This is a genomic window from Chitinophaga sp. RAB17 (genome assembly GCF_052114225.1).
GTDB lineage: Bacteria > Bacteroidota > Bacteroidia > Chitinophagales > Chitinophagaceae > Chitinophaga.
In genome coordinates, this window is record NZ_JBFREI010000006.1 from 230,687 (window position 1) to 288,357 (window position 57,671).

General features: G+C 42.3%; 45 protein-coding genes and 1 tRNA gene (2 of these 46 running past the window's edge). 28 read left to right on the top strand and 18 right to left on the bottom strand.

Features of this window, described 5'->3' with window-relative positions; genetic code table 11:
- From AB4Z08_RS20665 to AB4Z08_RS20690, 6 genes are all read left to right on the top strand, one after another.
- On the top strand, window positions 1–377 hold the 3' portion of the coding sequence (locus AB4Z08_RS20665; protein ID WP_441575679.1) for a VOC family protein. It extends 46 nt beyond the left edge of the window; 377 of the gene's 423 nt are visible here — the last part of the coding sequence; its start codon lies off the left edge, out of view; its stop codon occupies window positions 375–377.
- A gap of 344 nt (window positions 378–721) precedes the next feature.
- Window positions 722–3,913, top strand: coding sequence for a reprolysin-like metallopeptidase (locus tag AB4Z08_RS20670; RefSeq protein ID WP_441575680.1), 3,192 nt, complete (start codon window positions 722–724; stop codon window positions 3,911–3,913).
- A gap of 684 nt (window positions 3,914–4,597) precedes the next feature.
- Window positions 4,598–5,938 (top strand): hypothetical protein, encoded by a 1,341-nt coding sequence (locus tag AB4Z08_RS20675; protein ID WP_441575681.1) that lies wholly within the window; start codon window positions 4,598–4,600, stop codon window positions 5,936–5,938.
- A 160-nt stretch (window positions 5,939–6,098) separates the two neighbouring features.
- On the top strand, window positions 6,099–6,470 hold the full coding sequence (locus AB4Z08_RS20680) for a hypothetical protein (protein WP_441575682.1): 372 nt from the start codon (window positions 6,099–6,101) through the stop codon (window positions 6,468–6,470).
- Window positions 6,471–6,548: 78 nt separating this feature from the next.
- Entirely contained in the window at window positions 6,549–7,688 is a 1,140-nt protein-coding gene (locus tag AB4Z08_RS20685) for a 6-bladed beta-propeller (RefSeq protein ID WP_441575683.1), read from the top strand.
- 110 nt (window positions 7,689–7,798) lie between these two features.
- A complete protein-coding gene (locus tag AB4Z08_RS20690) occupies window positions 7,799–8,731 on the top strand; it encodes a terpene synthase family protein (RefSeq protein WP_441575684.1) in 933 nt (310 codons plus the stop codon).
- Between the two features lie 138 nt (window positions 8,732–8,869).
- Here the strand turns inward: AB4Z08_RS20690 and AB4Z08_RS20695 are convergent, their stop codons facing one another.
- From AB4Z08_RS20695 to AB4Z08_RS20710, 4 genes are all read right to left on the bottom strand, one after another.
- Window positions 8,870–9,874: a M57 family metalloprotease gene (locus tag AB4Z08_RS20695; protein ID WP_441575685.1), complete on the bottom strand. Its 1,005-nt coding sequence runs from the start codon at window positions 9,872–9,874 to the stop codon at window positions 8,870–8,872.
- Window positions 9,875–10,240: 366 nt separating this feature from the next.
- Window positions 10,241–17,989 (bottom strand): amino acid adenylation domain-containing protein, encoded by a 7,749-nt coding sequence (locus AB4Z08_RS20700; protein ID WP_441575686.1) that lies wholly within the window; start codon window positions 17,987–17,989, stop codon window positions 10,241–10,243.
- Window positions 17,990–18,462: 473 nt separating this feature from the next.
- The gene (locus AB4Z08_RS20705) at window positions 18,463–19,203 is read right to left on the bottom strand and encodes an alpha/beta fold hydrolase (RefSeq protein ID WP_441575687.1); all 741 of its coding nucleotides are present in this window, start codon (window positions 19,201–19,203) and stop codon (window positions 18,463–18,465) included.
- Between the two features lie 192 nt (window positions 19,204–19,395).
- Window positions 19,396–19,656, bottom strand: coding sequence for a carbohydrate-binding domain-containing protein (locus AB4Z08_RS20710; protein ID WP_441575987.1), 261 nt, complete (start codon window positions 19,654–19,656; stop codon window positions 19,396–19,398).
- Window positions 19,657–19,754: 98 nt separating this feature from the next.
- Between AB4Z08_RS20710 and AB4Z08_RS20715 the strand changes: the two genes are divergently transcribed.
- From AB4Z08_RS20715 to AB4Z08_RS20730, 4 genes are all read left to right on the top strand, one after another.
- Window positions 19,755–20,651, top strand: coding sequence for a helix-turn-helix domain-containing protein (locus AB4Z08_RS20715; protein WP_441575688.1), 897 nt, complete (start codon window positions 19,755–19,757; stop codon window positions 20,649–20,651).
- Between the two features lie 103 nt (window positions 20,652–20,754).
- A complete protein-coding gene (locus AB4Z08_RS20720) occupies window positions 20,755–21,159 on the top strand; it encodes a VOC family protein (protein ID WP_331957746.1) in 405 nt (134 codons plus the stop codon).
- A 24-nt stretch (window positions 21,160–21,183) separates the two neighbouring features.
- Window positions 21,184–21,798 carry a YdeI/OmpD-associated family protein gene (locus AB4Z08_RS20725; protein ID WP_441575689.1) on the top strand — a complete coding sequence of 205 codons (615 nt, stop codon included), beginning with the start codon at window positions 21,184–21,186 and terminating at the stop codon, window positions 21,796–21,798.
- Window positions 21,799–21,990: 192 nt separating this feature from the next.
- Window positions 21,991–22,569, top strand: coding sequence for a dihydrofolate reductase family protein (locus tag AB4Z08_RS20730; protein WP_441575690.1), 579 nt, complete (start codon window positions 21,991–21,993; stop codon window positions 22,567–22,569).
- Here AB4Z08_RS20730 and AB4Z08_RS20735 read toward each other — a convergent pair.
- A complete protein-coding gene (locus AB4Z08_RS20735) occupies window positions 22,557–22,688 on the bottom strand; it encodes a hypothetical protein (RefSeq protein ID WP_441575691.1) in 132 nt (43 codons plus the stop codon). The two genes, AB4Z08_RS20730 and AB4Z08_RS20735, sit on opposite strands and share 13 nt — an antisense overlap.
- A 337-nt stretch (window positions 22,689–23,025) precedes the next feature.
- On the opposite strand from AB4Z08_RS20735, the gene AB4Z08_RS20740 reads away from it, so the two are divergent.
- Complete coding sequence (locus AB4Z08_RS20740) at window positions 23,026–23,724, top strand: hypothetical protein (protein WP_441575692.1); 699 nt, start codon at window positions 23,026–23,028, stop codon at window positions 23,722–23,724.
- 207 nt (window positions 23,725–23,931) lie between these two features.
- Here AB4Z08_RS20740 and AB4Z08_RS20745 read toward each other — a convergent pair whose 3' ends face one another.
- Window positions 23,932–24,924 carry a terpene synthase family protein gene (locus tag AB4Z08_RS20745; protein WP_441575693.1) on the bottom strand — a complete coding sequence of 331 codons (993 nt, stop codon included), beginning with the start codon at window positions 24,922–24,924 and terminating at the stop codon, window positions 23,932–23,934.
- Between the two features lie 617 nt (window positions 24,925–25,541).
- Between AB4Z08_RS20745 and AB4Z08_RS20750 the strand changes: the two genes are divergently transcribed.
- The gene (locus AB4Z08_RS20750) at window positions 25,542–25,892 is read left to right on the top strand and encodes a hypothetical protein (RefSeq protein WP_441575694.1); all 351 of its coding nucleotides are present in this window, start codon (window positions 25,542–25,544) and stop codon (window positions 25,890–25,892) included.
- 277 nt (window positions 25,893–26,169) lie between these two features.
- Here the strand turns inward: AB4Z08_RS20750 and AB4Z08_RS20755 are convergent, their stop codons facing one another.
- From AB4Z08_RS20755 to AB4Z08_RS20765, 3 genes are all read right to left on the bottom strand, one after another.
- The gene (locus AB4Z08_RS20755) at window positions 26,170–27,123 is read right to left on the bottom strand and encodes a lipase family protein (RefSeq protein WP_441575695.1); all 954 of its coding nucleotides are present in this window, start codon (window positions 27,121–27,123) and stop codon (window positions 26,170–26,172) included.
- A gap of 748 nt (window positions 27,124–27,871) precedes the next feature.
- On the bottom strand, window positions 27,872–28,945 hold the full coding sequence (locus AB4Z08_RS20760; protein ID WP_441575988.1) for a M57 family metalloprotease: 1,074 nt from the start codon (window positions 28,943–28,945) through the stop codon (window positions 27,872–27,874).
- Between the two features lie 271 nt (window positions 28,946–29,216).
- The gene (locus AB4Z08_RS20765; RefSeq protein ID WP_441575696.1) at window positions 29,217–30,314 is read right to left on the bottom strand and encodes a ligand-binding sensor domain-containing protein; all 1,098 of its coding nucleotides are present in this window, start codon (window positions 30,312–30,314) and stop codon (window positions 29,217–29,219) included.
- Window positions 30,315–30,742: 428 nt separating this feature from the next.
- On the opposite strand from AB4Z08_RS20765, the gene AB4Z08_RS20770 reads away from it, so the two are divergent.
- Together AB4Z08_RS20770 and AB4Z08_RS20775 are read left to right on the top strand one after the other, a co-directional pair.
- Window positions 30,743–31,672: a winged helix-turn-helix domain-containing protein gene (locus tag AB4Z08_RS20770; protein ID WP_441575697.1), complete on the top strand. Its 930-nt coding sequence runs from the start codon at window positions 30,743–30,745 to the stop codon at window positions 31,670–31,672.
- 320 nt (window positions 31,673–31,992) lie between these two features.
- Entirely contained in the window at window positions 31,993–32,418 is a 426-nt protein-coding gene (locus tag AB4Z08_RS20775; protein ID WP_441575698.1) for a hypothetical protein, read from the top strand.
- 182 nt (window positions 32,419–32,600) lie between these two features.
- On the opposite strand, the gene AB4Z08_RS20780 is transcribed toward AB4Z08_RS20775, so the two are convergent.
- Window positions 32,601–33,662, bottom strand: coding sequence for a hypothetical protein (locus tag AB4Z08_RS20780; protein ID WP_441575699.1), 1,062 nt, complete (start codon window positions 33,660–33,662; stop codon window positions 32,601–32,603).
- A 335-nt stretch (window positions 33,663–33,997) separates the two neighbouring features.
- On the opposite strand from AB4Z08_RS20780, the gene AB4Z08_RS20785 reads away from it, so the two are divergent.
- The 8 genes from AB4Z08_RS20785 to AB4Z08_RS20820 all read left to right on the top strand — a co-directional run bounded on the left by AB4Z08_RS20785 (window position 33,998) and on the right by AB4Z08_RS20820 (window position 45,018).
- Window positions 33,998–34,552 (top strand): TetR/AcrR family transcriptional regulator, encoded by a 555-nt coding sequence (locus tag AB4Z08_RS20785; protein ID WP_441575700.1) that lies wholly within the window; start codon window positions 33,998–34,000, stop codon window positions 34,550–34,552.
- Window positions 34,553–34,646: 94 nt separating this feature from the next.
- Window positions 34,647–35,495 carry a sialate O-acetylesterase gene (locus tag AB4Z08_RS20790; RefSeq protein ID WP_441575701.1) on the top strand — a complete coding sequence of 283 codons (849 nt, stop codon included), beginning with the start codon at window positions 34,647–34,649 and terminating at the stop codon, window positions 35,493–35,495.
- Between the two features lie 698 nt (window positions 35,496–36,193).
- Window positions 36,194–36,814: a hypothetical protein gene (locus AB4Z08_RS20795; protein WP_441575702.1), complete on the top strand. Its 621-nt coding sequence runs from the start codon at window positions 36,194–36,196 to the stop codon at window positions 36,812–36,814.
- A gap of 156 nt (window positions 36,815–36,970) precedes the next feature.
- The gene (locus AB4Z08_RS20800; protein ID WP_441575703.1) at window positions 36,971–37,489 is read left to right on the top strand and encodes a hypothetical protein; all 519 of its coding nucleotides are present in this window, start codon (window positions 36,971–36,973) and stop codon (window positions 37,487–37,489) included.
- 506 nt (window positions 37,490–37,995) lie between these two features.
- The gene (locus AB4Z08_RS20805; protein WP_441575704.1) at window positions 37,996–38,094 is read left to right on the top strand and encodes a hypothetical protein; all 99 of its coding nucleotides are present in this window, start codon (window positions 37,996–37,998) and stop codon (window positions 38,092–38,094) included.
- A 441-nt stretch (window positions 38,095–38,535) separates the two neighbouring features.
- Window positions 38,536–41,373 carry a T9SS type A sorting domain-containing protein gene (locus AB4Z08_RS20810; protein ID WP_441575705.1) on the top strand — a complete coding sequence of 946 codons (2,838 nt, stop codon included), beginning with the start codon at window positions 38,536–38,538 and terminating at the stop codon, window positions 41,371–41,373.
- Between the two features lie 207 nt (window positions 41,374–41,580).
- The gene (locus AB4Z08_RS20815) at window positions 41,581–43,476 is read left to right on the top strand and encodes a glycoside hydrolase family 97 catalytic domain-containing protein (RefSeq protein ID WP_441575706.1); all 1,896 of its coding nucleotides are present in this window, start codon (window positions 41,581–41,583) and stop codon (window positions 43,474–43,476) included.
- Window positions 43,477–43,623: 147 nt separating this feature from the next.
- Window positions 43,624–45,018, top strand: coding sequence for a sialate O-acetylesterase (locus tag AB4Z08_RS20820; protein ID WP_441575707.1), 1,395 nt, complete (start codon window positions 43,624–43,626; stop codon window positions 45,016–45,018).
- A 349-nt stretch (window positions 45,019–45,367) separates the two neighbouring features.
- Here AB4Z08_RS20820 and AB4Z08_RS20825 read toward each other — a convergent pair whose 3' ends face one another.
- The 3 genes from AB4Z08_RS20825 to AB4Z08_RS20835 all read right to left on the bottom strand — a co-directional run bounded on the left by AB4Z08_RS20825 (window position 45,368) and on the right by AB4Z08_RS20835 (window position 48,664).
- Window positions 45,368–46,057, bottom strand: coding sequence for a zinc-binding dehydrogenase (locus AB4Z08_RS20825; protein ID WP_441575708.1), 690 nt, complete (start codon window positions 46,055–46,057; stop codon window positions 45,368–45,370).
- Complete coding sequence (locus AB4Z08_RS20830; RefSeq protein ID WP_441575709.1) at window positions 46,020–47,069, bottom strand: outer membrane protein assembly factor BamB family protein; 1,050 nt, start codon at window positions 47,067–47,069, stop codon at window positions 46,020–46,022. The genes AB4Z08_RS20825 and AB4Z08_RS20830 overlap by 38 nt, the downstream gene beginning before the upstream one ends.
- A gap of 449 nt (window positions 47,070–47,518) precedes the next feature.
- The gene (locus AB4Z08_RS20835) at window positions 47,519–48,664 is read right to left on the bottom strand and encodes a serine hydrolase domain-containing protein (RefSeq protein WP_441575710.1); all 1,146 of its coding nucleotides are present in this window, start codon (window positions 48,662–48,664) and stop codon (window positions 47,519–47,521) included.
- A 135-nt stretch (window positions 48,665–48,799) separates the two neighbouring features.
- Here AB4Z08_RS20835 and AB4Z08_RS20840 point away from each other — a divergent pair, with 135 nt between their 5' ends.
- The gene (locus tag AB4Z08_RS20840; protein WP_441575711.1) at window positions 48,800–49,123 is read left to right on the top strand and encodes a hypothetical protein; all 324 of its coding nucleotides are present in this window, start codon (window positions 48,800–48,802) and stop codon (window positions 49,121–49,123) included.
- A 482-nt stretch (window positions 49,124–49,605) separates the two neighbouring features.
- Here AB4Z08_RS20840 and AB4Z08_RS20845 read toward each other — a convergent pair whose 3' ends face one another.
- Window positions 49,606–49,863, bottom strand: coding sequence for an ester cyclase (locus AB4Z08_RS20845; protein ID WP_441575712.1), 258 nt, complete (start codon window positions 49,861–49,863; stop codon window positions 49,606–49,608).
- A gap of 291 nt (window positions 49,864–50,154) precedes the next feature.
- Between AB4Z08_RS20845 and AB4Z08_RS20850 the strand changes: the two genes are divergently transcribed.
- From AB4Z08_RS20850 to AB4Z08_RS20860, 3 genes are all read left to right on the top strand, one after another.
- Window positions 50,155–51,096 carry a GxxExxY protein gene (locus AB4Z08_RS20850; protein ID WP_441575713.1) on the top strand — a complete coding sequence of 314 codons (942 nt, stop codon included), beginning with the start codon at window positions 50,155–50,157 and terminating at the stop codon, window positions 51,094–51,096.
- 444 nt (window positions 51,097–51,540) lie between these two features.
- Window positions 51,541–52,227 (top strand): DUF2441 domain-containing protein, encoded by a 687-nt coding sequence (locus AB4Z08_RS20855; RefSeq protein ID WP_441575714.1) that lies wholly within the window; start codon window positions 51,541–51,543, stop codon window positions 52,225–52,227.
- Between the two features lie 104 nt (window positions 52,228–52,331).
- Window positions 52,332–53,510, top strand: coding sequence for a DUF3800 domain-containing protein (locus tag AB4Z08_RS20860; RefSeq protein WP_441575715.1), 1,179 nt, complete (start codon window positions 52,332–52,334; stop codon window positions 53,508–53,510).
- 438 nt (window positions 53,511–53,948) lie between these two features.
- Here AB4Z08_RS20860 and AB4Z08_RS20865 read toward each other — a convergent pair.
- A tRNA-Pro gene (locus AB4Z08_RS20865) sits at window positions 53,949–54,022 on the bottom strand.
- 298 nt (window positions 54,023–54,320) lie between these two features.
- Here AB4Z08_RS20865 and AB4Z08_RS20870 point away from each other — a divergent pair.
- Window positions 54,321–54,593, top strand: coding sequence for a DUF4242 domain-containing protein (locus AB4Z08_RS20870; protein ID WP_441575716.1), 273 nt, complete (start codon window positions 54,321–54,323; stop codon window positions 54,591–54,593).
- Window positions 54,594–54,644: 51 nt separating this feature from the next.
- Here AB4Z08_RS20870 and AB4Z08_RS20875 read toward each other — a convergent pair whose 3' ends face one another.
- Both AB4Z08_RS20875 and AB4Z08_RS20880 read right to left on the bottom strand, forming a co-directional pair.
- Entirely contained in the window at window positions 54,645–55,388 is a 744-nt protein-coding gene (locus tag AB4Z08_RS20875) for an isocitrate lyase/PEP mutase family protein (RefSeq protein WP_441575717.1), read from the bottom strand.
- A 23-nt stretch (window positions 55,389–55,411) separates the two neighbouring features.
- A complete protein-coding gene (locus AB4Z08_RS20880) occupies window positions 55,412–55,852 on the bottom strand; it encodes an SRPBCC family protein (protein WP_441575718.1) in 441 nt (146 codons plus the stop codon).
- Between the two features lie 316 nt (window positions 55,853–56,168).
- On the opposite strand from AB4Z08_RS20880, the gene AB4Z08_RS20885 reads away from it, so the two are divergent.
- Window positions 56,169–57,143, top strand: a complete 975-nt coding sequence (locus AB4Z08_RS20885) for a GlxA family transcriptional regulator (RefSeq protein WP_441575719.1) — start codon at window positions 56,169–56,171, stop codon at window positions 57,141–57,143.
- A gap of 40 nt (window positions 57,144–57,183) precedes the next feature.
- On the opposite strand, the gene AB4Z08_RS20890 is transcribed toward AB4Z08_RS20885, so the two are convergent.
- Window positions 57,184–57,671, bottom strand: partial view of a serine hydrolase domain-containing protein gene (locus AB4Z08_RS20890; RefSeq protein ID WP_441575720.1) — the end only. It continues 517 nt past the right edge of the window; only the last 488 of its 1,005 coding nucleotides appear in the window; the start codon falls outside the window, past its right edge — the gene reads right to left on this strand; it ends in the stop codon at window positions 57,184–57,186.

The window sequence follows — 57,671 nt, forward strand, 5'->3', positions numbered from 1 at the left end:
ATATTAAACGCCTCGTTCAGTTTTATGAGAACGTCACTGGAATGCCGTTTACCTGGTATACAGATGATTTTGCCGAAGTGCGTACTCCTCTTGGGGCTCTGGCTATTGGAAGTACACGTACCCTGGCACTTTTTGGAGGAGACGCTGTAGCCAGTCCCGCCAGCAACAGGTCCGTAATCATTGAATTCCAGGTGGAGGACGTGGATAAAAAATACCAGCAGTTGGCCGGCATACTGGGTGAGGAGGTGGTGCAACAACCAACGACTATGCCATGGGGTAATCGTTCGCTGTTATTCAGGGATACGGATGGCAACCTGGTTAATTTCTTTACTCCGCTGACGCAGGAAGCCAAGCAGAGAGCTGAAACAAAAATGTAGAGAAAGCCTTACAGAGGCCCCGAATCACCCTTATGGATGAAAAACGGGATATAAATCTCGTTGGATGTTCTTAGCGTATGAAGGCCGCCGTTATGGCGGCTTTTATACGTTAAGGTATGCTGCCCGGATGATCTGGAGGGTTGGTTAACCGTTTTTCTTTTGCTTCTTAGTATATATCATCTAAAGTTTTAAGAGGATATTTCGGTTCATGCGAACCCCGTTGGCGTTAAATATTTTATGGCCCATAACATATAGTACCTCATATCAATAGAATTGCGATCGCAGGGAGTCAAACTACATTTATAACGTTAACCGTTTCTTGAGCATTAAAATCTAAACTATCCATGAGAAAAGTTCTACTCTTCGCAGCAGCGTTGCTGTGCAGTACCGTAGCGTTTGCACAGGACTACTGGAGGGCACATACAGATGCCGCCAGCATTACTAAAGACAAAGCCGTAGCCCGGCTTGCATTTCCGACGACTTTTAAATTGTTTGATCTGAATTTCGCTCCTTTGCGGAATGAGGTCTTCAAAGCTGTCGGTAATAGGTCAATACATGCAACAATCATCTCTCTGCCTAATGCAGACGGGCAGGTTGAGCAGTTCGAAATTATTGAAGCTTCCAATTTCGAACCGGCATTGCAGGCTAAATTCCCGGAAATAAGGGCATTTTCCGGAAAAGGTATTACTGATCAGTATGCCACATTAAAGTTGAGTATTTCTCCGCAGGGGATACAGGCAATGATCTTCCGTACGGGAAAGGAAAATGAATTTATTGAACCTTATTCTGCAGACCATACTGTTTACACAGTATTCAAAAAACAGCCGAAGACTTTACCCTGGAAGTGCTCTACCCCGGAGCAAAAAATGGCCACTAATATAGGTAACCGCTTACCTGATGTTACGGCAAGAAACACCGGTGATATGAAAACAATGCGGCTGGCTCAATCAGTTACTGCTGAATACTCCAATTATTTTGGCGCTACCAGCGCTTCACAGGTTTCATTGGTACTGGCGGCTGTCAATGCTACACTTACCCGTTGCAACGGTGTTTATGAAAAGGACCTGGCTATCCATCTTAACCTGATCGCGGCAGCTACCAATGTGTTTTATTATAATCCTTCAACAGATCCGTATTCTGACGCCAGCTCTGGTGCCGGCGGCGCGTGGAATGGTGAGTTACAAAGCACCCTGACTTCTGTGATTGGTGCTGCGAATTATGATATCGGTCACCTGTTCGGTGCATCCGGTGGTGGCGGTAATGCCGGTTGTATCGGCTGTATTTGTGTCGACAATTCAAAAGGAAGTGGCTTTACTTCGCCCGCTGATGCTATTCCACAGGGAGATAATTTTGATATCGATTATGTAGTACATGAAGTAGGACACCAGTTGGGTGCTAACCATACTTTTTCCATGAGCAATGAAGGTACAGGCGTTAATGTGGAACCTGGCTCAGGTATTACTATTATGGGATATGCCGGTATTACCAGCCAGGACATAGCTCCACATTCTATTGATATTTATCATGCTGCTTCCATTGCACAGATCCAGTCTAATCTTTCCAGCAAGACTTGTCCCATCACTACCAGTATAGCAGGCAATAACGCAACACCCGTTGCCAATGCCGGTGGTAATTTTACTATTCCTATCAGCACCCCGTTTGTGCTTACCGGTTCAGCTACTGATGCCAATGCCGGTGATGTGCTGACATATTGCTGGGAGCAAAATGATAATGCTTCATCCTCACAAACAGGATCTAGTAGTGTGGCCAGTCCTACCAAAGCATCCGGTCCCAACTGGATATCATTTGCGCCTGGTACTTCCCCAATAAGATATTTCCCCAAAATGGCCACCATTCTTGCCGGCGGTTTAGTGTCCGGTCCTTTGCCTGGTGGTGATGCGGGAGCTAATACGGAAGCATTGAGTTCCGTTTCCAGAACTTTGAAGTTCCGGCTAACGGTAAGAGATAATGCTCCTTATAGCTCTACTGCTCCGGTAACTATCGGGCAGACCAATTTTGCGGATATGACCGTAACCGTCAGCAATTCATCCGGGCCTTTTGCCGTGACTGTCCCTAATACGAATGTATCATGGGCAGGCAATTCATCACAAACTATCACATGGAGCGTAGCGAATACCACGGCGTCGCCTGTTAGTTGCGCCAACGTAAAAATATCCATCTCTACAGACGGAGGCACTACATTCAGCACATTGGTGGCAAGTACTCCCAATGACGGCAGTGAGGTGGTAACTATTCCTAATACCCCCACTACCACCGCAAGAATAAAAGTAGAAGCGGTAGGAAATATTTTCTTTGATATTTCCAATACCAACTTCACTATTACATCCGGTTCATCCTGTGCTTCTCCGGCAGGGTTAAATGCTTCTGCTATTACCACTACATCGGCTACAATAGGATGGACAGCGGTAAGCGGCGCAGTATCCTATGACGTGGATTATAAGGCCACCTCATCTGGTACATGGATCAATGCAGCAACAGGAACAACAGCTGTTTCTTTGGGCTTAACAGGTCTTATTACAGGAACTACCTATGATTACAGGGTAAGAACCAATTGCAGCAGCGGTAGCAGTTCTTATTCCGCTGCACAGTTTACGACCACATCAACAGGCACCTGCAGCGCGCCTGCTGGCTTAACCAGTTCCGCTGTAACAGCTACCGGAGCTACTGTTAGCTGGACTGCTGTAAGCGGCGCCCTGAGTTATGATGTAGATTATAAAATTAATTCATCCGGTACATGGACCAATGCTGTAACCGGAACCACTTCTACTTCTGTTAACTTAAGCGGATTAACGTCAGCCACATTATACGACTGGAGAGTAAGAACAAATTGTTCAAGTGGCAGCAGTACCTACACTGCCGCACAGTTTACTACCTTAACAACAGGAGGTTGTTCCAATGTATTGGATAATTCAACCAATGGCACCATTGCCGGCGCAGCCACCATTCCATTTAATACGGATGTTACTGGTCTCATCAGCCCGAGTGGTGATATTGATAATTATAAGTTTGTCATCACTACCGGCGGTACTATTACGATTACATTGCGCACATTGCCTGGCGATTACGACCTGAAACTGCTGAACAGCGCAGGTACACAGATTGCTATTTCACAGGCAGGTGGTACCAGCAATGAAACCATCAGCAGAACCGTTACTGCGGGTACCTATTATGCACAGGTGTACGGTTATAGTGGGGCCAACAGTAGTACCACTTGTTATACATTACGGGTACAATTAGGTACTGCCAGCCGCGCAGCTGATCTTATTACCACCGATGTGAAAAAAGTGATTGTATACCCGAACCCTGCCAATAATATAGTGAACATTAAGCTTCCGGATTTCAAAGGAAAATCAGATGTGAGTATATTGGATGCGAATGGAAATGTGGTATTGCATCGTATAGTGAGTACAGCCAGCACGCAGCTTGATATTTCCGGATTGCCTGCAGGTATTTATATGATCAGGATTACGGATGGCATAAAAGAAGTGAGTACAACGAAGATTATTAAACAATAAAGACAAATACGGATTCCGATAGAGAAAAGCCAGTGCCTGAAAAGGTACTGGCTTTTTTAAAATAAATTAATAAGCTGGTTTGTAAAACTGAAAATAAACGATGGTATCATATATTGATCTTATTTCCGGTTATTTGGGCAAAACTAATTTTTTGAATATTGTATTATGGAATAAATTATCCTATATTTAAGTGCTATATTTAGATGAATCTTATCCGGATTGAAAACGTTGGTAAAGAAATAAAATATTTTAAACCCCCGGCTTGTCAGCTATGGACTTGCCTGGAATGATTCCACGAACATTAGTTCCAGCTTGTATTTGAAGAAATTAAGATTGTAAAATGATGTAGAGATGCGATTGTGCTGTTATGTAGTGCCAATTTTTTTATTTGCAGCATAAGTGGCAGGTCTCTATCAAGGTTTCAAAACATCTTTATCTATTGGTATTTTATTATTTAGCCCAATAATATAGTACCAGATAATAATCCATTTCTGATAATAAGTTTATCCAATGATGCCTGAGTACTATTCTGACAGCGTAGCTATTTTAAATGAACGTCACCTGAGTAAAACGGAGGGAGTGCATGATTTCCGGTTTGAACAGGGAAATTGTGTTCATTCATCGGCATAGGACTATAGCGATACTCACCATCTTCAGATTTTCTTTTTTGACAACTTTCGCTCTATGAATCACAACGTTAGTGCTGTTTCCACGCAGCGTAGATTTCCACGGCTAAAAGAATTCGTTGTTGTTAATAATATAGTGGCATCTGTGTCCGCATTAGTGTTTTTAACACTGCTGGTATACTCCCCCGTATTTACTCATCAATTTCAAACGCATTGGGATGATCAATGGGTAGTGATTAATCCGTATACGGAAAATGGATTGAATGTACAGAACCTATGGGCCATCCTGACCGAATTTTACAAAGGACAATATGCCCCTCTTAATCAATTGTCGTATACAATATTATATTCCGCCTTTGGTTATAACCCATTTTGGTTTCATTTGGCAGGTGTTATGTTGCATCTGTGTAACGTGTTGCTCACCTATTTCCTCATCCGCAGCATTTTAATTCAATCAGGGAGTTTTAAACAGATTTCCATCACAAGGATTTCATTTTTCACCGCAGCTATCATGGCCCTTCATCCGCTGCTGGTGGAATCGGTGGCATGGATATCGGCGTCAAAAATTCTTGTTTATAGTTTCTTTTACCTGATTGGACTCCTTTTTTATCTAAAGTATGTGTCGTCAAATAAAGTGATGTATTACTTACTTACCCTACTTTTTTTTATTTTTTCCTTTGGAGGAAAAGAACAGGCGCTAACATTTCCGGTATGCCTGCTGTTGGTGGATTACGCCGTAAACAGGAACCTGAAAAATAAATGGGTATGGATGGAGAAAGTACCACTGTTTATGCTGGCATTCGCAATGGGTTATGTTACTTTACTTTCACAAAGCGCAGATAAGGTGGGATTGCTTTCCAATGCGCGCCATTATCCATTTTACCAGAACATTATATTTGCAAGCTATTCGACTACTGAATACCTGGTAAAATGCCTGATCCCCGTTAAACTAAGCTATCTATATGTTTTTCCCAATGCTATAGGGGAGGAGGTACCTAAAAGATTTTGGATATATCCTCTGCTGTTGCTGATCATATTGTTTTCGTTCTGGGATTTCTGGAAAAAGCGATGGGTGTTTTTTGGTATCGCATTTTTCATGATTCACATAGGGATGGTGCTTCATATCATTCCCATGTCCAGATTTGCCATTGTAGCAGACAGGTATGCCTATATCGCATCCATTGGAATATTTTTTTTAGTAGCATTTTTTGCAGACAAGGCACTTGATCACACAAAGTATAGTAATCTGACACTCACCCTGGCTTTTTTCTATATGCTCTCTATTGGCATTTACGCACACCAGCGTAGTAAAGTCTGGCGAAACAGCGATACGCTGAAACAGGAGTTAAAAGAGTTGCTTGAGAAAGAAGATATTTCACCAGCTAATTCCCCAAAATGACATACTCCATGAATAATAAAAGTGAGCACGGATCAGACCTGCCAGACATAACAGTGGAATTATTTTTACTGCAGTGCTGGTGACCCCAAGGGGGTCTATTTATACTTTACACACAAACAGCAAGCATTCATCAAGGATATTTTAATTTAAAATTATAACCATGAAAAAAATACTTAAAATCGCTGGCGGCATTGCCGTAGTAATAATATTGGTTTTCAACCTGCAGTATGCGCTTATTAGCTTTGATATTACAAATTCTTCCAACAAAGCATCTGCAGCATGGGTGGATACAAATGGTAATGGCAACAGGTATTGTGGATCTACCGGTGACAGAACCTTCCGGACCGGATCCTGGGTTTGGGTAGATGACAATTACTATGCGGTAGTTGAACACTGGATTGGTTACGACACCGGTTATTATGTATTTTATCCTAATAACTCGGGAAATCAGTGTGGCGCCGAATCCAACCCATTCCGGCCGCATAATAATTACCACGATGTAACTAATATTCCACCTACGCAGGTACCTTAATGATTTTCATTTTAAATCTGCCACCCGATCCGGGTGGCAGATTTGCCAGTATTCCTGAGCTGACTCAATCATCTATCAATGAAGCAACACTTACTGATCCTTTTGATACTGCTATTAGCCTCCTGCACTCAAAAAGGGAGCAAAGGCAGGTACGACCTACCCACTACAAAAATTAAAATAACTCCCCTGGATAGCCAGGCTGTGTTTATAGAAGATATCGCTGACAGTGTGTATTATGTTCGTTTGAAAACTACCAAAGACTTTTTCATTAATTATATGTCCAAATTTTTTGTGACCGACAGTCTGATCATTATCGCTGATGGTTCGCAAAGTGCTGTCATGATATTTGATCAACAGGGTGTTCCCAAAACAAAAATTTACCAGTCGGCAAATAAACCAGATCAATATGGAAGCATGACAGATGTTGTTTATGATGAACGTCAACACCAGGTTGAAATATTAGATTTGAGTGTGAATAAAATATTCAGGTATGACATCAGTGGAAAACTAAATGATGTACTTGAAATTATAGGTTCCAGGTACTTTGGGCTGACCTTTGCAAAAGGAAAGGAAATGTATGTAAGCGAGATTGTCAATAACAACAAAGAGATGACAAGGCTCCGAATCTACAGGGAGAAAGGCGAAATGGTTACCTATCATTCTCAGGAGCTCTCCTTTTTTCCACTCATCCGGGAGCTTGATATAGCGTTTCCTCATCAGTTTGAGAACTACAGGGATTCGGTTTTCTATTTCCCGCTGTTAGATGATAAAATTTACAGCATAGCGCTGAATGCGGCAACACCTATATACCAGATTGATGCGCCAAAAGAAAATATGATAACGGACGAAATGAAAGCCATCAAAACTATCCGGGATCATTTTGCTTATTGGAAAAAAATGGAAGCTTCTGATATTATTTATGATAATAACTCCTTGTTTATTACAGACGAGTGGGTGTCGTTCAGGTATAGTTTCCAGTCAAGAATCAGTCCCAGAAATGTATTCTTTTCAAGGAAAACAGGGAAGGTACTTCAGCTGACAGCGTATAACAGCAGAAAGGATACTACTTTCCATTCACGAAATAGAATAATAGGGAAATGGCGGGACTATTTTGTAATGAAGGTTCCTCCGTTGATGCCGCCAGTACCAGGGAAAGAAAAAAGCGATACGCTACACGAAGATGTTAATTTAATGTTTTTTAAACTAAAAGCTTTTTGAATTGTACAGTAATGCATATATGCTGATAGATTATTCTGAAAAGTTATTATAATAGGAAAAGATATCTTACCGCTGCCCTCAAACGATAGGATCACCAAAATAACTGTTATATGAAACACACCCTCAAACAGCTCCATTACCGGTTTCCTTATTTGCTGAATCCCTATGCCATGGAAATGGAAGAGGAAATTGACCGATGGATCACCAGTTTCAAAAGCCTGGATGAAGTGCATCGCATCAGGATCAGAGAGGCCCGATTCGGTCATGTGACTGCCCGTTTCTTCCCGAATGCAAGTTACCGGCATACGATCGTGCAGGCGCTCCTTATGGTCTGGTACTTTATTATCGATGATACCCAGTTGTACACGCCCGTTAATGAGCTGGAGAAAATACATCAACGCTTTATGGATCTCCTGAATGGGCGCCCTGATCATGCTCCGGAAGATGACCTTTGCAGGATGTTGATGGCGATTAAACGCGTGCTGGTTGAGGACATGTCGCCAGAATGGATGAGTCGTTTTGCGGAAAGTCTCCATGAATACCTGGAGGCGGTAAGGGCGGAGGTTCCCTATAGAACGGAAAAAAGGTTTCCTACTCAGGAAGAATACATGCAGATCAGGGAGTTTTCCGTTGGCATGTGGCCTACGATAGATATGATTGAACTGGTTACGGGACAGGAGTTGCCGGTTGAGCTACTGCAAAACCCACATATACACAGGCTGAGGCAACTGGCTTGCTATTGCGTGATAATGGTGAATGATTTTTTTTCCGCCCATAAAGAGGAAATAGGTGGTGATGTATTCAACCAGGTATTGATCATTCAACACGAAAGAGGCTGCACACTTGATGAGGCCAGGGAGGAATTGCTGAAAATGCATGAGCATTACAAGAACGAATTTCTCTCTTTGCGACTTAACCTCCCTCCATTTGGTGCTTATCAACAACTGGTAATCTCTTATTTACGGGAGTTGGAAGCCCAGGTGATAGGGCACCTCAATTGGTATTTATTTGATACAGAACGATACAAATACAATATCCTATAAAGGTGAAAACCTGAACTGCGCCCGGCAGTGGGCCTGTTGTATATCAAATAAAAACGGCCTGGCACATACGCATGCCAGGCCGTTTGGGTAAAATTAACCTGTCTTTATATGCTCTTTCATAATGAGAGGTGATGGCCGTTATGGCAATACTGCGCAAACGCCATTGAAGTATTCAAAGTAGTTACCACTTACGGAACCATCACTCCATTCGTAATGGTATGTTCTCTTGCAGCGCGGATGTCCGCCAACTGAAGAATTCTGTACATCGGTAATAATTTTTGTTCCGGTCCGGCATATGCCATTAATCAGCTTTTTACCTTCACCAACACAAGGGGGAGGAGCGCCATAAAGGTAATTGATCGCGATGATGTCGTTGGCGTTGAATGGCCGGTCGCCACCGCTGGTACATGCCAGCATCCAGCTGTTGGGGTCTTCTGCTGTGGGTGTTCCTGGAATGTTGATAGCTCCTACGCCGGCATCTCCTTCATTGCCACCCCAGCCGCAGCTGTAAGTACGGTTGAAATAATCAGTATGCCGGAAGCCTATACAATGCCCTATTTCATGGGCAATGATGGTAGTTATATAACCCTGGTCAGGATTGTTGCCAATGCTGTTGGCGTTGAGCAGGATGGGGCTGGGAGGGGTGCCGTTTGCATCAGGGAAACCGGCAGATTGGCCCAGTACATTGGGATCATTGAAAATACCTCCTGCAATATCAATATTACCATTGGCCGCTACACGCTGAAAGGTAAGCCGTAGATTAAGTGCATTGTAACGCGCTATTGCTGCATCGGTAGCAGTGGTATAAGCTGGTGGCAGGTTGGTTACAGAAATGGTAATAACTCTGGGGAGGCCGGTAATCAGGTTAGTAGTTCTGTATTGTTCTGTATTAGCTATATGGAGCTTTTGTAATGTCGCCGCCTGATCAATTTTTTCGGCTGTCAGAAAGATATCGCCTTCAACAATATATCCGTTTTTTGATCTTATTACATGTTGTGTATTAAATCCCTGTGCCTGTAACTTTTTTATTACGTCCGAAGGAATGTCTTCTTTTGCGGTAGATGACTGATCATGTTTGGTACAGGAGAAAAATAAAGTGAGGGCAATCCCGCACATAGCGAGCCCACTGATAAAAGTTTTCATAAATGAAGGTTATTTGAAAGGTGATTGAATTGAGTATAAAGACAGATGGCATTGCGGATAACAAATTAAAAGGGTATACAATGATTTGGTTAACTTCACTTCTCCATGGCACGAAGTGGCATGAATTATAAAACGGGCGATAGGTCACTTCCCTCTAATACAATAGTACAAAAAATAGACTGATATTTTTTCAAATGAAAACGAATCAAAAATATTGAGCTTTGCAGAAGGCTGATAGCCTACATCTATCTGCATGGAACCATTTACAACATTATAGTCTAAATAAAAAAAGGACAAACAAGCATAAATCTCGTTTGTCCTGTCAAGTCAGGATGTACACAATAATTCTGACTGTTGAAACCGGAGTTAATTAATCAAAAGCCCTAAATCGCATATCTTATCATGCGGTGATTGTATGATACGCTGCAGGATCGCTATATATTGTTCGAATAGGTCCAGTATCATCTCCTTTTGAAAGATATCTGTATTATATTCTACTGCAAACCGCAACCCATCGTGACGTTCCCGGGCGGCAATATTCAATTCAAATTGACTGGTTTCATGCCTGATGGGGATCTCCGATGCAGAAAGTCCTTCCAGGTCAAGTTTAGGAACATCGGGCATATTCTGCAGGAGAAATATCGCCTGGAAAAGCGGCATTTTCTCCTGGTCATGAGGATATTGAAAATTGTCCAACATCATTTCCAAAGGTACCTCCTGGTGTTCATATGCCTCCAGGATGACTTTCCGGGCCTGATGAAGAAATTGAATAAAATCCGGATTGTCACGTAAGTCGCTGCGAAGTGGAAGCAGATTATTGGAAAAGAAACCTACAAGTCCTTTCTGTTCCTGTTTCGTCCTGCCAGCCATTGCCGTGGCTATGCAGATGTCATGTCTGCCACTGTAACGGTATATGGCGACCTTAAAAGCTGCGAGCAGCGTCATGAACAGCGTGCAATCTTCCTGTTGTGAAAGCTGCCGGAGTGATTGGACCAGTTCCATATTCAGCTGGAAATAGAGCATGGCGCCTTTGGTAATGGTGGATGACTTACCCCTGTTATCCGATGGAAGCAGCCAGGGTGTATAGCCATGCAGTTTTTCCTTCCAATACAGAAGACCCTTTTCCAGCATGCCTGAAGCGATATACCGATGCTGCCATAATGCATAGTCTGCAAACTGTAGTGAAAGAGGAGGCTGCTGGCTGGAGCTTCCTGCAACAAATGCATTGTACATTTCGATGAATTCCTTCATGATGATTGATAATGACCAGCCGTCCGCTGCAATGTGATGCAGAACGATGACGAGTATGTGCTCCTCCTTATCCAGACGCACCAGGCAAGCTCTCAGCATGTAATGCCTGGAAAGATCAAAAGGGGTATTCACCAGGGACATGATGAGGTCCTGAAGGCATGCCTCAGAAAGATCGGTCATTGAATGATCGAGCTGATGTAATTCCCAGTCGTCTCCGGTAAGGAACCATTGGTATCTGCTGCCTTCTGATTGATCCGTTTGTATGATGGTTCTAAGCGCCTCATGACGCTTGATGATCCCTGCGAAGGCCGCTGCCAATGCATGACTGTTACAATCGCCAGTAAGCTTGTAAACCCGGTTGATGTGATAATGCACCGATCCATATTGGTTGTCGATCTGCCATAATTCTTCCTGGCCAAAGGAAAGGGGGATTGCCGGGACGGCCTGCCGGTCAAATGGCGTAATGTCTTCCATAAAGGAATTTTCGGGGTCCTTTCCGGCAAGGAACAAGGCTAGTTTTTCCAATGTTCTGTGCCTGTACAGATCACCAACCGTCATAGTGATCCCGAATTCTTTTTTAATATGCGCCTTTAACTGCATCAGGAGTAGTGAATGTCCTCCCAATTGGAAGAAATCGTCTTTGCGACCGATAGCCGGCAACTGCAACAGCTGTTGCCATATGGCCTCCAGGGCCTTTTCCCGGCTATTTTGAGGTGCTTCGTATCTACTACCCATTGCCTGTGGGTCCGGGTCAGGCAGCCCCTTCTTGTCGATTTTGCCATTGGTTGTTAAAGGAAAGGAGGTCATCGGATGGATAATGGCCGGGACCATATAGGATGGTAATGATGCGACAAGGTATGCTTGCAGGGCTGTGATCTCATATGCCCCCACCGGTAGTACAACGTAAGCAATTAGTTGCAGGAAATTCCTATCTGTCTGGCGGGCAACCACCACTGCCTGCCTTGCAAAGCCGCTCCTGATGATCATCTCTTCGATCTCTCCCGGCTCAACCCGAAATCCCCTGATCTTCAATTGCTGGTCCGCCCGACTTATGAATTCAATAGTTCCATCGGACAGGTAACGGGCCAGATCGCCGGTTCGGTATATCCTGCCGGTGGTAAGACTGGCTCCATCTACAAAACGCTCTGCGGTAAGATCGGTATGCCGGTAATATCCCCTGGATAATCCATCTCCGCCTACGTACAATTCTCCTGTTACACCCACTGGCATATTTTGCCGGTGAGCGTTCAATATGAAGGCAGATCTGCCTGCGAGCGGGCGCCCGATCGGAATGTTATTATCAGGTACCTGTTTTATGCGATGGGTCAATGAGAATGTAGTATTCTCTGTCGGCCCGTATCCGTTGATGATCTCCAGGTCGGGATAGGCTGAACGCAATTTTTGTATATGCGTCACCGATAGTTTTTCACCGCCAGCTAATACGGTTCGCAGACCGTTGAATATCGTAATGTCGTTTTCGATCAGTTGATTCAGCCAACTGGCTGTGAACCACATAAGGGTGATGCCGTTATTACGGATCGCCAAACGAAGAAGGTCGGTATCCAGGAGATCCTCTTCATGACAAAGTACTAAGCGGCCACCATTCAAAAGCATCCCGAAATATTCAAAAGTAGTGGCGTCAAATGAAGGGGAACCGGTGGCAAGCAACCTATCTGATGGTCCGAGGGAGACAAAATTTCCTTCTTTCGCCAGGCTGATTACCCCGCGTTGTGTGATCATAACGCCTTTGGGTTGTCCGGTCGATCCGGACGTATACATCAGGTAGGCCAGGCTGTCGGGGTCGTTGTCGGTTAGAATTTCCTCTCCAGGTACTGTTTCGGCAAGTTCTTGTATATCGTCTATATTAATGAGCGCTGACGCTGGTAATAACCCCTTCAACAGGGGATGCATAAAGGTGGAGGTGATGATGAATGCAGGTGCCAATTCTTCCAGCATGCGTTCCGTGCGCTGCATGGGGTAGGATGGGTCCAATGGCACGTATGCGCCCCCCGCTTTCAATATGCCCAGGATGGCGATGATTAGTTCGGGTGACCTGTGTATACATACAGGTATCAGCTGCTCCTTGCTGATGCCTTTAATGACAAGCAGTCTGGCCAGCTGGTTGGCCAGTCTGCCCAGTTCTGCGTAGCTTATCTCTACGTTTCCGGCCTGCAACGCGATCGATTCCGGCCGCAGTCTTACCTGTTCTTCAAACAGCATGCTGATCGTTTTATTTGCCGGATAGGGAAGGGGGGCAGACGGTATTATTACCTGGTCCCCGGAGGTCAGGATCATCGATCTGTCAATCTCTTCATGGAAATTATAAATGATTTGGTGCAGCGCCCTTTCGAAATACTGATGGAATGTTTCGATCGTTTTTCCGCTTTTAAATGTCCGGGATTGGGAGAATAGGATAGACAGCGTATTACCGGTGATATTTATCGAACAATCCAGGTAAGTATTGGTGAGCGCAAAATTGCCGTAGGTTATGCTGTTGTCGTCATCTACTGACCCATGGAACAGCCCTTTTTCCAACTGGTCATATACATGGAAATTGATAAAATTAAAAATTATATCAAAGAACGGATTCCCATTGTCGCGGACTTCCTTGTTCACTGCCGCTATCTCAGAAAATGGCAGCCTTTCATAGGTCTTCAGTTCGAGTTGCTTTTGATCTATCTGCCTGATGAATTCTTTCCATCGGGTTCCGGGAGGTGGGACCGGGAACCTGAAAGGGACGGTATTCAAAAAGCAGCCTAATATCCTGTCGCCGTCTTCAACGATGGGCCTGTTGTTGGTTACGAGCCCGATAGTAAGCTCTTCTTCATAAGTGAATACGCTGACGGTATAATATAAGGCTCCGAGGAACAAGCTTTTCAATGGAACGTTCGCCTCCTTTGCCCTTGTTTTTATTGCTTCGAAGATGGCCGGATCGTATTTTCGGATATATCGCTGTACCATCTTTTCTGTTGAAAATATATCAAGCGGCTTATAACCATTCATTTCCTTTTGCCAGAAGGTCCTGGACAAGAGGTTATTGCTTTCGGCGATGCCTTCGATGACATAATCCCTGTAGCTTCCCTGCAAGGCTGGTAATATGACAGGTGCATGTGCATCCCTGAACTGCAGGTAACAATTATTTAGTTCGGTGTTCAAAGCCGACACGCTCCATCCATCCAGGATGGCATGATGGGTCTGCAAAATGAAAACATTGCGCGTTTTGAAAGTGATGACCGCTGCCCGCCAAAGAGGAGCCAGCGTACAATCGAATGGTTTCTCCCTTTCTTTCCGAAGCCAGGAACGGATATGGTCCGGGGCAAATTGATCATCAATATGCTGGTGATCGATCACTTCAATACGGACGGGAACAGACCGGTAGACTATTTGCATGCCCACAGGATTCCAGTCAGGGCGAAAGGCTGTCCGTAGTATACCGTGTTTTTCGGTCACCAGAGACAATGCTTTTTCGAATAATGAGATGTCGGTGTCTTCAGGCAACCAATAAGTGAACTGATCGTGATAGATTGCCTGTTCAGGCTCCCGGGCTGAAATGAAGATCATTCCCTGCTGGACAGCGCTCATTGGAAAAATGTCTTCTACAAGATGGGCATCCTGCAACTGGGCCAGTAATGTTTGTTGCTGACTAGATACAGACTGCATGATCTGCCGGTATGTTTCTTTGTTCTCTGAGGAATGATCCATCTCCCCGATCAGAGACGCAAGGGAGGCAATGGTGGCTCCCCGGTAAATATCTGCGACCTGTATTTCTTTTGCGAATATTTTCCGCATCCGGCTAACGATCCTGATCAAACGGATGGAGTCTCCTCCGAGGTCAAAGAAGTTATCATCTATGCCGGGTTCTTTCACTCCCAGTATCTCTTCCCAGATGGCAGCGATCCGGCTTTGTGTTTCATCAGTCGGCCGTTTTTTTTCAGCATTGACGCGGACCTGCTCCCCCCGGGCAGGTAATGCAGCCCTGTCGATTTTACCATTGGAGGTGAGCGGCATTTTTTCCAATTGGATAATATTTGCAGGGATCATGTATTCCGGAAGCCTGCTGCGCAGGCTCCATAAAATGCTATTACAATCGACGGGTTGAGTGGTCACTACATAGGCGACCAATTGTTGCTCTCCGGCATGGCCCGCCTTGTCGGAGGTGGCCATTACAAATGCCTGTTTCACATGCCCGTTTTGAAGAAGAGCACTTTCTATTTCGCCGAGTTCGATACGATAACCTCTTATTTTTACCTGGTTATCTATCCTGCCCAGATATTCCAATACTCCACCCGGATGCCATCTGGCCAGATCACCGGTCTTATATAACCGGTTGTAGTTTCCTTTACTAAATGGGTTTGGAATGAACCGTTCGGCTGTCAGGTCCTCACGTTTCAAATACCCCCTTGCCAGACCCGCACCGGCAATATACATTTCTCCGGGTACCCCAATTGGCAGCAAGGCATGGTCATTGTCCAGCATAAAGACCGCCAGAGATGGAATCGGACGGCCGATCATGCTTCCCGGACTATCCAGCAGGTCGTCTTTGATCTCCTGGAAGGTAACGTGAACGGTTGTTTCTGTGATACCGTACATGTTGATCAGCCTGCAGGCAGGATACATTTTTTTCCAGGGTCTCAGTAACATTGGATTTAATGCTTCTCCGCCAAAAATGACATATCGCAGGGGAGTGGATGACATTACTGGATTGTCTGTCATATATTCCTGAAGCACGTAAAAAGCCGCGGGTGTCTGGTTCAGGACAGTCACTCCCTCCGCTATCAATAAAGCAGCGAATGCAGGCGTATCCCGGGCCATATGTTTGGGTACAATAACCAGCCTTCCCCCATAGAGCAAGGCGCCGTACATTTCCCATACCGAAAAATCAAAACAATAGGAGTGGAAAAGGGTCCATACATCCCCGGCATGAAAACCATACATGTCCCTGGTCTGATCAAACAGGCTGATCACATTTTTGTGTTCGATGATCACTCCTTTGGGCCTGCCGGTGGAACCAGACGTATAGATGATATAGGCTGCATCGTCTGCTCCGGGTCCATATTGGCCGGAAGTGTTGGTTTGAGTGGCCGGGATGTTGCGACTAATGGGAGGAACCTCCTCATCCAGTATGATGATCTCTCCGCCGAATACCGGGGTAACCAGCGGTAAACATTCCCTGGTGGTAAGGACAAGCGGTGCGGAAGTGTCTTCGATCATAAAGCGGATCCTTTCGGACGGATACGCCGGATCTATTGGCACATACGCTCCTGCCGCCTGCAAAACAGCCAGCAGGGCTATGATCATATCCGGCGATCGTTCCAGACAAACCGGTACCAACATTCCCCTTCCGATCCCGCGGCTTCGCAGATATTCCCCGAGGTGCGCTGATTTTTCCATCAACTCCTTATAGGTCAGATGCGACCCATTGCATGATATGGCTATATTCTCCGGAGTGCTGGCAGCCTGTTGTATAATCCTGCCAATGATCGTTGCCCCGGGGTCATGGGGGATTATGTCTCCTGCAGATCCCAGCAGGGATCTACGTTCCCCGGGGGGCAGGATATCTATGCTGCGCAGCGGGTTGTTCATATTTCCATGGAATTGCCCCAGGATGTACATGATCCTGGCAGGAAAAAGAGCGGCTTCTCCGGGCAGAAAATATGCAGTCCGGTAGATTATGTTCAATTGCAGCGGCTGATGCTTTCCATAATCCTGCCAGTATACGCGCAGTGGTCTTTTTTCATATTCATTCCAACACTGGTGGAACGTGGTACTGATACCTGCTCCAAAATCCAAACCCAGGTCCAGCATCAGGTGATTGACCACGATCTCAAAAAGGCTATCATCGGATGATTTGTCTTTGATCAATGTGCTCAGATCATTCAATGTGACATGCTGATTATTATAATCTTCTTTTTGACTTTTGCTGATATGGTCCAAAAGATCGGTTAAGCGCATATCCGGATCATAACTGCCTATAAACGGAACGATGCCTGAGAACATCCCGACAATGCTGCGTTGTACACCATTTTTACGTCTGTGCCGTACAATGCCCATCAATAATTCAGACTGTCCTGTTGTCCTTGCAAAATAAATGATCAAAGCGGCTACCGTAAGTTTTTGAAGCGTCATGCCAGTGCGCGATGATAAATTGTCCAGTGAACTTCTCTTTGCTTCAGTCAATGCGTAGGAGAACAAACCGCTGGTTTTTCCCGCTGTATCTGCGTTGTTGTATTTAAATGTGAACAGTTTTGCTGGTCGTGTCTTCAGTTTCCTGGTCCAGTATTGTAATTGTCGTTGATATTCATCGCTGCTGTAGAACGGCAGCATATCTGCCGTCTCTATGGCATAAGAAGGATAGGTAGTATCCGGTATTTCACCTGCGATCAGCTGTCTGTATTTTTCAGCAATAGCTTTCAACCAGATCTGGTATCCGCTTCCATCGATCAGAAGGTGGTGGAAACGGAAGTAATACCAATAACTGTCCTCACTGATCCTCATCAGATGGTGCTCGAATAACTTACCCCCTTTTTGCACGCGGAAAGGGATATTGCCTTGCTCCTGTATCCATTGCCGGGCTGACTGCTGTGGATCCTTTTGCTGACGGTAATCCCGGTATTCGAGCATGACTGGATCGGGTTTATCTGCCAGATAACCTACCGGCTGCTGGTCTGCCAGATCGAAACTCATGGCAAAAATGTCGTGCCCTGAATTGACGATGTCCAATGCTTTTTTGAATGTTTTTATGGACAAGGCTCCGTTTAGGATAAGATAGCCTGTAAGGATATAACGAGGGCTGTCGGGATGGATCAATTGGTCCACATAAATATCCTGTTGGGCTGGATGGAGGATGAAACTGTTCTTGGGCATATGAATTGGGTTTTCTACAGAAAAATAAATTTCATGTTGCGGGATAGTCATGGAAATACATATTACAAGGGAGACACATGCCTGTCCTTGCAATATTTAGAAATGGGTCTGCTTCAATGGTTTATGGGAATCGCAAACAGGTTACAGAAATAAATGAAGATGAATTTTCCCGTGATGAATTATTTAGCGATGACATAATAAGGGTTTTAGGTCTAGATTGAATTTGGTGTATAATAATGCTGGCATAATTACAAAGAAGTTACAATTTTTTTTTCCGATACCAATACCTGGTTATAAGGATTTTCCCAGGCAGCGTTGTAAGGATAAACCTGGATATAAAAGAGAGGGAATGGAGAATGATCAAAACGAGCATGAATCTCATTTGTCCTGTCAGGTAGGGTGGGCTGGATTAGAACCAGCAGCTGTTTATTCCTTAACCGGACTGCATAAGATTTGCACCCCGGAAGAACAGATTAATCACGGAAGTAATTCATGATGATTTTACTAATGGTATCCGCTTTATTAAAAACCATGAGATGTCCGCCGCCCTTAATGCGATAATCAGGATGCAGCAATTTGCTGGATATTACCCTGTCGGTAGTCCCATGTATTTGAATAGTTCTCTCCGGTGCTTCTTTATTGTCCCAATAAGCAATTTCTTTCAATGCCCAACGAAAAAAAGAAACATCTGTATTCCTTAACAATTCCGTCAGTGCTTTTTTATCATATGGTGACCGGGCACCAAAGTAACGATAAGTAAGAAAATTAGTGCGCTTTATCAGCGAACGGGGAATGATTCGATATATCCCCATTTTCATGAAAAAAAACTGCACTCTGTTCAATTCACTCTTTGTTCTGACTGAAGAGATCAATACCATTTTTTCTACCCTTATCTGCTTCGATACTTCCACTGCTATTATTCCGCCAAAAGAAAGCCCGATTATATACGGATTTTCAACGGTGATCAGGCTTTTTATCCTGCCTGCATACTGCGTTAATGATTCATTCGGCAATGCAGGGATCCAGGAGATGTAAACTTTATGATAGCCGGGAAGCTTCAGGTTCATAAATATACTTGAATCTGCCCCGAGGCCACTGAAAAGATACACCGTCTTTTGTGCTGTTTTAGCTGTATCTCCCGGCGGGCGGGCGGCCACCAGGAAGCTACTGAACATAAATAATACAGAAAAAATCACTTTCACACTTTGCGCCATAGATTTCCTTATTTACTCGCCTTTTTTAACGTAATAGCTGGCGATATTAACAAAAAAAAGTTAATCGCTAAACCATAGCGTTATTTAACCCGGGTTTCAAGAACCGTGCTAAATGAGGCAGTTTTTTCATTTTTTTCAGGCGTAAAGTAAGAAACCGCCTCCATGAAATTAGGAGGCGGCTTTTTGGGGATACTATAAACTAACCCGGTTATAGAAATTGATACTTAAAGAACCGGAAACTATTTTCAATCGTACAGTATGCAGGCTATTAGCCGGGAAAGCGAGGGAGCCTGCATCTATGAGTGACCAGACCCCGTTGCCTGTAACCGGCATATCGATGACAGGAAGATCTGTTCCGTCTACGCTAAACCGGATGGAAGCAGCCTGGTTGGAAGAATAGCGTACCTGGAATTCAGTTTGTTCCCATAAAAAAAGGCCTGACGTTTGAAAAATTCATCCCTTGCCTGAAATATTGCAGAATATACTTCTTATTTTTATCGCCAGATCATTTTCTGTTAGAAGAGTTGATATGACGGATTTACATAGATTTCATGAAAATAAAAACAACCCTTCCTTATTATACCGAAATAAACGATTTCCTGGCATCTATCCCCTGGCCGGGGCGGACGGACAATCCAGACTTTTATTGTTTGCGTTTAAAAAAGCTTGAAAAGGATGTGCAGGTTTACCGGCCGCCTTTTAAGCGGTCATTCTATTTCTTTGCCTTGCTGTTTAATTCAGGCAGGATACAGGTGAATTATGGGGATCAAACTGTTCAGGACCCTGACTCTTATCTCGTTCTCCATTCACCTAACCTGGTGTATAGCTTTGCGCATAACAACGGGTTGGAAGGGTATATTATCTACTTTAAGCAGGAATGCTTTTCTTTCTTCAAACCAGATTTTCATCAGCAGTTCCCGTTATTTGATCCATTGCATACTAACCTATTTATGTTTGACCATGCCACATTTGAACAATTAGCCCCGCATTTTGAAGCGGTGTTTAGTGCATATGAAGGATCGGCCAAATCACAGCATATGGAAGCAAGGTTAAAACTCTTAGGACTGCTGTATCATTTGGAGGAATTCAGTCTTGAGAGGAAAAAGGAAATCCGCCTGGCTACAACGCAGCAAATACTCCTGCGTAAATTTACACAGTTGATCGACAATCATTATATCGATAAGCGCACGGTGCAGGAGTATGCAGATATGCTTGCTGTTACTGCCAATTACCTTTCACAATCTGTTAAGCAGGTTTCAGGTAAAAATGCACTTACTTTTATTGCCGAACGATTAACGAACGAGGCAAAGTCGCTTATACGATACACTGATTTTGAGATCGCCGAAATCGCCTATCAGCTCAACTTTTCAGATCCGGCCAACTTTGGCAAGTTCTTTAAAAAACAGGCTGGATTGTCGCCTTCTGAGTTCCGAAAACGGCACAAGTGATTAAATAGACCTGTTTATCCAAGTTTTCGACCATCTGTTTTGAGACGTACTGCTTTTCTTTGTTCCATCAAATTAAATGAACCCGGAACGGGAAATCAGGAACATGGCAACAAAAGTATTTATTAATCTTCCTGTAAAAGACCTGAACAGGTCAAAACTCTTTTTTGAGGATATTGGCTTTCACTTTAATCCGCAGTTTACGGATGCAAACGTTACCTGTATGATGATCAGTAACGGTATCTATGTGATGCTGCTTACGGAACCCTACTTTCAAAGTTTTACGGATAAAAAAATAAGCGATGCGCGGAAAGCCACTGAGGTATTGATCACGCTGGACGCGGGCTCAAAAGAAGAGATTTCTACCCTGGTGAACAAGGCGAAGTCGTTGGGCGCAATGGTTTACCGTAAGCCCGTTGATCATGGATGGATGTATCAGCACAGTTTTGCTGATCTGGACGGTCATCAATGGGAGTTTACCTATATAGATGAAACGCAATTACCCTGTTAAACAATCAAACAAATATTTAACATCATGAACCATCATTCAGAGCTAGACGCTTACATCGCCAATGCAGCAGATTTTGCAAAGCCAATCCTGGAGCATTGGCGACAGATCATTCACAAAACCTGTCCGGATGCAACGGAAGCTATTAAATGGAGTTTTCCTCATTTTGAATATAAAGGCGATAACTTATGCGTGTTGGCAGCATATAAGCATCATTGCTCCTTTACATTTTTGAAAGCAGAATTGATGAGTGATAGCCGTCTGAAGGCAAGTAAGGATGTAAAGCCGATCCAGCGGTTTTTAGGAAAGGTGACCAAATTAGCAGACCTGCCGCCCGACAAGGAATTTGTAGCGATGCTAAAGGAGGCCATGCTACTGAATGAGAAGGGCATTAAAATAAAAAGGGAAAAGCCGGAAACAGATAAACCTAAAGTATTTGAAACTCCCGATTATCTGCAGGTTGCATTAGATGCCAATCCCAACGCAAAAGCGGTTTTTGAAAGCAAGTCCAATTCTTTCCGCAAGGAATATATTGTATGGATAACGGATGCAAAGACAGATGAAACGCGGCAAAAAAGAATAAGCGAAGCCATAGAATGGATGGCAGAAGGTAAAGGAAGGTTTTGGAAGCATCAGAAATAAGTACTTGTCGCCTCAGATATATTTATCCACGGTGCTTTGGGCTTTCCACCTCTGAGCCAGAGAGCTTAGGGAATTGGAACTGTTAATGGTTCGCAAATTAGATTAAGACGCAATTGCCCCCTTGAATTGTCGCTTTAGCCCATCATGAGTTCGAAAAGGGCGGGGTACATTTGGGTAACAAAAATTTTAATTATGCGAAAGTTAATGATGAAGATGTCGATAACTGTTGATGGTTTTATAGCCGGTGTTAATGGCGAGATGGATTGGGTATTCAAGACAGGGGATGAAGCATCGAAAACCTGGGCCGTTGAGATATGCCGGACGGCAGGCCTGCATATCATGGGCAGGAAGTCGTTTCAGACGATGGCGCCTTACTGGCCGACTTCGACCGATGTTTTTGCCACGCCGATGAACGAGGTTCCTAAGGCTGTCTTTACCCAAAAAGGATTTGAAGGCCTCGATCGGGGTGCCGCACAGTCGCCCGCCGCAGCGTCCTGGGCTGAGGCGCGGATCTTCGACGGCGATCTTGCCGAAGGAATCAGGAAACTCAAAGCCGAGCCGGGCAACCCGATTTTAGCACATGGCGGCGCGGAATTTATGCGTAGCCTCATCGTAACGGGTCTTATCGATGAATACCACCTGGCTATCCATCCCATCGCATTGGGCTCGGGGTTGCCCATCTTCACCGATCTTGTAAAACCGCTTAACCTGAAGCTGGTGGATGTAAAAGCTTTCCCGGGAGGTGTCATAGGACACACTTACCAGGTATAATAAGTATTACAGGTATTCGAGTTAATACAGGCGGCCAGATGTTGTTCCTCCGAATAAACAGGCGGTACAGCAGGTGTTGCACGCTCCCGGGCCCGCAGCTCTTTTTTCAGATTGTCCATACTTGTTTGATAAGATTCCGCATAGGCCCCGGGCAGCCAGTCAGTTGGATATAATTGAGGTTCGGTAAATTTGTAGTTACTATCAAGTATCTCAACTCGCAAGACGCATTTTAAGGGTGCCTACTTACGTCAATCTAATGAAGAATTTAGAAAATGATAGATGCTGAGGCACGAAAATGGGCCGGCATTCACTCCTGATAATTCCAGATGATCTTATACTTAGTATAATATTTGTTATCATTGGCTATATTTATGACGGGTGCGGGGTACTGCATAATGGGGGCTGACTGGCCACTATTCCTGTATTTCGTTGTCCAATGATTTTATATTAACTATTATGATAGATTTATCTCATGCTGAGAAACAAATTCACTGTGTCACGAATTTTCAAGACTTTGTTTCTACGCCATTTAATGGAGAAATTAATGCGATTTGTTGGACTCGTCAACTAATAGGTGATTTTTCTGAGATTGTTAAAAAGGTAGCGTTAAGCGGAAATATAACGACAATTGAACAAGAGGAACTTCGTGAATTGCAGTTGAGTGAACAAGGACAACTTGCCCGTGAAATTCTTTTAAATGACTTGAAAGTATTGACAGCTCACGGCGCATCGCCAACTCTTAATGTGATCAAATACTATGATCGGGATGATACCTATCCGTTTTTTTCAACCGATGTTTATTCTTTTCATGTAGATCGCTCTCCCGTACCAGTCGATACCTTTTTATGTACCTACTATGGCGAGTCGAGTGAAATATTGCCAAATTCACAAGGCGAAAAGAAGATACTTATTCCGGCAATACGTGATGCACTCAAAAAATTATATCATGGAGCAGATGAAGATTTTGAATCATTCTTAAGTGAACATTTTTTTGATCTACATTATCAGGCTAAACCTGATGCACGTCCAATAAGCTTAGGTCTTGGTAACTTATGGAGGTTGGCGGTTGATCATCCTGAAAGTCAGGTTCTGCCTTGCCTTCACCGCGCACCAAAGGAAAAACCTGGACAGAATAGGTTGTTGATGATCTGTTGAATACAAATCCTTAATAGCCGGACGATAAATCCAAAAATTGTTGACCACCATACTTTGAGATGTAAGCGACGAGCACGACATGATGTAAAACTGCAATACTTCGAATGAAGGAAGCCTTCAAATCCCATGACTTGAAGGCTTTTTGTTTTCATCTGGCTGTACAATTTTCGAACTTTTTCAATGGATATAGCATACAGATAAAACCTATCAATCTTCACGGGTACTGGTTGGTTGGTAAATGTGCTTCGGAAATTCAGAAGGTATATACCGCACGGTGTCACCATTGTACCAATCATCCAATCCTGTTATGCTAAGCGTTAGGTGGTATACATAATTCTTTATGTCTTTCTGGTGAACACCAAAATCCGGTAAATCGGATTGAATGGCATCCATTTCCTCCACATAGGAGTTGTGGATACGCTCCGCTTCCTGTATGGCCTCTTCCAGGGATATTTTATGCTGGTGCTTCAACACAAGGATATGATTGCAAACTTCAAATTTCTCGTCAGCCATCTCCTTCTCCAATGTGTACCAATCGTTTTGGATGGCCATGATCCTGCACAACAATGTTCTCAGACGCATGATAATGGGATGCTCGATGATGTGCTTTGGTACCATATAGTTCATGCCGGCTTCGGTCATATCTCCGTATGGATACATGGCAATGGTGTACTCTCTGAGAAATGACAATCGCAGCAGGCTGGGATAGCGGCTCTCACGGCGATACGGCGCTTCTTCCATAATGCCATAGGTTGTATAGCGATACATGTGTCCGGCCAGGCGCTCGATCCATTCGTAAGGCATATAGGTCAGCCACTCATCCCTGCATTTGGCAATCTGGCGGTATAGACCGGTGTCGGTGGGCTTTGGAGTATCTCCCAATATCACTCCTATTATCCGATCTCTTTCTATGGCGATTTTATCTATAGGCCAGCGTTCATAATAGTCATCATATAGTGTAAGCCATAAGAAAAAACGGGCAATGGGCCTTAGATGATCAATGTTAGTAGTAGTAGGGGACATCCAGGATGCGCCATTGGCCAGGTTATGCGCTTTGATTTTTTCTACAGCCTCCTTCGCCATAAACGTGTAATCTTCATCCAGCCACTGTCGTTCTTCTTCGGTAAAATAGCCGGGATGGGCCGGAGGAATGTGGGCCCAGGGATATTTAAGAGGTGGCATGTTTAATTTTTGCAGCATAGCTTTCTTTTTTAAAATTAGTAAGAGGTTGAGGATTTTATAAGATATTAATCGGGCAATTTGTATTCATGGTTTTTCGATTGAGGGTAAACTAATGTCTGAAGAACGGATAGTCTCTGTCATCGTATGGACGCTATTTCTGTCTTTGATCCTTAGAAAGCAGGAGCATGGCTATGGCTGTGGTATAGATGGTATCTCTCAAAACGCTTACCATAAAAATAATTGGCATCACTGCTATTCTGCAACATGTTGGTTTGAAATTTCTGGTAGTGCTTATGTATTACATGTTGTGAAAACGATAATTTGATTGATAATAGAAAGTGCGTATTGCCCGCTTCGTAATGCCAGGAAGGATAAAAAAACAAGGGGCAATTAGTTTGGGGTATGCTGAAAAATTGAGTTTTGACGGATTTTTGCTTCGAGCTACCCGCATCAATGAAGCCGTAGGCTTACGGTGTTTTTTAGACTAAAACATTCCCTGTTGAAGTACAAATAGGGCAGTGATGTCGAGAATGATACAAATTGGCAATAATATGATACAAATTGATGAATCGATTAAAGGAAGTCTCATTAACTTTTGAAAAGTTTAATCACATTAACCTTCTAAAAATTATCTTATGAAAAAATGGACTTTCCTTTCGGCTGTTGCCATCATTCTTAGCTGCGGTTTTAGCATGAAGGCAACTTCCGCATTCAGACAATCTGGTCCCACAGCGGGTTTGCATGCGCCAGCCTTAGCCTGGAATTTCATCTATGCCTTTGGCAACGGTCCAATACCTGGCTTAAGCTGGTCAGGCAATTATTTGTATATTTCTTCCGGTAGTTATGTGGTATATTCTGCGAACGGATATGGATTCCTCACACCGTCTAACCCGGTTTATTGTAATGCTGCAGATAATGCAAGCACCTATGTACAGGTTTATGTAAACGGCGGCAGCGTTTCGTACTACGATTTCCAGCAACAGTAATTACAAAAAGGACAGCGCTGTGTCTGACGTTTTTTTTATTCCGGTAAATTTATCCCACGGAAGAACATTTTATTCCCCAGGGATATAAGTTATGATGCCGCAAAAAGCGCATTTATAACTACAAAAGTCCACGGAGAAATACATGTTAATCCCTCATCTGAACAGCATTTCCGGAGATGATGAAAACAAACAAGGCTGCATTTATATAAATGCTGCCTTGTTTGTTTAGTCATTTTTTTTATACAATTTTCGAATTTATTTTTAATGGATTTGAGTATCAGGTTTTGGACTGGCAACTACAGAATTCGTCTGTCAGGATATTTGCGTTAGTATTTCCATTGAGTTTCTCAAGTAGATACTGATAAACTGGCAATTGGTGTGCACATCCGGGGCCGCTGACTACATTCTTGTCATTTGTCGAATCAACCATGTAGCCCCTGGCTACCTGGGTATAGATATTTTTTTTGTTATTGTCGAACCACTGTGGAAGGTTGGGTACATTATCCGGCACATTATATACCCGCTGGCTTCTGCCTATATTGCTGTTGAACGTATCGCTAAAGGTTTTATCACCTGTCATTGGCGATGCGTAAGTATAGAGGCTAAGATCGATGTCTTTATACTGGCCAACGGTGACAACGGCGGCAAAATAGGTTGCCAGCGTGGCTCCCAGGCTATGACCTGCAACCACTGTTTGTACATTCTGGGCATCTGGCATAATACTCACCGGATTGGCTGCAACAGTCAGGAGAGGGGTAGATATTTTATTAGGATCGTGGGGCAGTGATGTGACCACGCCTGATTTAAAAAGATTGTAAAAGCCGGATGGAACTTGTGAGTTGTTGTTAAACTCACTAAAGGAAGTTGGAACGATAAATTCGTCTGAGAAGAGTTCTGATAAGGTTTCCGTACCGCGGAAGGTGATCACATAGTCTTTAGTGCTCTTATTCTGCGCTATAAAGCCGTAATAGACCAGGCCGGTATCCTCCATCATCTGTATATTGTACAATAATTGGTATTGTAGCTCAAAGTTCCGATCTACTTGTAACTGGAAGTCCTTAGCTCCTAAGACGGCCCTATACGCCAGTATGGAAGGATTTAGTTGTGCTGCCGTATCAGTTTTCTTTACGGCCACTTTGTAAACAAGGTCTGCCAGGTCTACCATTTTGGCATACTTGACTGCTTCTAATAGCGAAATGGATACAGGTTGAGCCTGAGATTGGGTTTCCATGGAAAAATGGTTTTGAGGGTGAGGATTTAATTGATTATTGAGGTACTAAAATACGTTGTTATTTTAGTATGGAGTCCAAATTAATATATTTTTTCCTTTTTCCAATAAAATAATGTTTCAACCCGGTATCAATATATTCTTCATTTTACAGCTTCCTGAATTTGTAAAACAAAATTTTGATACAGTTTAATTTATGCTCCCGATAGTATTGTGATTACTTCTCGTATACTTCTCCGGTACTTAGGATTCGTCTATCTATTACATTCCCATTATAGTTCTATTACTGTTCCACTACATTGTTACTACTGTTACATTACTCTTTTACTACTCTTTTACTACACTCTTACTACTCTTTCACTGCACTATCACTATGCTTTGAGGTACTTTTTTCCGCATAATCCCGCAAAAAGTAACAAAAGCGGACGTTACATTTTCTCGCATTTTCAGCTATGAATAATTTCGCATTGTACTTCGAAGTGCAGTCTATCTGATCAGATGGAAACGCTTAAAAAGCAGGTTGCTATAAATTGTTTGTTTTTAATCGAAAAAATGATAAGCTATGAGTAAACAAGATCAACTGCTCCAGTTTAACGGAGTATCCTTTTTTTCGTTTTACAAAACGAAAAAGGATACTCCGTTAGAAAAAGAAGTGGTGTATCAGGGGAACGGATCGCCAAAGATCCTGCATTCCAACGTACACGGGAAAATGGCGGCAATAGAGGACCATGGTGTATTGTGGCAAACATTACTAATAATATATATAGCAAGCCACACCCTGGTTGACAAATCCTTTAAAATTAGCACCCATAGCAGTAGTATCGACGGTGTAATAATGCGCGCCCCTTGTCTTGCTAAAATATTCATACAGGGCGCGTGTGCCTGCGGGGCGGATACCGGATGTTGGACTATACACCAGTCCTACCGACTTTTCGTATATATAACCTACCTGCTGCGTTAAATTGCTGGTCGTATAATACCGGTCAATGGTATTCAGTGAACGATAGCAATACAATGGCACAGCGCCCGAAAGTACGCCGGAAACAACATAGCCGGCAGTGCCGTCAAAGCTGACAGTATCTTTTCCGGGGCCATATTCCATAGCGTTAGTGGTATAGTAGTAATATTCCGCGCCGGAAGAAGGTGTAAAGATCCGGTAACGGAAGAACGTGCGCAGGCCCGGTGCAGAAGGATAGGTCTGCCTGAAGGCCACGATATCAAAGAAACTGAACCCATTCCATTCCGGTATAGGTAAACGCAGGGCATTCATCACAGAAGCGGAATCGACGCCGGGTGTTCCGGGGATAACGACCACCCCGCCCGGACCGGAATAGTTAGTATCCCGGAAACCGAAACAATGCCCTAATTCGTGAGCAATGACAAGGGTCTTTTGACGGTCGTTCAGCACAGCTGCCAGGTTGATCCTTATGCTAGGGCCACAGCTGCCGCCTGAGGTGGGAAAGCTGGAAGTAGAGATGGCCTGAGAGCTGGTGTCACTAAAGGAGCTGATCACCAAACGGGCATTTGCAGCAGTGGACACACGCATGATCTTAATCCGGCAACCCGCAGCATTCCAGGCCTGGATCGCCTGGTTAATGGGTGTCTGCCAGGCAGAGGGCAAGGGGCTTACATAAATTGTGATACGGGGCGCTACCGAATCGGCCACGCGAAAGGTACTGACGATTTGTTCTGTATGCACATCCCGGGCCGCTGCCTGCGGCGATGGCGATTGCACTACATCCTTACGGCAGGAGAACAGGAAAAGGCTCAGCAATAAAAAAACATATGCGGATAACCGCAGCGGTTGGATAGAGATGGGTTCCATTGGCTTCAATCATTAAGGGTTTATAAGTTGGGATAACTACCTTAAAGATAGGACAGTATTGGTTGCTATGGATATTCAATTTAGTTATTTTAACGCCTGATCTGTCCCTGCCGGCATACCCCTCGGGATATCAATTTATTACAGCATGAAAAAACTCGTCGCCATTTCCTTTTACTCCCGCTCCTGTTTCTTTTTCCAAATAAATTATTAGCAATGAAATAATAACCTATTACTATTGGATTAAGTAATAGGTTATTATTTAACTATTGTCTTATCTGGTTGTCTGCCGATTTATTTCGGGTGCATTAAAGCTGGTAATGGTATTTCCATCATAACGATACACCCCATCAACAGCACCAAACCAAATATTTCCATCATTAGCTTCTAAAATCCCAAAAAACATTGGTTTATTTGTTATTTCGGTTACCATTGGCTTTTTAGGTAAGGAATTTCCGTCATACCGTGAAAGTGCCCAGGCCTGATTAGATAAGGACTGTCCGTCATACCGGGAAAGTACCGAAGCCAGGCTATTATCCCTTTCTGAACTAGTCCAGATATTACCTTTTTTATCCTCGATTATATAACCAACAAACTTCTGGGTAAAATAGGAAAATGCACTGCCGTCATAGCGCCAAAGACCATCATTACCTCCCAGCCAGATATTGCCTTTTTTATCTTCGATTATAGAACGAACATTCTTAAAAGGTTTGTTCTCATGGGAGAAAACGGTAAATGTTTTTCCATCATACACGAAGGTATTGCCTCTTGTAGCCAACCAAAACTTACCTGTTTTGTCTTCAATAATAGCAGTAACTTCATAAGGAGGTCTATCCGGAAAAGTTTTCCCTGTCCGATCTTCCTTCATCGCATCTCCATTTATGATATAATTCCGAAAAGATTTCCCATCGTAACGGCTTGCTCCTCCAAAAACACCGAACCAGATGTTGCCTTTTTTATCTTCATAAATGCTACCAACATCATTATTAAGAAGTCCATCCCTGGTGGTGAAATTTTGAAAGGAGTTCCCATCATAATGATAAACACCTGAACCAATAGAGCCGAACCACAAGTTGCCTTTGCTATCTTCTAAAACAGAAAAAAAACGGGCCGAACTCACTTTACTGGTCATATTGGTAAAAGATTTTCCATCGTATCGAAAAATACCATCAAATGCAGCCATCCAAATGTTGCCCTTTCTATCTTGTATGATATTTCGGGTGATTCGCTTAGGTCCGGATGAAGTAACGCTGCTTTTAGTTTCGGACCTGGTATTTTCTTTTGGGAGGTCTGTTTTGTTTTGTCCTTTTCCTTTACAGGAAGTGAAAAAAACAGACRTTGAGAACACAGTATATATAAGTAGGTATTTCATGTTTATTTTTATTTATTGTCAAAAATTCTCTATAGCGGAAAGGATGCGGCTATGACTGGGATCTCATTGTTAATTAGGTTGTTTTTCAGGACGGCCACGATGTAGGCTCCGTGTTCCTGGTTGGCCGACCGGCGGTAAAGTTGCCAGGGACACCCGAATTAAGTAGTATAAAATCATTATGCCGTTTTTGGGGTACCTTCCGGAACAGTTTACTCTTTTTAATGTAGGCCTGAACGCCATGTTCCTGCCGGGCATATACAGGAGCGTAAATTAATTCTGACAGCATGATAGTCAGGCAGTTCAAAACGTTTTCTTTGTTTTTCATATCGTATCAAAGTTTGATACGGCGAAATTACTTTGATATCTTTGGGGCTGAGGGGTTTGGATTGTAAATAGAAATGTAACCTTTGTAAATAAATCGCAATATTATGTTTGAAAGCCAAAAACTGCCAGAAGGAAAAGGCAGGTACCTATACGGGATGACACTGCTGCTGCTTATCTCCGTCATTTGCGTGGCTTTCAGCATGGAAGGCAATGACGACTTTGATATTGCCAGGAGGGAAGTTTTGCTCCGCAGGATCGGACATGAATTACTCTTACAGTCCGGCGACAGCACATCAAGGGTACTCCCGGTAAAAAAGATCGCTGAGAATGAATACCAAATCAGGTTTGAGAACGATCTTACTTTTGAACCGGACTCCCTGGTGAATACTACCCGGCGTTTGTTGGCGAAAGATCCGCTGGCAAATGATTATGTTGTTAATGTTCTGAACTGTAGCAACTCCAGTGTAGCCTATGGATACGCTATATCCAAAAATACAAAAGATGATATTGTAGCATGCCAGGGAAGAAACCAACCCAGGGCATGTTACATGATCAACATTAAATTCAAACCAACAGGTATAAATACAGCAAAGAATGGATATCTCCTGGGTAGCCTGTCATTTTTAGCTTTTGTTGGTTTCATTTTTTTGAGATCTGCTAAGCCACGGAGAACGTTACCTAAAGGTGAGGATACCAATACGCCGCCGAAAGCCTTACCTGATAATCAGGGTACCAGGATATTCACTTTTGGCTCGGTTTTGTTTGACGCGGAGAAGCGGCACCTTATAATAAATGAAAAGACCATAGACCTGACTGGAACTGAAACACGACTGCTGCTTATTTTCGCGTTGTCTCCCAATGAGACGATAGAGAGAAGCCGGCTGCAAAAAGAGATATGGGAAGATGAGGGTGTTATAGTGGGGCGTAGCCTGGATATGTTCATATCAAAACTTAGGAAGAAGCTGGAATTTGATCCGAATAGCAAAATTGTTGTTATACGCGGCAAAGGCTATAAACTGGAAATTAGCTCTTAAGGAGCATCTTCCCTGATCTTATTAGAAGTTTGGTATTTGTAAATTTATCGTGAACTACTAATATGGTATTATTGAAGAATTAGTCTTACCGGAGATCGAACCCAAAACAACGCTTTTTGAGCGCCAACGAAATTATTTTTTTATAAGTGTGTCTGCCAGATTGATAGTTTGGTATCACTGATAAAAGACTGTTTCATTTAGCATATTGGCCGGATAGACCTGCCGTTTGCTGCACCTGGGAATATTACTTAATATTGCACGATGCAATCCCAGGTGGGAATGCATCATATTGATTACCTGTATTGCCTGAAGAACTGCATATGTATTATATAGAAATACAATCTCCATTTGCCCGCCGCCCCGTTATCCATCCTGACTGCGATAGCCGGAAAGCTATTGACTTGTACCAGGAGATCGATTGGGGAGGCCTTTATCAACAGATTGAAGACACCAGAAGTAGCCCTGAAAGTCCGTTTTACTTTTTTGAAATAAACCGCCAAAATAGCCTCGGTGAAAAAGAAACGCTTTGTATTTCCGGATACAGGATGGATCTTGTTAGCATAGAATATTTGCGGCCAAAGATGGAACGTGTAGGATTTTTTAAAAAGAAAGATGTGCTCAATCCCGCATTTGCTACCCAGATGGATGCCATGGACACCACTTTTGCATTTTCCTGCCTGCAGGCTTTTATTAAAGGAGATACCGGCTACCTGGAGCAGAATATGTATAGCAAAGAGGAAGATTGATAAACGCTCCGAAGGACTTTAATGTATCGTATTATTTGCAGGAAGTTATCAAGACTGGAAAAAATGACGCCGCCATTAAATAATTTATCTTTCTAATGGACTGCATTTCAGAAAATGATAAAAACAAACAAGGCAGCAGCCATGCTGTCTTGTTCAATATTGTCGGGATGCCTGTAGTTTTTTTACCGGGTTTTATCTATTTTTTGCAATGTTATTTTCATGGAATCATTTCCCAGCATTCCCGTCAGTGCTAAATTTCCCATTGCGTTAACCGGGGAGATGATACCTTTGAAGAGAGGTACTTTTTCCGGAGTATACCATTTTATTTCCAGATCATTATTCTTTTTTGTATAATTTCCGTACCATCTCCTGGCTACAGTATTGAATTCAAAGACACATCCGTTTTTAATATCAAAATATACCACTGTAAGTACACTATCTGCACAACCAGTACGGCTAACAACCTGCTGATTAACCATTATCTGTGTCACTTTGTATTTACCCCTGAGTTGTGGATCTTTATCCGGCTTGCCATGCAGGGTAATTAACAGCACGGGAATATAAATAATAGAAAGACGTAATGCTGTTTTTAAATATTCAGGAAGATGAAGCCTGGGGAGCTGGTCTTTTGCGACAAAGAAGATTTCTTTTAAACGGTCAAATTCTATGAACAGAAAATACAAACAGCCTGACAGCATAATAGCTGCGTGCACGACCACGCTCGTACCGATTTGATAAAAAATATCCATCAGTAAGATGTTTACCAGTATGGGTAACAAGATAAAAACAGCTGCCAGTCTTGTTCGGTGAAACAATAGTAACGCAGCTCCTATTATTTGAGATGCTGCAATAATACAGCCCAAAGGATAAGAGTAACTGAAGAAATACCAGAACAGGTCTTGTGATGAAAAACTACTGTAAGGAAGATCCAGCTTGCTTGCGGGAACTACAAATTGTGAATGAAAAATCTTTTCCCATCCAAATGTTGCCAGGTCATATGCCACACCATAGCGAATGATGCCTTGCCAGAAGGCAAGGGTAGCAGGATTATTTGTTTTTCGGATTTGCCATATTGCAGCGTAAATAATGGCAGTAACCAATATAAGAGTTGGAACGTTCACTATAAGCCTGACAGGCAATATTGTTCTGAAGAAGGTAAACCCTGTACGTAGCGTAGTAGCTCCAATTACCAATCCTGCGAGTGTACAGACAATGAGTTTTTGGGAGAACTTGATTTTTTGCATTTAATGCTAAATTGGTTGATAGGTATAAAGTACAAAATAACATTCATGAAAATAAATTTTCCATGTACCACTTGCAGTATGATACTGTTGGACAAGGATTTGGCTGAAATAGAAGCAGGATGAACGAGCATACATCTCACTTGTACTGTCTGGTGCGGGTGATAAGATTCGAACCTGGTTATGCACGATTTAAAAGTATTTAGTGAATTTATAATCCTTTCATCCTACTTTCTTTGAAACCTGGCGCATTCATAACTGGTAATCCTGGGAAATTTTTTCTGAAAACACTTGATATATTGCTCCTAAAATAGACAAATGTCATATATTTGTGACATATGGATACCAGGCAAACAATTATCAATTCGGCAATAGCCATATTCAACGAAGATTTCTCTGCGCCACTGGATGATATCGTAAATGCAACGGGAATTAGCCGTAGAACATTACATCGTTATTTTAAAGACAGGATAGATTTATTAACGGCTTGCAGAAATGATATGATGAAGACCTGGCAAACTGCAATGATCGCAGCTTATCAAGGTTCATCGGATCCAATTGAGCAGTTGGAACTGATGTTATATGCCGGTATAGATTGCGGGGCGAAATATGCCTTTCTAAATAAGCTGCAGGAGAGAATGCCCAACCATAAAATTCCTGAAAATGAAAAGAATGTTGCTTATGAAACAATCAGGGATAAGTGGTTTAGTTTGATACCGAAACTGCAAAAAAAACGAGTTATCAGTGATCAGCTAACCGCTTATTGGATCAGAGCACTTTTTATCAGTATGATCACAACAACGATCGACACTTTAAAGTCAGGAAACATCGCTCCTAATGATGTGAAAAAGTTCGCCTGGTATTCCTTCAGAAGGAGTATTGGTATTGAATAAATAAAAAGAAGGAATTGTTAGCCCCGACAGTCAGAAGAATTATGGGGAACAGAATATATGAGCAGTTAAATAGATTTCAGTAGGTTTTAAAATTATGGTACACTCTTTTTTAATGATTGGGCAATCTAATATGGCCGGCAGGGGATTCTTAAAGGATGTAGAGCCGATTTATGATGAACATATAAAAATGCTGAGGAATGGACGGTGGCAAATGATGTCAGAACCTATCAATTTCGACCGCCCCAGTTCCGGTATCGGTCTTGCTTCTTCCTTCGCAGCAGCCTGGCGTTTGAAAAATCCCAATAAAGAAATTGGCCTGATTCCTTGTGCCGATGGAGGCACAAGTCTTGACGATTGGGCTGTAGGGGGAGCCCTTTTCGAACATGCCGTACTTCAGGCGAAACTCGCGCAACGGATAAGTAATCTTGATGGTATTCTGTGGCATCAAGGGGAAAACGACTGTTCCCCGGATCGTGCAAGTCGTTATGGAGAAAAGTTTTCTATCATTATTGAAGCATTTCGCCGTGAACTCAGCACTCCTGATATCCCTCTTATCATTGGTGGTCTTGGCGATTTTTTGACCAGTGGCCTGTTTGGCCAATACTTTTCGTCATATCCTTTGATCAATCAAGCGTTGCAAGCGTTTGCCGGCAGCACGCCTCATTGCTATTTTGTAACAGCCACGGATCTTACGGCTAACCCTGATGGTGTTCATTTTAATGCCCTTTCACAAAGATTATTTGGTGTTCGATATTTTGCAGCTTATGATAAGCTGAAAAATGTTTTAGAGCCACTCGCCGATGAAAATGACATTGTGACTGCGATTAATGAGCGTCCATTGACCCGAACAGAGAAAATTAAAGTTTTGGAAAATAAATTCGCTACAGGGGAAATATCGCCTGAGGAATATCAAGCTCAGGTATCAAAAATAGATCAACAATAGTGATCTGAATTTTCTATAGTGTATATGCCTTGTAGCCAGGATATGCAATATGGACAAATGGATTCGAACCACCTTTAACGTATTCAACCTGAGAGCAATGGTTCTTTTGCCTCAGATGGATTCATAATTATTCCAATTAAAAAACCCTTCAAATCTTTGAATTTGAAGGGTTTCATTTTTTTGCCGCCCGGCCTGTACAAATTTCGAACTTATTTTTAATGGATTTAAGACGGCTTGCGAGCATAGCTATGCCATATGATACCGATTGCTTGTAGGTCGTTTTTCTATTGCATAATTCATGTGAAACTGAAAAATATGTGTATGAAATATTTAATATGTACAGCGGGTAAACAAATTGATTTTGTTGACTATTTAGCCTCATTGGGTCACCTCCTCCCAAAAGTAAGCAACCCAGGACTATTGATATCGATCCCCGCCGCGGGACGAAAAAACAATCCCAGCTGTATTGCCTGCAAAGAAGTCAAAGTCGTCACTGCCCCGTCATAGTGAAAGCCACGCTTATCAGAGAGATAAATGTAAACAATCCGTAGGGGCATTTACCTTTCCCGTACAGTAGATTTCTTCTTATAAACGTAATGTCAAGATAATATTTACAAAGGGTTACACTTTTATTTACAATCCAGGTTCCCGATCTGAAGGATATCAAAGTATTTTTGTTGCACAAACTTTAAAAGGATATGGAAAATAAAAGAAATGCCTTCATCAAATCTGATTTATCTGGAGACAGATCTATGTTAATTAAACCTACAAAAAATATGAAAAAAGTTATTTATGCGCTGATCTTACTACTGGTTGTGGTAAGTGGACTAGTATTTGCTAATAGCGAAATAAAAAATGGAGGTTCTAAAAAATCGACCCCCAGGCCACCCTCTGCTGCTAAAATGAAGGCCGAATTGAAACAATGGGAAGCTACCCCTGAAGGTATAAAGTTCAAACAATGGGAAGCGTCTCCTGAAGGTAAAAAAGTGCTTGACGGTGCGGCTAAAATAAGCAAGCATATAAATGCTTCCAGCAATATGGAAGCTGTTGTAACCTCTCTTTCTCTTCCACCAGCCTCACGATTGGGTTTCGGAGTGATGGCCAGGATTAATGGTGACGACTATATTCTCAGCTTTGGACTGGAAACGTCTAATGAATTTCAGCAATTGCGTAGCCTGAAAGTTAACGACAAAATAATTATAAGAAGCCATAATGTGTCGTATGCGCCCAAGTATTTATACCCAATAGTATCGGGCGACTATGTAGAGCGAGATAGTAGAATAATTTATAAACGTGCCCCTCGCAAAGGTGGTTGCTGAGTGCGGAACAATGGCTGGTTACAACAAATACATTATTCCAGGCAGGTTCAATCAGCAAATCATTAAAGGGTTGGTATTTTAAAAATTGTACAGGAGGGCAACTAGAAGAAAAGCTTACTCATTTATGAGTATTACAGTATTTTAGCTCATTTTAATATGAAAAAATCGGACAAATCTATCCACAACATTTGTATTGCGGCAATTAAAAGAAGTACAATAAAGCCATACGACTTCAACTGCACAAGGTTTTATGAAGAACCCACTACTTTCAAAAACGCATACCCGGAAATAGAAATCGGCTTTTCATCCACTGAACCAGTGATTTGCTCTACTGTGATAGATAGAGATAATTTCAGTGTATTGACTACTCAAAAGTTGATAACGAAGGAAAAGGGAATATTACTATCGGGTAATTTAAATGGTGCTTCAGTTAAAACGTATGGCGATTTTAAAGGATACAAAAAAGATTCTTTCACTTTTGGCATAATACATTTGGTAGACGGCAATGAGTTTAAATATTTTATTGAGACTGGTAGAGCTTCTATGGTAATGATTCATGGAGTAAAGACCAGGATTCAAGTTAACGAAATGACTGATTCTCAAGTAATCAATGTAACAGCTATTTGGACGAGAAAAACTGATTCTTCAAGCAACCCGTCAAATTCAACGATTTGAAGGGTTCATTTTAGGAGAGTAGCCTAAGAAGTAGCAACAGCTTTGGATAACGACAGCATTCGAACTGACTTCAGTGTAGCCTATAGGTTAGGTTATATCCAAAAATACAAAAGATGATATTGTAGCACGCATAGGAAGGGAGCAACCCAGCGCATGTTACATGATTAACATTAAATTCAAATCGACAGGAATAAATACTGTAAAGAATGGATATCTTCTGGGGCAGCCTGCCATTTTTAGCATTTGTTGGTTTTATTTTTTGAGATCTGTTAAGCCACATAGAGCCTTACCCAAAGTGAGGGTACCAGCGTATTCACTTTTGGCCTGGTCTTGTTTAATGCGGAGGAACGGCCGCCGGTAATAAATGAAAAGACCATAGACCTGACAGGAACGGAAACACGCCTACTACTCATTTTCGCGTTGTCTCCTAACGAGACTATAGAGAGAAGCCGGCTGCAAAGGGGATATGGGAAGATGAAGGTGTTATTGTGAGGCGTAGCCTGGATATGTTTATATTAAAACTTAGAAAAAAACTGGAACCTGATCCGAACAGCAAAATAATTGTTATACGTGGTAAAGGCCATAAGGGTGAAATTAGCTCTTAAAAAGAATCTTCTCGTAATGTCTGTGAGTTGCTTCGCTTTGAAGTATATAAACAAAGTGATTCATGTGCAAACAATTGAATTGTCAAATTCGGGCAGTTTGTCGATAGCCAGCCCCTAAATAATGCAACACTACCGGAATGAGAAAACGCCCGCAAAGAAGTTTAGCCGGCAAAATCCCTATGAAAATCAGAATTTGAAACATTTCCCACCGTGATCTGCAACATTTGAGTCCACCTTTTAAGGAATAGCTGGGTAGTTTTGCAACATTCAGTAAGAGAACGATTCCTGTTATGAAAATACGCCTGCTCCCATTAAGCTGCCCGGGGCTATTCCGGTATAATGACATGATGTTAGCGCTTTCGTCCCACACCCGCATAAGGATAACGTGTTTCGTTTTGTCAATTTTCTCCACACAATTTTACTTAAACGAACTTAAATTCCATGAAAACAAGATTACTAACACCATTTAAACAAAAGGTTATGCTGCCTTTTGTCTTCGAATCTTTCAGGTCCTTTCAGATATTCCCGCAGTTCAGGCAAAAGAAACTTGCCTTTCTCTGTTTACTGCTTCTGGGTATGGTATTTCCGGGCTATAAAGTGGCGGCGCAGTCCACCGGCTATGTCTGGAAGAATGCGCCTGTTGGTGGCGGCGGATTTGTGACAGGGATCGTTACCCACAAAACATCCGGCGATAGGTATTGCCGCACGGATGTAGGTGGAGCTTACCGCTGGGATGCCGCGAACAGCAAATGGGTTCAGCTGCTCGACTGGATTAACGAGTCAGAAAATGGATTTATTGGCGTGGAAGCCTTGGCGCTGGATCCGCAAAACGCCAATAATGTTTATATGCTCTGCGGTACCTCCTATATCAACAACGGAAGAACGGCTATATTGAAATCTACGGACAAAGGAAATACTTTCACCTATACAGATGTTACAGCTAAATTTAAAGCGCATGGAAATGGGAATGGGCGCGGGAACGGAGAACGTCTTGCGGTAGATCCCAAAAACAGTAACATATTATTCTGCGGAACCAGGGCTAACGGATTATGGAAAAGTACGGATGGCGGCGTTACCTGGAATCTAGCCTGGAATGGCGTAACCACTACACCCAATGAGAACGGAATATGTTTTGTTGTTTTTGATCCTTCAGGCGCCGTAGTGGGAGGGGCTACTCAAACCATGTACATAGGCATTTCCCGCACAGGAAGCGCGAATATTTATAAAAGTACAAACGGAGGCGCCACCTTTACTGCCATTTCCGCAACCACCAGTTTTATGCCGCACCGCGCAGCGTTGCTGGGAACTACGATGTATGTTACCTATTCGGATGATGCAGGTCCGCAATCCGGTAACGGTGATGGAAAGCTGTATAAGCTCAATACGGCTACCGGCGTATGGACAAACGTTACCCCTGTTCACTCGAAGGATTATGCCTACGGCGGAGTAAGTATAGACCCGACTAATGTTAACCGGGTAATAGTTTCTACCTGTGGCATGTATTGGAACAACCAGTTCGGTACCGGCTGGGGAGACTTTATCTTCCTTTCTACCGATGGTGGATCTACCTGGGCACTAAAAAACGGCACGAACGCTACATATGATAGTAATGGCATAGGGTGGTCTGTCGGGGGCGCGGTTAACTGGATGGACTGTATCGAGTTTGATCAATCCAATCCTTCAAAGGTGCGGGTAATCGGCGGCGGCGGAGTATATACCTGTTCCGATATTACAGCCGTAAATCCTTCATGGAAATATGATGTGACCGGGCTGGAAGAAACTGCGTTACTTGACGGGATAAGTATTCCCGGAGGGCCGTTTATTTCTTCTTTTGGAGATGTAACAGGTTTTGTGCATGATCCGCTGACTGCTTATCCCACAAAGAAACTTAGCCCTGTGGATTATAACAACCAAAGCATTGCTTATGCTGCAGGGAATACAAATAAAGTAGTAAGAGCTTCTAACGGGGGAAACGTTGTTTACTATTCCACCAATAAAGGTGCTGCATGGACGGGAGCCTCCACCAATATGGGAGCAGGAGGAAGGGTTGCCGTCAGCGCTGATGGAGGAACTATACTGCATTGCCCCGGAGGTTCAACAACTACCTATTATACGACGAACAACGGAGCCAGCTGGTCCGGCTGTTCGGGTGTATCACTCGGAGACGCTGCTCCGGTTGCCGACCAGGTAAATTCAAACTATTTTTATATTTACAATCCAACCAACGGACAAATGCTGAGGAGCTCCAATAAAGGAGTCAGTTTTTCAGTAGCAGGCACACTAGGCGCGTCTACCGCGAATCATCCGTGGGAACCAGCCCTGATCCGCACAGCGCCAGGTCTCGAAGGTCATGTGTGGGTACCTCTTGGGCACAATGGATTAAAATATTCCACCAACTACGGAGCCGCCTATACGGCTGTTTCAAATGTAACTTATTGTAAAACGGTTGGAATAGGAAAGGCAATACCCGGATCCGGCTATCCCACAATTTTCATCTGGGGAACAGTGTCGGGCGTGACAGGTCTTTTCAGATCAACAGATCAGGGTGTGAGCTGGATCAGGATAAACGATGATGCCAACGAGTTCGCAGGCGCGCCATTGCTGATCGGAGACATGAACGTTGCCGGAAGGGTATATATGAGCGCCGGCGGAGGAAGAGGTTTAATTTACTGGGACCCTGCCGCCTGTACACCTACTGCCATCACACCGTATGTACAGGTTAATAACGGAACCTGGCAACAAACAGCCAATGCTTCTTTAGTTGCAGGTGGAAGCGTACAGTTTGGTCCTCAGCCCACACAGGGAGGATCCTGGAGTTGGAGCGGGCCGAATAATTTTAGTGCGGCTACGCGGGAAGTATATATTTCAAATATCCAGTTCAGCCAGACAGGAAACTATATGGCCACCTATACCAACAGCGGTGGATGTCAAAGCACGCAAAACTTTAACATCGCCCTGATTGGCTCTTTACCGGGAGAATCCCAGGCAGGGATTAGCGATACTTCGGCTGCCGGCAAATCACCGAATGGCAGCGCTGATGAGAATGCGGTTAGTATATATCCGAATCCCACCAGTGAGGGAAGGTTTACCATCTTGCTGAAGGAAATCCCCAAACGCGCGATCGTAAGGATTTATGATAACCAGGGCAGAATACGTTATGAAAAGAAAACGCAGGGCGGTAACAAAATTGAGGTTGATTCCCGGCTGAATAAAGGACTCTATATTATCACGATAGATTCAAATGGATCCAGTTTCACCAGGAAGCTCGTCGTTCATTAACAGACCTTTCTCCGGTTCATGGGAATGCTTCCGGCGAAGCATTCCCAATTTCACGCATAGATAGATCGCCATAACAATTTTTTACAGTTGGGAGATCGATATTTTCTTTTTTTGATTTGATAAAATTGTAAGTCAATAGTTATGAAAATGAATTTTAAAAACACAATTCTTTTAGTTTGGCTCCTGATTGGCATGAATATCGGAATAATGAATCCGTTACAGGCACAACAGGTTGCTCAATTAAAAAGCCCGGACAAGGCCATTGTCCTAAATGTATTCTTATCCCCTTCAGGGGAAATTCAATACGGGATACAAAGATCCGGTGTTGATATCATTCACCCTTCGGCTTTAGGCGTGATGATGAAGGCGCATGATTTTACACAAGGCATGAAGCTGGTCATGACAGCAAAACCGGTACGGATAACAGATAGCTACCAAACGAAGAATGCAAAAAAAAGCAGCATTTTTTACCAGGCGAGTCAGTTAGTGATGACTTTTGCTAATGATGGAAAGGAAAAAATGGATATCATTTTCAGGTTATCCAACGACGGGGTAGCTTTCCGGTACCGGTTTCCCTGGATAAAAAATAGTGAAACGATCGTTAAAGAACATTCCTCATTTGCATTTGATAAAGGAACAAGGGCCTGGTTGCAACCCATGAGTGAAGCAAAAACAGGTTTCGAGCATTGTCATCCATCTTATGAAGAACATTATTTACAGGATATTCCTGTGGGCACGGTATCGCCGTTAAAGTCGGGGTGGGTGTACCCTGCTTTGTTTAAAACAAATGATACCTGGGTATTGATTACCGAAGCGGCGCTTGACGGTACTTATTGCGGCACAAGATTGAGCAATGATTCTGCCTCGGCTGTTTATTCAATCGGCTTTGCTGATCCGAGGGAAGTGTTTACCGGCGGGGGCTATTTACCGGTAAACAATAAGCCCTGGCTTACACCCTGGCGTATTATTACCATTGGAAGTTTGAAAACAATTGCTGAGTCAACACTGGGCACCGATCTGGCTCCGGCAGCAATGTTAAAGGATACCGCTTTTATAAAACCGGGGAAAGCCAGCTGGAGTTGGATCAATAGCAAGGATGACAACATCACTTTTAATGAACAAAAGAAATACATTGACTATGCTTATGACATGCACTGGCAATATTGCCTGGTAGATGCAGACTGGGATACCAAGATAGGATATGATAAAATAGCTGAACTGTCTGCATATGCAAAACAAAAGAATATTGGATTGATATTATGGTATAATTCTGCGGGTGACTGGAACACAATCGCTTATCATCCTAAAGATCTATTGCTTACCAAGGAAGGAAGGGAAAAGGAATTTAGCCGTTTGCAGGCAATGGGTATTAAAGGCGTAAAGATTGATTTTTTTGGTGGAGACGGCCAGAGCATGATCCAATACTACATTGATATTTTGAATGATGCTGCAAAATATAAGCTGCTTGTAAACTTCCACGGCGCTACATTGCCAAGGGGCTGGCAAAGAACCTATCCTCATCTTATGACAGCCGAAGCAATTTACGGTATGGAGATGGTAACATTTGACCAGCAGGCAGCCGACAAGCAGGCCAACCATTGCGCTATGTTGCCATTCACCAGGAATGCATTCGACCCGATGGATTTTACGCCCATGAATCTAACGGGGCTTACGTCGTCTAATTGTATCAGAAGAACTACTCCTGCCTTTGAACTGGCCCTTTCGGTTTTATTCTTATCGGGCATACAGCATTATGCACAATCACCGGAGGGAATGGTGCAGGTACCCGTTGATGTGAAAGATTTTTTAAGAAAGATTCCTGACAACTGGGACGATGTGAGATTTTTGGAAGGATACCCGGGGAAATACGCTGTTATAGCCAGGAGAAGTGGCAAACGCTGGTATATTGCTGGTATTAATGGAGATAAAAATGAAAAGAAAGTAGATATTGACCTTTCCTCATTTAAGAAAAGCGTGGCAACCTTGTTTACAGACGGTACAAAAGGTGAGCTGTTTTCAAAAACAGTCCTGAACACAACAATGCAAAAGAAGGTTGATCTTACTTTGAATGCAAATAGTGGATTTGTAATGGTGCTTGAGTGAATTTAAAACAAAAAGGCCGGTTTTGTATATTCAAGATCTTTAGCGGATGATTTTGTGCTTTCAGTAGATATGAAGAAAGCGCAGCTCTCACATTTTCATTTGTTGAGTACGGGTATTATATTAACGCCTAAATTATTAAACGCGATTATGAAAAAACTCTTCTTTTACAGTATTACACTGCTATTGCCTGCCGTACTTCATGCCACAATCAGGCTGCCGGCACTCGTTGGCAGCAACATGGTGCTACAGCAAAACGACAGTGTAAATATCTGGGGATGGGCAAACCCTTCAGAAAAAGTTACGGTGTTTACAGGCTGGGATAACAAAACAGTGACGGTTACCACAAGCGGTGATGCAAAGTGGACTTTGAAAGTACATACGCCCGCAGCAGGAGGTCCCTATGAAATAAGGCTGAAAGGATCCAATGAAATTGTACTGAAAAATATCCTGATCGGTGAAGTATGGCTGTGTTCAGGGCAGTCTAACATGGAGTATGGCTACTATAACGGCATCCGGCAAATAGCAGAGGAGCTGCCCGTTTGCAGTAACAATAATATCCGGTTCTTTAACATAGCTAAAACTACGGCCGCAGATCTCCAGGAAGACTGTCACGGAAGCTGGGAAGTATGCGACAGCAACAGCCTGAAGCCCTTCAGTGCAGTGGGATACTTTTTCGGCGCAAAACTGCAAAAATCGTTGGGGGTACCTGTTGGACTGATCAATGCCAGCTGGGGAGGAACACCGGCTGAGGTATGGGCGCCGGAATATCTTGTAACCGGTGAACCCGGGCTTTCTGCTGCTGCCGCTAAGTTAATGCCTTCTGTCTGGTGGCCGAACAAGCCCGGTTATGCTTATAATGCTATGATAGCCCCTCTTATCAATTTCAACATAAAGGGAGTTATCTGGTACCAGGGAGAAGCCAATGTGAATACTGCGGATACCTATACACCATTATTCACTGGCATGATAAAGGCATGGCGTGATGCCTGGCATAAACAGCTGCCCTTTTACTATGTTCAGATAGCACCGTTCTCCTACGAAAAGGAATATCAGGCGGCATTGCTTCGTGATGCACAGGCACGCAGCAGCGCTCTTGCCGGAACCGGTATGGTAGTAGTAGCCGATGTTACAGAAAATGTAAAAGATATTCATCCCCAGGATAAGAGAACAGTTGGCAACAGGCTTGCCAATTGGGCGCTTGGGGAAAATTATGGTAAAACGGGATTTACCTGGAAAAGTCCGGTATTCAAAGAAATGAGCATCCGCAAAAATAAAGCAGTGCTACATTTTACCAACGTTCCTACTTCTCTCAGGATCAATGGCAAAGCACCAGCTGCATTGTATATAGCCGGAGCAGACAATGTTTTCTATGAAGCATCCGCAAAGGTGGAAAATGACGCGCTGATCGTTTGGAGTAAAAACGTAGAGAAGCCTGAATCGGTAAGATACGGTTTTTCCAATACGGGTATTGGTAATGTTTTTTCTTTGGAAGGGTTACCTGTTCGTCCTTTCCGTACTGATAACCTGCCGGTTGCACCGTAAATGAAAATTAACATTTAAAAGTTTATGTTATGAAGCCTCTCCATTTGGCCGGTGACATCCGTTACCGGCTAAATGGGTCCGGGCCATTTCAAAGAAATCTTTTCATTGAATTTGTTTTTGCATACAATAAATGGCAAATATGCGTTTTTACGTCTTTGCAAAAATGCGCCTGCTTATTCCCGGATGTTATTTCGTATAAATTTCGAAAATTTATTAATTGGTATTCATGTAAAATATTGGCGCTAACTAAAGCGCTGTTGGGAGGGTTGCTTTAAAAATATAGACACGCTACTCGCGCACAAGCGATATGAAACACATTTTTACCTGGCACAAGGGTTAATTATTAGAGCTAAACGAGACAATAGATTTGAAGAAGTGTTACAGCAATTGAAGAATGATGATTTTTAGGAGGCGATACTCCGGCGCTCAGAAGGTGCACTATGAATTTCATGAACCAGGGTGCTTTGATTTCTTCTGCAAAACTGGGATCAGGCGGACCAGCGATAGAAATAAGTTTTCCCCCGGGTTTTAATACTCGCAGAGATTTTTCAAGAGTCTTTGCATCCTGACTATTCAATACTATATCGTAATCTTTCAATACTGTTTCAAAATCCTCTTTCCTGTAATCAATTACAATATCTGCACCGAGACTTTTGACTAAATCAATATTACCGGCACTTGTTGTGGTAGCTACAGTAGCGCCCAAATGTTTCGCGAACTGAATGGCAAATGTGCCCACACCACCAGAACCTGCCTGGATGAAAACCTTGGCTTTATGAAATTGTTCCCGGCTGTCAAGGGAAATATATGTAGCAGCAAGAAACCGGTTCTCATTAAGTAGCGGTTGAAAAACGTTGTCAAATAAATCTTTTCCTGTTTTATCTTCCTCCGGTTTAAGTGACTCAATAATATAGAACCGGTTAAAGGTTATCTTTCCCTGCATTATATCCAGATATTGAGAAATTCTAGTTGAAACAGCTTCAGTAGGTAAACCTATATATTTATATACCTCTGGTGGCTTTGTTATTTTCAAATACATGTAAGGTCTGTTCCGAATCAAGCACGCACATGCGGTTATCAAATACATAGAACGCATCTGCAGCCGCCGGGATCATAATACCCCTGCGGCCTGTTTTACTGGTATCATGTATCGGGTAATGCCATAATAGCTCGCCGGTTTGTATGTTCCACTGGCTGATTGTGGTATCAAGGATACTAGCCAGGTACATTTTATTATCCTTGAATATTACGTTGGCGTAAGGATCAATTCCTGCTGCTTGGATGCGGGATGAAATGTCTGCACTGAAAAGTCGAAGGCCGTCAGTTGCACCAACATGCCATATTTCAGTATTTACAAAACATAGGATGGTCTTGTCAGTTGCCTGGAATTTCATGCCTGCGCCTTTTACCTGCCAGGATAACTGACCGTTGCCAGCATCCAGGCAAAGTAAATAGTCTGTTTGACCACCTGTAACACCCACGTATATACGCCCTGCGGCAAACTGCAGCTGACCGGTGATCTCATAGGTATCTGAAGGAAGGCCCAGGTCTTTTATATTCACCTCCCAGAGAAGGCTACCATTTTTTTCGCTGAAACCGGTGAGGATTTCTTTTTTCTCAGTATGCGTGGCAATCATCTGATTGCCATTGCTGGCAAAAAGATGGGTATAGGTGCCATCAGTTTCCCAGATAATGCTGGCAGTCCGGAAATTATATTTGCTCAGCTTCCATCCGGAAGCCGTTTTATTTCGGATGATCATGTTATCATCATACAGCAGTTTGATCTGCAAACTCCCTGTATATCCGAAGGGATATTCTTTTCTAATGTTGCTATTTGTATCCCATGCAATGATCTTGTCCCTGGTGCGAATAATCACCTCCTCATTTATTATTCCTGCCAGCACAAACGGTTCCGCATGTGGTGCGGTTTCGGTAAGGGAAAGATTATTGTCCAGGCGTACAATTGCATTATTACCGTTTTTATAAACAATGTCTGTTGCTGTAATAATAGGATCTGGTACCTGGTTTAACTGGCGGACTAACTGCATCATATTATCTTACTATAAATTTGTACTATTAGGTAAATTCAATGAAAGGTGCAAGGGAAATCAGGGATTTCACGCCAATGAAAGCTAATATACAATTTAAAGTAGTATTTACCGTAGTGGCATGATAGGGGTAAGCTGGGAGGCTTTGATGGCTATGTACTCCTTCTCTCTTAGGTGCTCTGGTGCTGGAGTGTCAAGAGGATAAATAATGGCAATATCCCATATCCGCTCTGGACGTTCCGGCAAAGGTTTCCCGGTAAGGTTGGAGTTTGTCTGTAGCAGGAAAGTTGCTTTTTACCACTGGGTTAGTTGCAATTAATGTGGCGATTGGAGTGTGGCTGCTTTTTTCAAATAAGTCATCTGGTAACTGCCCGAAATAAAACCGCTAAAATGCACGCTTGCCATCCGGATCAACATGCCTCTGTCGTAGGTTTTGATAGCATAGGTTAAGGCTATAAAGTACCGATGATTGGTTTTGCTACCCCTACCACAATGACTGCTAATTCCCTTTCCAGATTGTTACGATTGGCAAGGCTATTGGTAAGTATCACAAACCCGGAGTTAAGCTGAGGGAAACATTCCAACGAGCTACGCGAACCGCCCGTTCCGCCACTATGTTCGAGAACCTTATAGCCGTCAGGCGTACTGTGGATAAACCAATTGAGTCCCATGCCTTCTTTTTCTGTGCCAAAAGTAACGTTGTGCGATAGCGCTATAGCTGGGCTTGTCTCTTTGTTGTTGGCGTTTATAAATTTAACCATGTCAGCTGTGGAAGACCGTAGCGCACCCATTGCAGGCAGCTTCGAAATATCCCATAACGGCACCACTTGTCGTTGCTCATTATGGGGCCACGCAATGCGACTGGTCGGCAATGAGGTTATATCTATGCGCGTATCCTTCATCTGTAAAGGTGTAAGGATCTTGTTGGATACCAACGCAAAGTAGTCTTGTTGATAAGTGTCTTCTAGTATGATGCCTAGCAAGGCTACCGCCATGTTGGAGTAGGAATAGATCTTGCCGGGCAGCGTATCCATTTTCATCTGGTGTAGCCCTTCATAAAGCAATTGCCGGTTATAATCACGCAGCGGATTAAGGGAGTCGTAAGCCGGCCTTTGCCACATGTTGGGGAAGATGCGTGTTATCCTTGAAGTATGGTTGGTCAGATCGCGTATGCGGATGGGTACCCCCTTATAACTCAGGTTTGGATACGATCCTTTCAGGTAGTGGCGTATATCATCCTCCAGCCTGATTTTTTTATCCAATATCGCCTGTCCCAGTAAGATACCCGTAAATGATTTGGTAGCAGACCCTATCTCGTAAATAGTATGGATATTCGGAAGCTGGTTAGTACCTGCTTTCGATTCTCCGTAATTATAAAAGTGGATGGTGCCTTTTTGCACAATCCCTATCGATAGCCCTACTGCTTTTTTATCCTGAAAATATCGCTGAGCGCTTTGATCAACCAGAGAATCTAACCTGGTGACAAGTGGGTTGTCGCTTGGTATCGATAATTGCTGGCCACTGCAAAACGAAACAGTCAACGACAGTATAGCGCAGAACGTTCCACGAGCAGTATTGGTTCTTTTATTTTGGTTCATAAAAGCTGGTTTACCATATTACATATTAACGGCAATAATAAGGGTTTAGGTACCCCTTCAGCTATTAAAATAATTACCACGATAATTTCGGCAGGAATTCACCTGCCTTTAAAAAAAAACGGCAGGTAGTTAAAAGTGTTGCTCGGTCGGTGCAAGCTGTTGGAGGAAAAGGAGAATACTATTAAAAAGGAAACAAGAGAGTGGAAAATGTATGTTGATGCCAGTGAAACGGGTGCCCCGGGGGAATGGTATCAGTATGTTCATCCGGGAGATCCTAACCATGATAAGGAAGGTATATGGAATAAGTTTACCAACTCTATCCATTTTGTTGCTGAGAAAATGTCTTACGATAAGAACATTCAACAGGATAGTGTTGGTTATTCTGCGTCCATTAGTGCTGTTTTTTTTCATCTTCGATGGCTTCCACAGCATACAATGGCCAACCAGGCAGGACGATAGGTGAAATATTTACCTGTGGCTACCCATATGTAATCTGTCTGGATTGATCATGGACCGCATCCAGGAGAATATGCTAAACTTCATGCCTTGATACTGCTTGTCGGGATGACAAGACACATTTCGAACTTTTTTGTGGCTGATTTAATCAGAATTGATAGTTTTCATCAGAAATCAGCACAAAAATTATCAGCAATGAAATAAAGTCTCTATCAATTGAAAGCACTCTGGTGTATACCTGGAATAATCCGCTTCGCGGCTATACCCTCCATTCTCCCATCCATATGATTTGCACCATAACCGAAGCTGAGTAGCGGACAAAAGCTGAAAATATATTCGTCGCCCGGCCATATGTGCTAATGCACTGTTAGCGGCCGGCAAATTCGTTTTGAGTTGCCTTCAGAACTTAGGTACAGCCCAATTTGTTGCAGCAAGCCAAGTAAATCCGGTTGTCCATATTCTTCAATAATCTGGTTATACGCCAATCAGTAAAAATTCATTGCCTGAACTTTGATGGATTTTCCGGTTGGAGAAATCCTAAAAAATGCTCCGTCATGTGTGCCCTGCATGGTAAACCAAATGGCTGTTTCATTCTCTTCAGAAACCATTTCTTCCAACGTCCACTGAATGCCAGAAAATCCCGAATGCATCTTGCCTATAATCATTAAATAGCTGTTCGGATCTCTTAATGGTTTCGATTGTCCGGGAACATAAAACTTAATGCACTTGAAAATATTGTTCAAGAAAAAGCCGGTTTAACAAAACCTTTGCATGATAGTTCCTTGCACAAAGCTCTATTTCAAAAAATACAAGTTTCAGACAGTTAGCGTCAATTCTTGGTGAAATTTGTGAATATGTGAACGATTTTGATAGGCATGGAAGAAACCCGAATAGACATGCTGTTGATCCCGATGAAGTAGAATCGTACCTTTATTTATCGTGTATAATAATACGTATGACTATTCTAAAATTGCCAAATAAAAAGAAATCCTTATTTTAGCAAATCCACCTGCAAATTTTAGATTAATAGCACTATGAACATCTTAGAATTGATAAAAAATCAGATCAAACAAATCGTCCAAATCGAAAAATCAATATTCTTAGATGCAGTTATTTCTCATTTAGAGAGAGCGGAACGCTATTATAGCTTAGGAGAAGACGATGACAACTATTACAATGATGTTATTTATCGAACTAACCAGGCTTTTGAAGGAGCATTGAAAGAGGCGTATAAAATTCTAGCTGGAAAGTCAGAATCAGAAGTAACTAAAGAGACACCTTACAAGATTGAGAAATTTTTTGAGGACAATGGAATTTTCAAAGTTCGCGTCTTAGAACTATTTAAGAATTACAGGAGTGAATGGCGAAATAAATCAACCCATGATTATAAGTTGTTCTTTGATAACAATGAGGCATTCATCGCTATCTCAAGTGTTTCATCGTTTGCTTATTTACTGCTTAATCAGATTCTTGAAAAGATTGCATTTGACCACCAAAAAAGCAAGATTGAGCAATCAAAAAATGAAATTCTGAAAATTAAAGAAGACGGATTAAAAGTAGCGAGGAGGCTATTTGAAATAATCTCGATGCTATTTTCTGAAACAATTAATTACGGTGATTTAACAACAAAACATCCTTTAGAAGCCCAGTTGATAGGTTTTCTAAAGGCTAATCTTAATTCATTTTTGCCCTACGTTGTTGTAAAAGAGGAACCTAACATAGGCAAGAACTTAAGGCCAGATTTTCTAATTGAGTTAGATAGCGAAAGAGTGATTCTGGAAGTTAAAAAGTTTTCAAAACAATTAGATAGTGCTCTTTCTGTTCAACAGTTATTGACATATTTAGAGCATGCTCAAATAGAACACGGAATTGTACTAGCTCTTGATATTTCCAAAAGCTTTAAACCGATGACGATAATTGATCATAAGGTTGAGAGTAATAATTTAAACTATACAATCCGTGTAATAAGCAATTAAACTCGTTTACTATTTAGTTCCATTAGCCTTAAAAAGAATATTTTTTCATCAAAAGGGAGCAAAATGACCACATTTGATCACATTTATTCCCTTTTGATCATTTTGTCGGGGGCGGCAGGGCACATTTCGAACTTTTTAATCGATGATTTAGTCAAAATCGATGCTTTTATGATTAAAAAACATTTAAATCGTGCATTCTGCAATCCCGTCAAATGACATGCAATGACCGCCAATTGACTATAATTATCATATACGTAAAATGTCTAAATAGGCTATTTTTAGTTAAATTTATCTTTAAGTATGAAGAGTAACTCGAATCGGTATTTTATTCGTTACTTAATACAACACTACACAAAACTCAAAGAAAAACATTTCGTATAACACTATGACATCTTCAATAGAAAACTTATCCCATTTATACCCAACAAAACCTCTCTGTGTTTCATGCAAGTAAAAGACCTGGAACTATATCATATACACCGAAAGAATCACCATTCCGAATGTTGGCAAGTTGGCAAAGAGTTCATAACTCCAATAGACGACTATAACTATTTTTTTGGCGGGCTTTATAGTGAACCTCACCGGACAATTTCAAATTGGCCGACCGAACAAAATCTAATAGAATATCTATCTCCAAATATTGACAAGTGGCATAAATTTCGTCGAACAGAGATGCTATCTCAGTCAAATACTGATCTTTTTGATTATGGATCGCACCTTCTTGACATGCTCGATACAACATTTGATGCTCTATTGACTTCAAGAAAAATAGCCAGAGAACTCATTTATGAAAGAGTCCGCCAGTATGTGGACAGTAGTTTACCATCAAGGTTAAAATGTGTTTGGTTGACATCGCTCGAAAACCTAAACAAATGGTACTTAGACTTTAAAGAAACCTCTGCAAATTGTCAAATTTTCAAAGTGTCTGCGACAGGGGAAATATTTAATGCAGACGGCTCCTATATTAAACTCGACATATTCAAAATATCCGATTTCGAACAGACGGCTGAGAAATACTGGCGTGGAGAGAAGAGTAAAAGTTCTCAGTATTTGGACGAGATTTTATTTGAAGGCTCTCTAAAAATTATCGATAAATATAGTAACCCTCTTGAGTTAAGAAATAGCAGCTAATATTGGCATTGTCAATGGTAGAGCTGAACGGCTTCGATTAAACTCTTATGCAAAGTTTATGATAAAACGCTAGCATATGCTAATTTCGAAATAAACCAACAACGATGAGCGAAACAACTCTACCATCAGAAACTCCAAAGCCGGAAGAACCAGCGCCACGCGAAAAAGAAGAAATACCATTGGACGAAGTTAGGGATGTGGTTTCAAAGATGAATCCACAATGCGATTTTGATGTAAGTATGACCTTCTTTTACGATGAGACAAACAATGTCAAAAAATTTCAATGGAAAAATGCAAACCTCAATGTGACAGATGAGAAAAGTTTCATATTAGGCGGTGTATCTTATGATGGAAACCGGCCCGACTTGACAGACATATTCTCTGGAGTACAATTAGATAAAAGCTATGTCGAAGTGAAGTTTAGGCACATCTGTCGGAAAGGCGATCTTCTAGACTGTCTTAAGTCCAGCATGCTAACTCCGTTACTGAAGAAAATCTTGAACAAGGAGCTTTATATACATCTCTCGTCCTTAAATGTATTGTATTATGCTCTGGCGGACATCATTGATTCTGCACTAAACGACTACCCATTTCCACAAGCTTTCGATCCTCGTTTTGGGAACCTGCTAAAGGATACACTTTACCGAATAGCGGCAACAGAACGGGAAGACTTCATGGATATGTTGTATGAGTATGAGTATCCAAATATCCCTAAGGATAAGTGCTCTGAGTTTGTCTCCGACCTTCTGACCATCGTAGATAGCTTTTCCAGGGATCCGCTTTTTCATTTTGGTGTTCAAAATTTGAAGCATGTACTGAAACATGCACTGAAAAAAGCTGAACTAATCTTCCTGACCGATGAAAAGAAACATGTCATGATAGACGGGCTAGTCTCTCTCTATCAAAGGCCAGTTTATACATTCATCAATTCTGTGCACCATTTTGATCAGGAAGCAGATATAAAAAAGGAAATGGAAAGGGTAACTCTTACATACCACGGCGAGCCGATTGCTAATTTTGACTTCAGTGACTCAAAGGCGGACATACTAACCCAGGTGTCAGACGTAGTAGTTGGTTTGCTGGGGCAGGTTTCCAATTTCATTAACAAACATACTATGGAGGAAATTAAAGAACAGCTGGCGACTTTAAACAGCGTGCAAAAAGAGAATTTAGATTTACTGAGACAATTAGCAGAAAAGTCATATAGAAAGAACATTGCCTTTTTCCACTACATTGAGGGCGGAGAAAACAAGCTAAAATGGGAGAAGGTTATCTTTTACTAAATTATGCCTCCTTATGGTCTAATCACGGAGCTCACTGGTATTCGTAAATTCCTTGAAAGTTTCTTCATCGCAATTCCTACTGGCTCATCATTTAGAATAAAGGAAAAATGCATCGCAGATAATATCGCCTATATCGTTTAGAGCAGTGAATCAACGGCAGCAGAAATTCTTATGGGAATGGAGATACTTTTGTTTTTGAGAGTTAAAAAATATGACATCATACGGTAGCTGATTACAACGAGCATTAAATTAATAGCCCTCAAAAGCTGGAAATAAGCAAGGGGACTCGACTTACAGCGATTGGTAGTCAGCTATTTGATACGTTGAAATTGATAACTGGATTCGAACCATAATTACTTAGCAATGAACAATATATTTAAACTATCAAATTGGACTAAAATTTAGAAACCGCTCTGAGAGCGGTTTCTAATCAATTTGTCGGGATGACAAGATTCGAACTTGCGGCCTCTTCGTCCCGAACGAAGCGCGCTACCGGGCTGCGCTACATCCCGAGGAGATGACCTAAATTAAAAATCTTTTTTTATCCTACAAATTTTTATAAATAAAAAGTATAAAAGCAATCAGTAGTTAGCCCCCAAATGTAATGAATCCCAGGTCATTGCGATCACAAATAAGATACCATATGTTTCATATGAACGAATACGCCACAACTTCATCACTAACCCGGAAAATTGCTTACATTTGGGTAACTACCCCATTGACCACCCACCCAATATCAGAGCCAGTAAAAAACGCAGAAATGAGCATGAATCAACTGTCATTGTGATCTGAAAATCTAAAACTAAAGTTATGCCTAAGTATGTTATCGAACGGGAACTTCCCGGTGCAGGTAAATTGTCAGGAGAACAATTGAAAGTACTTTCACAAGCTTCTTGTAATGTCCTGAATAATATGGGACCACAAATTCAATGGATACAAAGTTATGTGACGGCCGATAAAATTTATTGTATTTATATCGCGCCTAACGAAGAAATGATCCGTGAGCATGCAAAACAGGGTGGATTTCCAGCCAATTCCATCAGCGAGGTGAGTACCGTAATTGATCCTGTAACAGCTGGTTAAAGCATCCCATAGTGTCTGAGAAAAAAGAAAACAAACACCCTTAGAACTGAATTAAAACAGCGGTTCAAATGATTGTTGATTGTTCACCTCTTTGATCAATTTACCTAATTGATTGTAAGATGCCTTGTATAGAAGTACCGCCATACTAATTCTCCGAACCCCATATTCAGATAGCGCCTGTATGGATGAAAGTTTAGGCGAACCAACTATATTTAGAGGAAGTGTGGTCGATGAAGCGATTTCTTTAATGGTTGCCGCATCTGATATGGCGGTAACAAATAGCCCATCGGCACCTGCATCCTGATATAATTTTGCTCTTTTTATGGTCGTTTCCAGTGGGGAGTCAATTTTCAAAAGGAAGCCATCTGTTCTTGCATTTATAAAAAGCTTTTGATTGCTTTTTTCCAAATGGTTTTTAATACTTTCCAGTTTTTTTAAATAGATTTCTTCTCCCTGGGCATCTTCCAGGTTGATCCCCGATACTCCGATATCAACAAGTCTTTGGATGTTTTCTGTTAGCTCTGTTAGGTTGTTGGTATATCCTCTTTCCAAATCAACTGACAGGGGAATATTGGTGCCTGCTTTTATCCTTTGTACAATATAAAGCAGTTCGCTGAATGGCATCTTTTCACCATCTTCATACCCCAATGAATTTGAAATGGCGCCACTTGATGTGCCAATGGCATCATAACCATTTTGTTCTATTATTTGAGCACTCTTTACATTCCAGGCATTTGCAAGAATTAAAGGTGTTTTCTTATGATGTAATTGGTAAAATGTTTCATAATTTCCCATAACGATCGATTTGATTATCTATTTTAAAATACATCAACGCCTTTACCTGTTGTAATCAGGCTGAATAAACTTTTTTCTACAAGTTGGCCCCAGGCGCCAGAGCAGCCATTGTAACATTCGATTGTAGGCTTAAGCCCCTGATGTGTAAAAGTGAGTTTGGTTTTTTCTCCTTCTTTGGAAATATCAAAGATGACTTTGGTATTCATCCATTCTTCCTTGTGGGCTACAAAATTTATTTTGCTTTCAGTAATCAGCCATACCACTCTTTTGGCGGGAGTAATTTCCACTATTTTCTGTTTTGAAAAATGCATATCCCTCATCTGATAGGTAAACTCATCGTTAAGCTTGTCGGTACTTCCTTTAATTTCTCCCTGCCACCAACCACGAACATTATTAACGGCATTGAATACTTCTTCGGGAGACTGGTCTACCAAAATGCTTGTTGTAAAATCTTTTTCTTCCATAACTGCTGTTTTGTTTTTATTGAATAAATTTGATTTAATAGTTGTGCTATCAGGTGCCGTTTGTGTGTAACCATCCCGTGGAAGTAAAAATGTCACGAAGCAGCCAATGAGCATTGCTCTCAGAATATTATCTTTTCTTGTCATTTTTCTTTTTGTATTAGAAGATTATTATTGAATTAGCCTGGCATCACAGGTGCGTTGTCCTTCTTGTTTATCAAAGATACAGTCTTATTCAGGTAGTGTAGTGGTGTGAAATGGACATTTTACCGGGTTGATTTGGACATATTAATGTATACCTTTGTTCAAAATTCCAACAATGAAGCAGGTAACTATTATTGTTCCCCAGGGGAAAGTAAATCTTAGTAGCATAGCTGGTTCCTATGAAATTCTGAGTGGTGCAAATGCATATTGGAAACGGAGTGGGAAAAAACCAATGCTGGAAATATGTATGGCAGGGTTTGTACCCGAATTAAAAACAGATGCAGGTTTTTTTTCGATTCATCCGGTAGACATTACTAAAATAAAGAAAACGGACTTGTTGATAATTCCTTCCATTTCCTATGAAGACAATTTGATTCATGAGAACGCAGCACTTATTACCTGGATAAAGGAGCAATATAAGAACGGGGCTGAAATAGCGACAATGTGTTCAGGTGCATTTTTGCTGGCTGCTACAGGATTGCTGGATAGGAAGACCTGCTCCACACATTGGGATTTAGCAGATAAATTCAGGCAATTGTTTCCAAACATTGACCTTCAGGCCGACAAATTAATTACTGCTGACAAAGGAATATATACTAACGGTGGTGCATACTCGTTCTTAAACCTGATACTTTTTTTAGTGGAGAAATATTTTGACAGGGCAACCGCTATTTATTGTTCAAAAATTTTCCAGATTGATATGGACAGAACATCGCAGTCACCTTTTTTCATTTTTCAAACGCAAAAGGAACATGGTGACGAGATGATTTGTCAGGCACAAACTTACATTGAAGAAAATCTGAGAGAGAAAATTTCTTTTGAAGAACTGGCTTTAAAGTTAGCGACAGGCAGGCGGAATTTTGACAGGCGTTTTATCAAAGCTACCGGTAATACCCCTGTGGAATATCTGCAACGGGTAAAAGTAGAAGTGGCCAAAAGCATCCTGGAAAAAGGAAGAAAGAATATAAATGAAGTAATGGACGAAGTTGGTTATTCGGACGATAAAGCTTTTCGGGAGGTTTTTAGAAAAATAACCGGGATGTCGCCACTTGAGTATAGAGAAAAGTATAACAAAATAGCAATGAGTTGAGGAGAGGCCGGCTACATTTTGCGTCTGAGAAGCCGGGGTGTTATTTTGTATGCTCCATCTTTATCCAATCAAATACCATAGGAAAGATCCCCTCCATAAAAACGTTCGACTGCCGGATGGCTGTCTGGTCGTTGACATCCTGGTTTACAGATACCACTGCGTCCAGACCAGGAATTAAAATAAGGAATTGACCACCCCAGCCCATGCCATACGTCACCGCTTCTCCATTAAAGGTTTTATGATAAAAAGTAAGTCCATAGGTGGTATTGGTGAGGCCCCAGGGAGCAGGATAAGTCCTGGTAGGCGTAAGTAACAGCTGCGCCCATTTTTGAGAAACCACCTGTCTGCCTTTGTAACGGCCGTTATTCAGCAACAGTCTTCCTATTTTATTTACATCAACGGTGCTCATATGTACGCTTAATAATCCGCTGGCATCATGGTACCCATCTTTCATTTTGGGCCATTCTACCTGCCGGATGTCCAGTGGGGCAAATAGGTATTTGCGGGCAAAGTCGAAAGTCGTTTGCC

Excerpts from the sequence above, each read along its gene's own strand:
- AB4Z08_RS20670 (WP_441575680.1), top strand. The coding sequence starts at position 722 with ATGAGAAAAGTTCTACTCTTCGCAGCAGCGTTGCTGTGCAGTACCGTA.
- AB4Z08_RS20675 (WP_441575681.1), top strand. The coding sequence starts at position 4,598 with ATGAATCACAACGTTAGTGCTGTTTCCACGCAGCGTAGATTTCCACGG.
- AB4Z08_RS20680 (WP_441575682.1), top strand. The coding sequence starts at position 6,099 with ATGAAAAAAATACTTAAAATCGCTGGCGGCATTGCCGTAGTAATAATA.
- AB4Z08_RS20685 (WP_441575683.1), top strand. The coding sequence starts at position 6,549 with ATGAAGCAACACTTACTGATCCTTTTGATACTGCTATTAGCCTCCTGC.
- AB4Z08_RS20690 (WP_441575684.1), top strand. The coding sequence starts at position 7,799 with ATGAAACACACCCTCAAACAGCTCCATTACCGGTTTCCTTATTTGCTG.
- AB4Z08_RS20695 (WP_441575685.1), bottom strand. The coding sequence starts at position 9,874 with ATGAAAACTTTTATCAGTGGGCTCGCTATGTGCGGGATTGCCCTCACT.
- AB4Z08_RS20700 (WP_441575686.1), bottom strand. The coding sequence starts at position 17,989 with ATGCCCAAGAACAGTTTCATCCTCCATCCAGCCCAACAGGATATTTAT.
- AB4Z08_RS20705 (WP_441575687.1), bottom strand. The coding sequence starts at position 19,203 with ATGGCGCAAAGTGTGAAAGTGATTTTTTCTGTATTATTTATGTTCAGT.
- AB4Z08_RS20715 (WP_441575688.1), top strand. The coding sequence starts at position 19,755 with ATGAAAATAAAAACAACCCTTCCTTATTATACCGAAATAAACGATTTC.
- AB4Z08_RS20720 (WP_331957746.1), top strand. The coding sequence starts at position 20,755 with ATGGCAACAAAAGTATTTATTAATCTTCCTGTAAAAGACCTGAACAGG.
- AB4Z08_RS20725 (WP_441575689.1), top strand. The coding sequence starts at position 21,184 with ATGAACCATCATTCAGAGCTAGACGCTTACATCGCCAATGCAGCAGAT.
- AB4Z08_RS20730 (WP_441575690.1), top strand. The coding sequence starts at position 21,991 with ATGCGAAAGTTAATGATGAAGATGTCGATAACTGTTGATGGTTTTATA.
- AB4Z08_RS20735 (WP_441575691.1), bottom strand. The coding sequence starts at position 22,688 with ATGGACAATCTGAAAAAAGAGCTGCGGGCCCGGGAGCGTGCAACACCT.
- AB4Z08_RS20740 (WP_441575692.1), top strand. The coding sequence starts at position 23,026 with ATGATAGATTTATCTCATGCTGAGAAACAAATTCACTGTGTCACGAAT.
- AB4Z08_RS20745 (WP_441575693.1), bottom strand. The coding sequence starts at position 24,924 with ATGCTGCAAAAATTAAACATGCCACCTCTTAAATATCCCTGGGCCCAC.
- AB4Z08_RS20750 (WP_441575694.1), top strand. The coding sequence starts at position 25,542 with ATGAAAAAATGGACTTTCCTTTCGGCTGTTGCCATCATTCTTAGCTGC.
- AB4Z08_RS20755 (WP_441575695.1), bottom strand. The coding sequence starts at position 27,123 with ATGGAAACCCAATCTCAGGCTCAACCTGTATCCATTTCGCTATTAGAA.
- AB4Z08_RS20760 (WP_441575988.1), bottom strand. The coding sequence starts at position 28,945 with ATGGAACCCATCTCTATCCAACCGCTGCGGTTATCCGCATATGTTTTT.
- AB4Z08_RS20770 (WP_441575697.1), top strand. The coding sequence starts at position 30,743 with ATGTTTGAAAGCCAAAAACTGCCAGAAGGAAAAGGCAGGTACCTATAC.
- AB4Z08_RS20775 (WP_441575698.1), top strand. The coding sequence starts at position 31,993 with ATGTATTATATAGAAATACAATCTCCATTTGCCCGCCGCCCCGTTATC.
- AB4Z08_RS20780 (WP_441575699.1), bottom strand. The coding sequence starts at position 33,662 with ATGCAAAAAATCAAGTTCTCCCAAAAACTCATTGTCTGTACACTCGCA.
- AB4Z08_RS20785 (WP_441575700.1), top strand. The coding sequence starts at position 33,998 with ATGGATACCAGGCAAACAATTATCAATTCGGCAATAGCCATATTCAAC.
- AB4Z08_RS20790 (WP_441575701.1), top strand. The coding sequence starts at position 34,647 with ATGGTACACTCTTTTTTAATGATTGGGCAATCTAATATGGCCGGCAGG.
- AB4Z08_RS20795 (WP_441575702.1), top strand. The coding sequence starts at position 36,194 with ATGGAAAATAAAAGAAATGCCTTCATCAAATCTGATTTATCTGGAGAC.
- AB4Z08_RS20800 (WP_441575703.1), top strand. The coding sequence starts at position 36,971 with ATGAAAAAATCGGACAAATCTATCCACAACATTTGTATTGCGGCAATT.
- AB4Z08_RS20805 (WP_441575704.1), top strand. The coding sequence starts at position 37,996 with ATGTTTATATTAAAACTTAGAAAAAAACTGGAACCTGATCCGAACAGC.
- AB4Z08_RS20810 (WP_441575705.1), top strand. The coding sequence starts at position 38,536 with ATGAAAACAAGATTACTAACACCATTTAAACAAAAGGTTATGCTGCCT.
- AB4Z08_RS20815 (WP_441575706.1), top strand. The coding sequence starts at position 41,581 with ATGAATCCGTTACAGGCACAACAGGTTGCTCAATTAAAAAGCCCGGAC.
- AB4Z08_RS20820 (WP_441575707.1), top strand. The coding sequence starts at position 43,624 with ATGAAAAAACTCTTCTTTTACAGTATTACACTGCTATTGCCTGCCGTA.
- AB4Z08_RS20825 (WP_441575708.1), bottom strand. The coding sequence starts at position 46,057 with ATGTATTTGAAAATAACAAAGCCACCAGAGGTATATAAATATATAGGT.
- AB4Z08_RS20830 (WP_441575709.1), bottom strand. The coding sequence starts at position 47,069 with ATGATGCAGTTAGTCCGCCAGTTAAACCAGGTACCAGATCCTATTATT.
- AB4Z08_RS20835 (WP_441575710.1), bottom strand. The coding sequence starts at position 48,664 with ATGAACCAAAATAAAAGAACCAATACTGCTCGTGGAACGTTCTGCGCT.
- AB4Z08_RS20850 (WP_441575713.1), top strand. The coding sequence starts at position 50,155 with ATGAACATCTTAGAATTGATAAAAAATCAGATCAAACAAATCGTCCAA.
- AB4Z08_RS20855 (WP_441575714.1), top strand. The coding sequence starts at position 51,541 with ATGCAAGTAAAAGACCTGGAACTATATCATATACACCGAAAGAATCAC.
- AB4Z08_RS20860 (WP_441575715.1), top strand. The coding sequence starts at position 52,332 with ATGAGCGAAACAACTCTACCATCAGAAACTCCAAAGCCGGAAGAACCA.
- AB4Z08_RS20870 (WP_441575716.1), top strand. The coding sequence starts at position 54,321 with ATGCCTAAGTATGTTATCGAACGGGAACTTCCCGGTGCAGGTAAATTG.
- AB4Z08_RS20875 (WP_441575717.1), bottom strand. The coding sequence starts at position 55,388 with ATGGGAAATTATGAAACATTTTACCAATTACATCATAAGAAAACACCT.
- AB4Z08_RS20880 (WP_441575718.1), bottom strand. The coding sequence starts at position 55,852 with ATGGAAGAAAAAGATTTTACAACAAGCATTTTGGTAGACCAGTCTCCC.
- AB4Z08_RS20885 (WP_441575719.1), top strand. The coding sequence starts at position 56,169 with ATGAAGCAGGTAACTATTATTGTTCCCCAGGGGAAAGTAAATCTTAGT.